Here is a 54,923-nt window from a genome sequence, read left to right as displayed (position 1 = left end):
CATAGAGACGTGGAACCACCTGATCCCATCCCGAACTCAGTAGTGAAACGCGTCATCGCCGATGGTAGTGTGGGGTCTCCCCATGTGAGAGTAGGTCATCGCCAGGCACTTAATACTTAAAAAACCCCTGTCACTTCGTGCCAGGGGTTTTTTAATATTTAGGAGTTGGTTGTTTATGCTTGTTCCTGAAACAGTTTATCCTTTCCCACGTAAGCCATTTAATGCACGCGGCTCCAAGGTTGTGCGTTGTGATACCTGTCGTTTAGCTGAAGCTTACTGTATCTGTGCCGATATTCGCGTAGCTGAGCCTGCGGCTGATTTTTGGCTACTGATGCATCACAATGAGTTTTATAAGCCATCTAATACTGGTAGACAGATTTTACAGACCTTTCCTGGCAGTGGTGTGTCTGAATGGCAGCGGTTGCAGATGCAGCCTGAGTTCGAAACATTGCTCGAACAACGTAAAGGTTCAGTCTGCCTGGTGTTTCCAGAGGCGCCAGACTATAAGCATCGTATGATTACAGATACATTAGAACTGGAAGGTCGGCCACTTTTTGTGATACCTGATGGTACCTGGCGTCAGGCAAGACGTATCTTCAGACACAGTGAGTACCTGCAGGACCTGCCGGTTATTGAGCCGTGTGTACTGGAAGGAAGTCACTATTTTCTGCGCAGTTCGGGCCCTGAGCATCACCTGTGCACAGCGGAGGTGGCCGTTGCTTTATTGGCACAGATGGGAGATGAGGCAGGAGCGGGTGCATTGATGCATAACTTCAAGTTGTTCAATGAGCGTTATTACGCATCTAAAGGAAGGAATCTGCAGACAGCCGCAACGTGATATTGATCGCTACGGCTGTCGTGCGTGTAAGTCCACTGGTTTAGTGAGTTTCTTCCGGTGCCGGTTTGTCTTCAGCTGCTTTCTGCTGATCAGCTTTCTGTTGCAACTGCTGTGCATAGAGTGCGTCAAAGTTAACCGGAGCAAGCATCAGTGGAGGGAAGCTGGCACGGGTCATGAAACTGTCAACGGCTTCACGAGCATAAGGAAACAGAATGCTTGGGCAAAAAGCGCCTAGTGTGTGTGCAAGTTGCTGATCTTCAAGGCCGCTAATTAGAAAAATTCCAGCTTGTTGTAGTTCTATCAACAGTGCCGTAGCGCCATCATTTTTAATTGTTACCGTCAATGTCAGTACGACTTCATAGTGGCTGTCATCTAGACGACTGGTCTTGCTGTTCAGGTCCAGTTTGACATCGGGCTTCCAGCCTTTAGTGAAAACAGATGAGCCTTCAGGTGTTTCCAGTGAAACGTCTTTAAGGAAGACGCGCTGTAATGCAAATTGTGGTGTGGCTTGGTTTTCGGCATGGTACAAATCCTTCGTCGGTTTAATTAAGCGGGTTGATCGAGCAGTGGATCCAGCTTGCTCTCTATATCCAGTTCGTAGAGCTCATCACAACCGCCGACATGCAGGCTGTTAATGAATATCTGCGGAACCGTGTTGCGACCACTGCGCTGAACCATTTCCTGGCGTAACTCGGGTGAGCTGCCGACATCTATCTCTTCATAAACAGCTTTTTTCTTGTCGAGCAGATACTTTGCTCTATGACAAAAAGGGCAGGTTCGGGTGGTGTAGATTGTAATTTTAACCATGGGTTATTTCTTCACTATAGGGAGATGCTGAGCTTTCCACTCGGTAATGCCACCGGCCAGGCGTGTGACCTCGGTAAAACCATTGGCTTTCAGTTTCTTGCCTGCACTACCTGCCGTCTGGCCCAGATTGCAGACGATAATGATAGATTTGTCCTTCAAACTGTCCAACTCAGTGATGCGCTTGTCCAGTTCTGCAAACGGAATATGTCGGGAGTTGGCAATATAGCCTGTATCCCATTCCTTTTTAGTACGAATATCCAGAAGCACCGCCGATTCTTTGTTGATCATACGGGTGGCTTCAGCTGGTGTAACTGAACGACCGGATTTCCTTTTTTCTGTCCACAGTAAAACTGCAAGTGTGATCAGCCAGGCACTGACGATTAGAGGGTGGTTGCCAACAAACTCAAAATTTTTCCATCAGGGGTTCCGTTCTGTGAACTCAAAAATAACTTTAGCAAGTATACAATGTACGACTCCCGGGGATAAGGGTTAAACGTATCTGTGTTAGCCTTAATGGCGGATAGTCAGTAAAATGATTATATTTTTCACTTTCTGAAACAGATGGCCGACTATGAGCGATAATCGATCAACCAAAGCACTGATAATTCTTGATGGTTTCGGTGTTGAGTCAACACCTTCATCTGCAATCGATGCGGCTAACACTCCAAACTGGGATGCTTTACTGGCCTCTAACCCTAACTCGCGTATTGCAACATCTGGCTTGGCGGTTGGATTACCTGAAGGGCAGATGGGCAATTCAGAAGTCGGTCATATGAATATTGGTGCTGGACGGGTGGTTTATCAAAACTTCACCCGTATTTCCAAATCCATTCAGGATGGCGACTTCTTTACAAATCCAGCGTTGACCGCCGCAATGGACAAAGTGTTAGAAAAGGGTACGGCGTTACACGTAGCAGGGCTTTTGTCTCCCGGTGGCGTACATAGCCACGAGATGCATTTGTTTACACTGATTGAGATGGCGTTCAAGCGGGGCATAAAAAAAGTCTATCTGCATGCGATACTGGATGGCCGTGATATGCCACCCCGTTCGGCTGAGCCTTCACTGGAAAAGGCTGATGCCTTGTTCAAGCGCCTTGGTTGTGGTGCGGTCGCCACGGTCACCGGGCGTTATTATGCTATGGATCGTGATAACCGCTGGGATCGCGTTCAGCAGGCCTATGATGTAATGACGTTGGGGCAGGGTGAGTTTTATGCGCAATCAGCCCAGCAGGCGCTGGTTGAAGCCTATACGCGTGATGAAAATGATGAATTTGTCAAACCCACCGTCATTACCGATATGTCAGGTCACCCCAAAGGGGTTATCAGTGACGGAGATGCTATTATTTTTGCCAATTTTCGTCCGGACCGGGCGCGCGAAATTACACGGGCATTTACTGAGGGTGATGAATTTAGTGGCTTTCAGCGTCAAAAACAGCCTGAACTTGTCAGCTATGTGACATTTACTGAATATGCGGCCGATATTAACGCTGAGTGCGCTTTCCCACCGACAGCACTGCATAATGACCTGGGTGAGTATTTATCCACATTAGGTAAAACGCAGTTACGTATTTCGGAAACGGAAAAGTACGCGCATGTCACCTTTTTCTTTAATGGTGGACAGGAAGCTGTTTACCCCGGTGAAGAACGCATCCTGGTGCCCTCCCCTCAGGTAGCCACCTATGACCTGAAGCCGGAGATGAGTGCCTTTGAAGTCACTGATAAACTTGTTGAAGCCATTAAGAGTCGCCGGTTTGACCTGATAGTGTGTAATTTTGCCAATGGTGACATGGTAGGGCATTCCGGTAAGTTTGATGCGGCCGTTAAAGCCGTTGAGGTTGTCGATCAATGTATTGGTCGGGTTCTCGAGGCGATGCGCTCTGTCGATGGCGAAACGCTGATCACAGCTGATCATGGTAATGTGGAGATGATGCAAGACCCGCAAACCGGTCAGCCACATACCTCGCATACTATCTGGCCTGTAGCGCTTATTTATGACGGACCTCGGGCCGCGAAGGTTCAGCTTCGTGATGGTGCCTTATGTGATTTGGCGCCCACCCTGCTGTACTTGATGGATCTTCAGCCCCCACCGAGATGACGGGGCAGTCATTGGTTGATTTAAGCTGATTCGCCTGGTGTTCAAGCGTATTTTAGTCTTTCTGTTACCTGGGCTGCTGATGTGTGCTGGCTCTGTCTTGGCACAGGATCAGCAGGCAACCCAGGTGCAGCTCGACAGGCTGAAGCAGGAAGTTGCACAGGTCCAAAAACGTATAGCAGAGCAAGAACGGCAGCGTCAGGATGAGCAGCAGGCACTGGCACAGGCTGAGCGTGCCATAGGTCGGGTAACGGCTGAGTTACGTACACTTGATCAGGAGTTGCTGCAACTGGGTGAAGATATGCACGGTTTGCAGAGCCAGCGTACGGAGCTTGAGGCTGCGCTGGAGGAACGCCGTGATTTGATTGAGCAGTTGATTCAGGAACAGTATCGTCAGGGGCGGCAACCACGCTTGCAATTGCTGTTGAAGCAGGAAGACCCTGAGCGTCTGGGTCGTATGCTGCGCTATTATGATTATGTGAATACCGAGTTGACCGAACAATTGCAGGCTTATCAGCACCAACTGGATAGTTTGGGAACAACGCGTATACAGATAGGGTCAACCGAACAGCAAATAGCTGAGAGACGATCCCAACTGGCAATTGAACAGCAGCAACTGGAAAAGGCGCGGGCCGATCGCCAGGCAGCGGTAGTACAGTTAGCCAGAGCTCAGCAGCAAGAGCAGCAGCGGCTTGAGAGTCTTCGCCGTGACCAGGAAGAGCTTGAGGCACTATTGGCCGATATCCAGCGCTCTCTGGAAGCGGCTCGACTGGCACAGGATAACCAGCAGTTTGCCAAGTTAAAGGGTGAATTGCCTTGGCCATTGCAGGGCCGCTTGCTACGCAGCTATGGCCATCAGCGCAGCGGTGTTGCCTTTGAAGGGTTGTTGATTGCAGGCCAGGCGGGTGCAGAGGTCAAAGCGGTCCACCATGGGCGTGTAGTATTTTCTGACTGGTTGCGTGGTTATGGGCTGGTGCTGATACTGGATCATGGTTCGGGCTATATGAGCCTGTATGGTCAAAACCAAACCTTGTTGTTCGAACCCGGCGATTGGGTGACAACAGGACAGGCTATCGCTACGGCAGGTAATAGTGGTGGTAATGAAGAAACCGGACTTTATTTTTCTATCCGTCATCAGGGAACACCGGTAAATCCGTCTCAATGGCTGAAACAGCCTTAAACTGGCACCAAAGGATCGAGTTATGAAAGGTTTACGCATGTATCACGTTTTATTGCCGATTACACTGTTTGCGTTAATTTGTTCTCAGTTGGTGGCGGCGGAAGAGGCTGATACCGAAACAGTGTCTATTCCAGTAGAAGAGTTGCGTTTGTTTGCCGAGGTATTTGATCGTATCAAGTCGGCTTATGTCGAGCCGGTATCAGATAAAAAACTGCTTGAGGATGCTATTCGCGGGATGCTAAGTGGTCTGGATCCTCACTCGGCTTATCTGGACGCCAAAGCCTATGAGAATTTACAGGTGCATACTTCCGGGCAGTTTGGCGGCTTGGGTATTGAGGTGGGTTTGCAGGATGGTTTTATCCGGGTCATTGCACCGATTGATGATACGCCAGCGCAGCGAGCTGGAATCCAGGCCGGTGATCTGATCACTAAAATTGGTGATGAGTCGATTCAGGGTGTCAGCCTCAATGAGGCGGTGGATAAAATGCGTGGTCAAATTGGTACCAGTATCACCTTGACATTGATGCGAGAGGGCATAGAAAAGCCGTTTGAGTTAACACTGGAACGTGCGTCAATCAGTGTGACCAGTGTGCGACATCGGTTGTTGGAAACCAGCTATGGCATGATCCGTATCAGCCAGTTTCAGAATAATACCGCTGAACAACTTACTCGTTCTATTGAAGCATTGAAGGCCATGGGGGAGCTCAAGGGTATCGTTTTGGATCTGCGTAATAACCCGGGTGGAGTGCTTCAAGCCGCAGTTCAGGTGAGTGATGCTTTCCTCTCTGATGGATTGATCGTTTATACCGATGGTCGTCTGCCTAATTCTGAGCTGAGTTTCAGTGCCACACCGGAAACGGCTGCCGGTGAGATTCCTGTGGTGGTGCTGATCAATGCCGGTTCGGCCTCTGCGTCAGAAATTGTTGCTGGTGCCTTGCAGGATCACCGTCGGGCAATTGTTATGGGAACAGACAGCTTTGGTAAAGGCTCGGTACAAACTATCTTGCCGGTGAGTGTCGATCGTGGGGTGAAATTAACCACAGCTCGTTACTACACGCCGAATGGACGTTCTATCCAGGCTGATGGCATACACCCGGATGTGGTCGTGGAAGATGCGCGTATTACCCACATTGAGGCGCAAGCAAGTCAGCTTCGGGAACGTGACTTAAGCGGTCATTTACAGGGTAATAATCCGGCTGAAGTCAACGTTGAAGCTGAAGAGCCGCTTGGGCAACGTGATTACCAGCTTTATGAGGCACTGAATTTGCTCAAGGCACTTAACATTTTGCGGCCAGACAGAGGCTGAGACTCGTTTGAAAAACAGGATATACAGCGGGTTATTGCTCTGGGCGAGTTTACTGTGTCTGCCACTCTGGGGAGATGAGCTATCGCCTCGCATGGTGCTGGTGATTGACGATCTGGGTCCTAATTTGATGCAGGGGCAGGCAATACTTGCGCTTCCAGGGCCGGTGACCTACGCGGTGCTACCGTTTACGCCTCATGCGACTCACCTGGCTCGTCTGGCAGAGCTGCGCGGTAAAGAAATTATTTTGCATGCGCCTATGGCTAATCTGGCTAATCTCCCCCTGGGTCCTGGTGGTCTGTATCCACACTTATCGGAGCAGGAGTTTAAGCAGGTACTCAATAGTAACCTGGACTCCCTGCCACGAGCACGTGGCTTGAATAACCACATGGGTAGCCTGTTGACACAACAGGAACAGCCGATGCGCTGGGTGATGGAGGTTGCTCGTGAACGTGATCTTTTTTACCTAGACAGCCGAACCACGGCTGAAACCCTGGCTGCTGATATTGCCAGAGAAGAGCGCGTACCGGTACTGGAGCGCAAGGTATTTCTGGATCATGAAGTCACCGCTGACTATGTTGAGCAGCAGTTCCTTCATGCGATAGAGGTGGCAAAAACGGAGGGTTCGGTCGTGGTAATAGGGCATCCCTATCCCGTGACTGTGGAGTACCTGAAACAGGGCTTGCCTTTGCTGGATGAGTTAGGTATTCAGTTGGTTTCGGCATCTGCTTTTTTGATGCAGGAAGCCGATCTGCAGCGCTTGCATCAGTATCAGCAGCGTAAGCTGCAGACGGCTCAGCGAGTTGATGAGCCGTCTGCTGGCTCCTCATCCATTTTGCGTGTCACGCCGGAATAACCCTTCAGCCAAGCGAGGCCACTGTTCCGGCCAGTGTTCGGTTGGACGGCGGCGAAATTCACTGCGTACAAACTGACGTATCCGCCCTTCAGCTGTTGCCATCAGCAGGTTTGCACAGGAACCTGCCGGAATACGGGTTCTAATCCCTTCCTTTTGCTCCGCTTCACGCATGATCTGTTTCAGTTGAGTTTCCATGCGCTCAAACAGTTGATTGACCTGGCTGCGCAGTCTGTCGGTTTCACCTGACAGCGCATCAGCCGTTAGAATCCTGGCCATACCCGGATTTTTTTCTACAAATGCCAATAATAGAGTTAAAATTTGTTCACACTGACGTATGCCGTTGGCATCCGAGGTCACGATCAGTCTGATGCGGGTGAAGAGTGTTTCTTCGATAAAACCGATCAGGCCCTCGAACATCCGTGCTTTACTGGGAAAGTGACGATAGAGGGCTGCCTCAGACACGCCAACTTCACGGGCTAAGGCTGCGTGGTGATGCGTTGGCCGGGGTTTACTTCCAGCATCTGCGCCAGTGCTTGAAGGATCTGCTCACGACGGGAGATTTTCAACTGCTGCTTATCAGTCATTCATTTGGTCCCTGAGGGTTTATAAAGATTTGTTGGTAATCAGGGTGCCGACACCTTCATCGGTAAAGATTTCCAGCATACAGGCATGTTCTACCCGTCCATCGATGATATGTGCTGTATTTACACCGGACTTAACCGCACTCAGGCACAGTCAATTTTCGGTAGCATACCGCCATAGATAGTACCATCTTCGATTAAGGCATCTACCTGGCGGGTTGAGAGCCCGGTCAGTACTTTGCCTTCCTTGTCCATTAATCCAGCGATATTGGTTAACAGAATCAGTTTTTCCGCCATCAGCACTTCGGCAACCTTGCCGGCTACCAGGTCAGCATTGATATTATAGGCGTGACCATCTGCGCCAACCCCGATGGGTGCAATTACTGGAATGAAATCGGAGTTTTCCAGCATATGCAGGACTTTAATGTTGACGCTTTCGACCTCACCAACATGGCCTATATCGATAATTTCCGGGGCCTCCATTTCAGGTGTTTTATGTTTTACCCGTAGCTTACGCGCTCGCAGTAACTCACCATCCTTGCCGGTCAGGCCTATGGCTTTACCACCGGCATTGTTGATCAAGCCGACGATTTCCTTGTTGACCATACCACCCAATACCATTTCGACCACATCCATGGTTTTCGAGTCGGTGACGCGCATGCCGTTGACAAAGTGAGATTCAATATTGAGCTGTTCCAGCAGATTGCCTATCTGTGGCCCCCCACCGTGAACAACGATAGGGTTCATACCGATCAGTTTCATCATCACGATATCGCGGGCAAAGCTGGCCTTGAGTTTTTCATCAGTCATGGCGTTGCCGCCGTACTTGATAACAATAGTTTTGCCGGCAAATTTCTGAATATAAGGCATGGCCTCACTCAGAATTTTCGAGGTATCAATAGCTTGTTGACGTGTAAGTGGCATATTCATTACCTGGTTTAGAGTCTGTGTTGTTATTCGAGTGGGATCATCAGGTTGCTGTCTACCTGATGCAAGCGTGCCTGAAAGGTCTCACGGATACGATTGAGAGCAGCTTCTGTTTCAGCTTCAAAGCGCAGCACCAATACCGGTGTAGTGTTGGAAGCACGAACCAGACCCCAGCCATCGGTATAATCCACACGCACGCCATCAATGTGGCTGGTCTGACCGCCTTCAAAAGTGAGCGCCTGCAATGCTGCAACCAGCGCAAATTTGTTGTCGTCACGCACTTCAATGTTGATTTCCGGGGTGCTGATATCCTCTGGATAGGCCTTGAAGATGGCTTCAGCGCTGTCTTCGCGGGCTGACAGGATTTCCAGCAGGCGTGCGGCACTATACAGGCCATCATCAAAACCGAACCAGCGTTCTTTAAAGAAGATATGCCCGCTCATTTCACCCGCCAGTTGGGCGCCACAGGCTTTCATCTGCTGTTTGATCAGTGAATGCCCGGTTTTCCACATAGTGGCCTTGCCGCCAGCGGCTTCGATGATTTTGGGTAGCAAGCGTGAGCATTTGACATCAAACAGTATCTCAGCGCCGGGGTTGCGAGCCAGTACATCTTCAGCAAACAGCATCATCACCCGATCCGGATACACCACATGCCCCTGGTCGGTGACGACACCGACACGGTCTCCATCGCCATCAAACGCCAGGCCCAGATCAGCCTTGTGTTCGGCTACCGCCCGGATGACATCCTGCAGGTTTTTCAGTTTACCGGGATCTGGGTGGTGGTTGGGGAAGGTGCCATCGACATCACAAAATAGCGGGATAACCTCACAGCCCAGGCGTTTGATCAGCTCCGGAGCCAGATTGCCGGGAATGCCATTGCCGCAGTCCACCACGACTTTTAGTGGGCGTTTCAGCACAACATCCGAGGTGATTCTTTGCAGATAGTCTTCAGCAATATCCTGCTGGGCTAGCTGTCCCTCTCCCTCTGTGTAGTTCTGTTGCTCAATACGCTGGCGTAATGCCTGGATGTCGTCTCCTGACAGGGTATGCCCAGCCAACATCATCTTGAAGCCATTGTAGTCAGCGGGATTGTGGCTGCCGGTAATCATGATGCCGGTTTTATCAGCTTGCTGATGTGCCGCATAGTAGAGGGTTGGGGTCGGTACATAGCCTATATCCAGTACATCACAGCCACCCGCCAGCAAGCCGTCACTGAGCAGTTGTTTAAAGGCTGGGCTGGATAAGCGCCCGTCAGCGGCAACAACAACCTGTTTCACGCCCTGGTGTTGCGCCTGGGCAGCAAAGGCGCGGCCCAGATGCCAGACCAGCGCATCGGACAGGGCCGTACCAGCAATACCGCGAATATCGTAAGCGCGGAAAACTTCGCTATCAAAATCAGTCAGTAAATAGTTCACGTCAACTCCATCTGTTAGTTTGAAAGTCATTTTTCAGTGGCGCCTGATGAGCCAAAGCCACCATCGCCACGATCACTGTCAGTAAACTCACTGACAAGCTCAAAGTCTGCCTGCACCACTGGAACGAGTACCAGTTGTGCCATGCGCTCGCCGGGTTCCATAACAAAGGCTGTATCGCTACGGTTCCAGCAGGAAACAAATAACTGGCCCTGATAATCCGAGTCGATCAGACCGACCAGGTTGCCCAGCACGATGCCGTGCTTATGGCCCAGACCGGAGCGCGGCAGAATCATGGCACAGAGTTGTGGATCTTCAATGTGTATGGCCAATCCGGTTGGGATCAATTCAGTTTGGCCAGGTTGCAGTGTCAAGGCTTGATCCAGACAGGCACGTAAATCCAGTCCGGCTGATCCCGGAGTGGCGTAGCTGGGCAGCGGGAAACTTGTTCCAATGCGGGGGTCGAGAATTTTAACCTGTAATTTTTTCATTGAGTGTCATCTGTTCGTTAAAGTGTTGAGCGATCTGTTCGATAAGCTGTCGTGCCAGCAGCCGTTTTGATGTTTGTGGTAACTCTACTTCATGAGTGTTACTGACCAGCGTCACCCGGTTTTCGTCACTGTTAAAGCCTATCCCAGCTACAGACACATCATTAGCAATAATCAAATCAAGCTTTTTGCGCGCCAGTTTGCTGCGTGCATAATTCAGTAGATCATGGGTTTCAGCGGCAAATCCTACGGTAAAGGGGCGCTGAGTTAAGGCAGCAACACTGGCAATAATATCGGGATTTTTGACCAGCCGCAGCTCCATGATCTCTTCGTTACCCTTTTTGATCTTGTGCTCAGCAACGGCAACAGGTCGGTAATCGGCTACGGCAGCCGCACCGATAAACAGGTCGCAGCTGTTTATACCTTCCATTGACGCTGTTAGCATCTCTTCAGCTGTCTCAACCTGTATGCACTCAACCCGTTCAGGTGCCGTCAGATTGACCGGACCGCTGATCAGCTTGACCCGCGCTCCGGCATCCACAGCGGCCTGCGCCAGGGCATAGCCCATTTTGCCGGAGCTGTGATTGGATATAAACCTTACGGGATCAAGTGGCTCGCGGGTTGGGCCAGCGGTAATAAACACCGTTTTACCACTGAGTGCCAGGTGCTCAAATTCAGCAGCGGCGAGTTCCGCCAGTGACTGGGGTTCCAGCATCCGACCTGGTCCTGTATCGCCACAGGCCTGTTCGCCTGAATCGGGACCAAACACTTTCATGCCGGTGGCTTTTAGCGAGTCGATATTGCTTTGCGTATGTGGGTCTCGCCACATCGCCTGATTCATCGCGGGAGCCAGGCAGACCGGTGCGGTTGTTGCCAGACACAGGGTTGTGAGCAGGTCATTACCCATACCTGCCGCACAGCGGGCAATAAAGTCGGCGCTGGCCGGTGCTATCAGGATCAGGTCAGCCCATTTTGCCAGCTCTATATGTCCCATGCCGGCTTCTGCTTCGGGATCAAGCAGGTGGAGGTGTACAGGGTGGCCGGAAAGTGCCTGGCAGTGTCAGGGGGGTAATAAACTCTGTTGCGGCCGGCGTCATAACAATGCGTACATCCGCCCCGGCCTTTTTCAGCAAGCGAGTCAGCTCGGCACTTTTATAAGCCGCAATACCACCGGTTATTCCGATCAGAATTTGTCTGTTAGTAAGTCTATGCATACCCGGGAGGTCCGAAGGTTCCAAGCAATGAAATAAGACGCTAAGATACCATCTCATTGTGCATTTGCGTAGAGCGGGGCAGGACGGAACTTGCCCTTGTACACCACAAGGAGGTGAATATGACTATTCGAGACTGGCCTGAAGCTGAACGCCCAAGAGAAAAGCTGTTGGCACAGGGGGCGGCGGCCTTGTCTGATGCAGAGCTTCTGGCGATTTTTCTGCGCACGGGTGTCAGTGGTAAAACCGCCGTAGATCTGGCGCGTGAGCTGCTGGCGCATTTCGGTGGGCTCAGGCCGCTGATGGAGTGCAACGAAACGGCCTTTTGTCATGCCCCGGGGCTGGGACGCGCCAAGTATGCGCAATTACAAGCGGTGATGGAGATGTCGCGGCGTCACCTTGAGGCATGCTTGGTGAGAGATTCGGCATTGGAAAGCCCTCAGGCGGTTCGACAATACCTGTCGGCTCGTTTGCGCCATGAACCAAGGGAAGTGTTTGCCTGTCTGCTGCTGGATAACCGTCACCGGGTGATACGCTATGAAGCGTTGTTCTACGGTACCATTAATGCGGCCTCTGTATATCCTCGTGAGGTGGTCAAGTTAGCGCTTGAGTGTAATGCAGCGGCGCTGATACTGTCGCATAACCATCCTTCCGGTATTGCTGAACCGTCTCAGGCGGATCGACAGATTACCGAGAGACTTTGTGAAGCCTTATCTTTGGTAGATATTCGCGTGTTAGATCATATGGTCATTGGTGATACCGAGGTGGTGTCTTTTGCCGAGCGCGGTTGGCTGTAATTGACCGTTTTGGGGTTAACCAACCGCACCTGACGATGCGGTTCGGTTGGTTGAGCTATTCGCTGGGGTATTCAACCAGAATATCTTCATCGCGCATAATCATCTGACAGGCCAACCGCCAGGGTGATGGAGGAATGTCATCGACGAGCATTTTATCTATCTGAGCCTGGCTTATCTTGCCCATCTCTTTCAAAACAGTGGTTTCACGCGGGTTTAAGGGGCCACCCATCGGACGGGTTTGATCCAGACTGGTAACTTCAACCAGACAAGTGCCGCACTCGCCATTCTGGCAACCGAAGTCAATTGGGATATGATTTTCTTTTGCCATTTGTAAAACGGTTTGTGTGTGGCTACCCGCGACGGCATAGCTGCGTTTGTCTTGATGCAGGCTGCTTTTAAAGGTTACATGTGCCATAAGTTACGTTCCTCATTGTTGTGACAGGTTTTATGGTGTGAATGACGGCCTTGAGTGGGTCGTACCAGAGATGAGCAATTTTTGTACCAGGCAGGATTTTCTTAATCGGGTTGGCTGAAAGCTCTTATTAACTCAGGAGTTACAACTGTCTTCGTAAGTTATAGTGTTTTGTTTGTCAGGTTTAGCTCAATACATGCAGCAAACCTGACAAAAGCTGATTTGGTTGGTGTTATATGATTGTGCATTACAGATGTGTAATGCTGCTATACTGGATACTGCTGGATAATCTTGCTGCATCAGCAGCTGGTGTACTGCAAACTAAATAAGGTTTAAGCATATGAAAAAGCAATCGATTGTATTTCTGCTGTTAATGGCCGCGTTTGTATTGTCGGGTTGTAATACCGTTGAGGGTGTAGGCAAGGATGTTCAGCGCGGTGGTGAAGCTCTGGAAGATGCCGCCCAAGACTGATAGCTTGGTTACATCTGTGCATAGGGCGCAGCCCACAGCCTGAGTTTTCTGCTGGTATTTAGTCTCAGTCGATCGGTGCTGGTGAAAAAATCATCAGAAAGCTGGCTTGTGTGCAGGAATTGAGTATAATGTGCGCCCTTCTATCCCTTAATGGTATGGTATTCTGTCTTGTATATAGGACGCTCCGCCTGAGAGAGTAGTGTATTTGCTCTCAATAAACATCGGATAGGGTTACAGTAACTTACAGAATCAGGATTGATGTAATGTCTCGAGTTTGCATGGTAACGGGTAAGCGCCCGATCACCGGAAACAATGTTTCCCACTCAAATCGCAAAACGCGCCGTCGTTTTTTGCCAAACCTGCATTGGCACCGTTTTTGGGTTGAAAGTGAAAACCGCTTTGTACGCTTACGTGTGTCTTCTAAAGGTATGCGTATCATTGATAAAAAGGGTATCGATCCAGTTCTGACTGAACTGCGTGCCCGTGGCGAAAAGGTTTAAGGAGCTAGACGATGGCAGCAAAAGGTGCTCGTGAGAAGATTCGCCTGGTTTCCTCAGCCGGAACAGGTCACTTCTACACAACTGACAAAAACAAGCGCAACACCCCGGATAAATTCGAATTCAAGAAATACGATCCGGTTGTTCGCAAGCATGTGATCTACAAAGAAGCTAAAATCAAGTAATTGATTCTGGATTTTCTTAACAAAGCCCGGACCTGGTTCCGGGCTTTGTGCGTTTTGGGGTTTGAAAAATGCTGATTCGGTTTGTTCCCCTGATTTTTGTTCTGCTTTGGAGTACCGGATTTATCGGTGCGCGCTTTGCATTGCCCTGGATAGAGCCCTTTAACCTGCTATTTATCCGCATGGTGATTACACTGGCTGTATTCCTGCTGCTGATTCTGGTATTGCGTGCGCATTGGCCGGGACCCCGTCAGGCCGGGCATCAGATGGTGGTGGGTTTATTAATCCATGCTGTGTATCTCGGCGGTGTGTTTGCGGCGATTAAGCTGGCGCTGCCAGCGGGTGTGACGGCATTAGTTGTGGGTTTGCAGCCGCTGCTAACTGCACTGCTTGCCTGGGCTGGTATGGGACAGCAGTTGCGTCGTGTTCAGTGGGTGGGGCTGGTGGCTGGCTTATTGGGCGTGTCACTGGTGCTCAGCAGCGGACTGATGGCTCAGAGTTTTGAAGTTCACCCTGGGCTCTGGTTGCCGTATTGTTGTCATTGTTCAGTATTTCTATTGGCACGCTATACCAGAAAAAGTTTGGTGGGCAGACTGATCTGCTGACCGGCTCTTTTTACCAATACCTGGCCACAGCACTGTGTATGGCGATTCTGACTTACAGCTTTGAAACAGGAGAAATCATTTGGCATGTGGATTTGATTTTGGCTCTGGTATGGCTGGTGTTTGGATTATCTGTCAGTGCCATACTCTTGTTGATGTTAATGATCAGGTTGGGTGAGGTATCTCGTGTTGCCAGTTATTTTTACCTGGTTCCACCGTTAACGGCGGTTGAGGCCTGGTGGCTGTTTGATGAGCAATTAAGTAGCATCGCGCTGCTGGGCATTGTGATTACAGTGACTGGTGTTTACCTGGCGTTGAAAAAGCCCGCCGTGAAGTCTAATCGGGGAACGGAGTAATGAATGCCTGAACTACCAGAGGTTGAAACGACCTGTCGAGGCATCGCCCCGCATGTTGAAGGCCAGAGAGTAGTTGCATTGCATGTGCGTCAGCCACAGCTACGCTGGCTTGTGCCTGAACAGCTGGTGCAATTATTGCCAGGGCAGGTAGTGCATCGAGTGTATCGGCGTGCCAAGTATATTCTGTTGGCGATGGAGCAAGGTGATTTACTGGTTCATCTGGGGATGTCGGGTAGTCTTCGCGTGCTGCCAGCCGGAACTCCCGCATTGAAGCATGATCATGTAGATTTGGAATTTAGCAGTGGTCAGTTGATTCGTTTGACCGATCCGCGCCGTTTTGGTGCTGTATTGTGGCAAGCAACTGACACCCTGCACCCGTTACTGCAGCAGTTAGGGCCAGAACCGCTTAGCGAAATATTCGATGCTGATTATCTGGCTAGTTGCTGCAAGGATAGAAAGCAGCCAATCAAACAACGTATTATGGATAGCCATGTGGTTGTTGGAGTCGGGAATATTTATGCCAGTGAAGCGTTGTTTGCGGCGGGTATAGACCCCCGTCGAGCCGCTGGCCGTATCTCTGAAGAGCGACTTGGAAAACTGGTATTGGAAATCAAGAAAGTGCTAAGTTATGCCATCGAGCGAGGTGGTACAACCTTGCGGGATTTTGTGGGTGGTGATGGCAAGCCAGGTTACTTTCAGCAAGAGTTGTATGTTTATGGTCGTAAAGGGTCGCCTTGTCGACGTTGCGGCAGTATTCTGAAAGAGGTCCGATTGGGTCAGAGAAGCAGCGTATTCTGTGCTGAGTGTCAGCGCTGATCCATTAATGAACTAGGTGTACAAAGCAATGAATAGTTTTTTCGATCCAATAGGCTTGATGTCTGATACCGTCAATGAGTCTAAAGAGGACCGGCAGTCGCTCCGGGATAAGCTCGGACTTCACACCTTTCTGGCTCAACGTGAAGTCTTGGTGCTGGGTGATCAACAGATACATTGTGAGCTCTATAGTCACAGTGAAACGGCACCGATAATTCTCTTTCTGCCAGGCATTGGTACCTATTGTGAGCTATACGCAGAGTTACTGGCTGGAATCAGTGCTCAGGGCTTCAATGTTGTGGGTATTGATTTTAGAGGCCATGGTTATTCAGGTGGAAGTCGTGGTGATTATCGCGTTGAGCAGGTTATGGAGGATATGAAACTGGTTGTCGATAACCTGACACAGCGTTTCACCGGCCCTGTGGGTGTGTATGGCTACTCTATTGGCGGCTTACTTGCGGTAGCTTTTGCTGAGCGAGATGTGCGGGTTAAATCTGTATTGTGCGGCACCTTGCTGGTAACCGAGATCGCACCCGATCTGATTCATCAGTTTGGTTGGAGCATGACCTGGGGCAGTGCCTTGTTCTTCCCGCAGCTGAAAGTGCCAATGAAAAGCTTTATTGACTATGAGCAGTTGCTGGAAGGCCATCCTGCCGCCACTGAAATCAGTCAGGATCCACGTATCGTATATGACTATCCGCTGGGTACGCTGGCCAGTTTGTTCACCCATAGTAGTGGCACCATGACTAAACGCTATGACTTTAACGCCGCGATTATTCATGGCGAAAGGGATGAGGTCTTGCCGCTGCAATACTCCAAGCAGGTGGTGGCGGCTATGACGCATCCGTTTGAACTGATTGAGCTCAAGGGGGAAGGACACATGATTCCCTGGGATAACCCTACCAGGCTGGTGAGTGAAGTGAGTAACTGGTTTGCACGCTCGCTGACATAAAACCGTCATCTGCTGTTCATTCGTCTGTCACTTTTACAGCGGCATAATGCCATCATGCAACTCAAAGCAGGATGGCAGCATGCACAATGCACTGGAAAAACTCAGTGCCGCTGATACCCGGATTTTTTTCTGGTTCAGTGGCTATAGGATGTTCCGGCCGGTTGAACACGCCAGTCGTTGGGTATCACGCTGTGGTGATGGTTACCTTTATGGCCTGGCTGGCATACTGCTATTGTTGTTGGAGCCTCTGCAGGGGCGGCAGTTTTTTGCAGCAGGGGCGTGGGCCTTTGCGCTTGAACTGCCGCTGTATCTGCTATTGAAAAACACCATTCAGCGTGACCGTCCCTGTCATGCTCTTTCACAAATCGAAGCCTTGATCAATCCCTCGGACAGGTTCAGTTTTCCGTCTGGTCATGCGGCGGCGGCCTTTCTCTTTGCGACAATAGTCTCGGCTTTTTATCCTCAAGCTGCCGTGATCGTTTATCTGTTGGCGGGTATTGTTGGATTGTCCCGTGTTCTTCTCGGTGTGCATTATCCAGCTGATATTCTCGCTGGTGCGTTGCTTGGCTATGTGTCTGCAGAGTTGGTGCTGGTGTTTCTGGGTCATTAATTAATGCGCATACTTTACGCGGTACAAGCAACTGGTAACGGACATATTACCCGTGCCAGAGCTATGCTGCCCGCTATGCAGCAAGCGGGTATCTCTGTTGATTTTTTGTTCAGTGGCCGCCCCCGCGAGCAACTGTTTGATATGCAATGCTTTGGTGATTTTCAGCACTATCAGGGTTTTACCTTCAAGACAGAATCGGGCAGCGTGAAACGCTGGCAGACGCTTAAGGCGGCCCGTGCTTCACAATTTATCGCTGACGTTCGCTCTATTGATCTGAGCGGCTATGACCTTCTGCTGAATGACTTTGAGCCAGTGACGGCCTGGGCGGCCAAACGACAGAAACTGCCCAGTCTCGGGCTGGCACATCAATATGCCTTGCGCTATCACTTGCCAGGCACGCGCAAGGCTTTCTGGCTTAAGTCGGCAATAGATACTTTCACTCCACTGGATCGCTACCTTGGCGTGCACTGGCAGGCGTTTGATCAACCTATTCTGCCGCCCTTATTGGCGCTTGACGCAACAAGGACAACCCCATCCCTTGATCAGCCAAAGCCATATGTGTTGGTCTACTTGCCTTTTGAGCTGACTGAGCAGGTCGTGATCTGGTTGCAGTCAATGCCTGATTACAGCTTTAAACTCTATGCCGATGTACCTGAAGCGGCTGACCTGGAAAATGTAATGCTCCGGCCTCTCAGTCGGGAAACTTTTCCTGGAGACCTGCATCAAAGCGGAGGTGTTATTTGCAACACCGGCTTTGGTTTGTGTAGTGAAGCACTGATGCTGGGGAAAAAAATCCTTACCAAACCCTTGTCGGGTCAGATTGAGCAATACTCAAATGCCTGTATACTGGAGCAAATGCAACGTGCCACGGTGATGCGGGTCTTTGATAAACAATTGGCACTGCATTGGCTGGAACAACCTAATGTGAGACCTGTGGTTTATCCTGATGTTGCTCAGCACCTGGCCAGATGGTTAAAAGCTGATGCTGACTTGCAAGGAACGAAACTGGTTGCAGAGGTTTGGCAGGAAGTGAAGCTGCACTCAGTATAGGCTGAGTAATCTACTGATTTACAAAGTAAAAATGGAAAGGGGGCGCATTATCCGTAATGCGCCCCCTTTATTGGCGGTCCTATCCGTGCGATCCCGAACATCATGTTCTTGCTATCCCGGCATCCCTGGTCGCTGTGCTTGCCATCCTTTTATTCATTCCGTGAACAGGAGATCCATGGGGTTTATTATGCCAGCCACACAGAAAGTTGATATAGGAGTTTTTCCTAAAAATCGCTTTTTTTGAAAAAATCTCTATTTTGTCACTTGAGGTTTTTGTCATACTCCTGTCATGTTTTATTCGTTCAATATCTAGCTTTAAAGGAGCCAAACGTGGGATTCAATAACAGCCAGCGCTACTATCCGGAAACTCGTATGCGTCGTATGCGTGTGGATGATTTTTCCAGGCGTCTGATGCGAGAAAACAGGCTGACTCCGGATGATTTGATCTATCCAGCTTTTGTTATAGAGGGTCAAGGTGAGCGTGAAGCAGTTGCATCTATGCCGGGTGTAGAGCGGCTGAGTATTGATCTGATGGTAAAGCAGGCACGGGAGTTGGTGGAGCTAGGTATTCCAGCAATCGCACTCTTCCCGGTTACACCGCTGTCGGCCAAATCTGAGCTGGGTGAAGAAGCCTTTAATCCGGATGGCCTGGCGCAGCGTGCCGTACGTGCAATCAAGGATGCCTGTCCGTCCTTGGGGGTGATTACGGATGTGGCTTTAGATCCGTTCACGACGCATGGTCAGGATGGCATCATTGATGAGTCCGGGTATGTGTTGAATGACCCTACCGTAGAAACCCTGGTAGCGCAGGCGCTGTCTCATGCAGAGGCTGGTGCTGATATCGTTGCGCCGAGTGATATGATGGATGGGCGCATAGGCTATATTCGCGCTACACTGGAAGAGCAAGGCCATGTAAATACGCGCATTATGTCCTATGCCGCCAAATATGCCAGTGCCTACTATGGTCCTTTTCGCGATGCCGTGGGTTCTGCCGGTAATCTGGGTAAAGGCAATAAGTTTAACTACCAGATGGACCCTGGCAACAGTGATGAAGCCCTGCATGAAGTGGCATTGGATCTGGCAGAAGGAGCCGATATGGTGATGGTGAAGCCCGGCATGCCTTATCTGGATATAGTGCGGCGGGTGAAAGATGAACTGAAAGTGCCGGTATTCGCCTATCAGGTGAGTGGTGAGTATGCCATGCACATGGCCGCCTTCCAGAATGGCTGGCTGGATGAACAGAGTGTGATGCTGGAATCGTTATTAGCGTTTAAGCGCGCTGGTGCGGACGGCATATTGACTTATTTTGCGGTTAAAGCCGCGCGTGCGCTGAACTGAGGAGAAAAGAATGAATGAAATGAGCATCGATCAGGCTGAAGTGGAAGCCACTGCGGCGGCCGCTTTATTGGAGAGTCGGGAAATTTTACCGACAATTGAGCCGATCGAAGAGGTGCCTGTTGATCTGAAGGCATCGGAGCTGTACATCAACCGCGAGCTAAGCCACCTGCAGTTTAATGTCCGGGTGCTGGAGCAGGCGCTGGATGAAGGCTACCCGTTACTTGAACGTCTGATGTTTCTGCTCATTTTTTCCAGTAATCTGGATGAGTTTTTTGAAATACGTGTCGCGGAGCAGCTGCGGCAGCTTAAATACGGGCGTGAAGATGTCGGCCCTGACGCCATGTATCCGCAGAAAGTACTGGAAAAAATCCGTGAAATCTGTGAAATCAATGTCGATCGTCAGTATAAAATACTCAATGAGATTATGTTTCCGGCTATGGAAACACATGGGATACATTTTTTGCGTCGGAGCAACTGGAGTACCGAGCAGCGTCGCTGGGTTAAAGAATATTTTGAAGAAAAAATCCTGCCGGTTATCAGCCCGATTGGGTTGGATCCCTCGCACCCTTTTCCTCGCCTGGTTAACAAAAGCCTGAACTTTATAGTACAGCTGGAAGGAAAGGATGCTTTTGGACGCGAAACAGGACTGGCCATTATTCCGGCACCACGTTCTCTGCCACGCTTGATACGCATGCCTGATGAGCTGTGTGAGCCTGGCGATAATCTGATTTTTCTCTCCTCCGTAATTCATGAATTTGCTGACGACCTGTTTCCAGGAATGAAGGTGCGTGGTTGTTATCAATTCCGTATTACCCGTAATGCCGACCTGAGCTTTGATGTTGAAGAGATTGAGGATCTGGCTCGTACCTTGCGTGGTGAGCTGCATTCGAGAAAATATGGTGATGCGGTCAGACTAGAAGTGGATCAGCGTTCACCCGAAGAGCTTATCAGCGTGCTGATGGCTGAGTTCAAACTGGAGGAAAACCAGGTTTATCGGGTTAACGGGCCGGTGAACCTGAGTCGTCTGATGGCGGTGCGTGATCTGGTGGATCATCCAAACCTGCGCTGGAAACCCTTTACACCGGGTGTGCCGGGTAAGCTGAAAACTGAAAAGGATGTCTTTGCCATTTTACGCCGCAATGATCAGTTGCTGATGCACCCTTTTCAGTCCTTTACCCCAGTGATCGACCTGTTACGCCAAGCGGCTAAAGATCCGGATGTGATTGCGATCAAACAAACCCTTTACCGTACCGGCGTGAAGTCTGACATAGTTAATTCACTGGTAGAGGCGGCTCGTAACGGCAAGGAAGTCACGGTAGTGATAGAGCTGCGTGCCCGCTTTGATGAAGAGAGTAACCTGCAGTTAGCGAGCCGCTTGCAGGAAGCCGGCTGTCTGGTGGTCTATGGTGTAGTGGGCTATAAAACCCACGCCAAAATGATGCTCATCATCCGCCGGGAAGGCAATAATCTGGTGCGCTACTGCCACCTGGGAACGGGTAATTACCACTCAGGTACAGCACGCCTGTATACCGATTACAGTTATATGACCAGCGATAAGGATGTGGGTGAAGATGTCCACAAGGTGTTCCAGCAGTTAACCGGTATGGGTAAGATTCAGAAGCTGAAAAAGCTCTTTAATGCGCCCTTCACGCTGCATGCGCGGATGCTGGAATTGATGCAGAATGAGATACGTAGCGTGCAGGCTGGTAAAGAAGGTCATATCATTATCAAGGTGAATGGTCTGACGGAACCTAAGCTGATTCGGGGATTGTATGAAGCTTCTCAGGCTGGTGTGAAAATCGATCTGATCATCCGGGGCATGTGTCGACTACGTCCTGGTTTACCGGAAATTTCGGAAAACATACGGGTGCGCTCTATTATCGGACGTTTCCTGGAACATACCCGGGTGTACTACTTTGCCAATGGTGGGGATCCTCTGGTGTACTGCAGCAGTGCGGACTGGATGGAGCGTAATATGCTCAACCGGGTGGAAACCGGCTTCCAGTTGACGGGCAAGAATGCTGAGCGTATTGTGCGTGAACTGGAATATTATATGCGTGATAACTGCCAGAGTTGGGAGTTGCACTCAGATGGCAGCTATACCTTACTGCAACCTCAGGAGGGTGAAGAGCGCTTTAGTGCTCAACAGGTGTTGCTGGAAGAGTTTGCCAAGGTCTGATATTCCGTATTACTCGGTTTCGGCTGCAGCGGGTGAATCAGGCAGAAGCCGTCTACCTCAACATCTAAGGAAACTGCATGACACTCACAGAGTTACGTTACATCGTTACCCTGGCTCAAGAACAACATTTTGGTCATGCAGCGGAACGTTGTTTCGTATCTCAGCCTACCTTGTCGATCGCCGTAAAGAAGCTGGAAGATGAATTGGGTGTGGCGCTGTTCGAGCGCAGTAAAAGTGCAGTACGTGTTACTCCGGTGGGTGAAAAAGTGGTGCGTCAGGCGCAGACTGTATTGGAGCAGGCTGAAGCCATCCGCGAGATGGCCAAGGCTGGTAAGGATCAGTTGGCCAGTCCACTTCGTGTGGGTGCTATCTTCACCATAGGCCCTTATCTGTTTCCATCTTTAATCCCGCAGGTTCAGCAGCTGGCACCGCAGATGCCGCTCTATATTGAAGAAAATATGACCGAAACCCTGCGTGGAAAAATTCGTAATGGTGAGCTGGATGCGATCATTATTGCGCTACCCTTCAATGAGCCGGATGTGCTCACCCGTCCGGTATATGACGAGCCTTTTCAGATGGTGCTCCCGAAAGGGCATGCCCTAAGCAAGCAAAAAACTATCAGTCCATCGGCAATAGGTGAGCTGCGTATGTTGCTGCTGGGTGAAGGGCATTGTTTCCGGGATCAGGTACTGGAAGCCTGCCCCACATTGAACCAGTCTTTTCATAATCAGCACACTGTCACTGAGGGCAGTTCATTGGAAACCATTCGCATGATGGTGGCTTCGGGACTGGGCTGCAGTGTATTGCCACAATCAGCGATCGAGGGACATCCCTCCAGTAAACTGGTTGAAGTACGCCCCTTTACCGACCCTAAACCCATGCGGACAGTGGCGATTGCCTGGCGTGCCAGCTTTCCACGACCTCAGGCCATTGAAGTGCTGGTGCAAGCTGTCAACCGTTGTCAGATCCGGACGCCTCTACCGGAGGTCTGATGTCAGGGATTTCGATAAGGGAGCTCAAAGGGGTTGGGACTGCCCTGGAACTCAAGCTTGCCAAGCTGGGTATTCTCACACTTCAGGATTTACTCTTCCATCTGCCGTTACGTTATCAGGACCGTACGCATATCCGCCCCATGGGTGCTCTGCAGCCAGGGGCTGAAGGTGTTGTTGAAGGTGAGCTGCGTTTAGTTGATGTGGTTACTGGTCGCCGGCGTAGTCTGCTATGCCGCCTGCAGGACGCAACGGGACAGATCACTTTACGCTTTTTTCACTTCAGTGCCGGGCAGAAAAATGCGCTGAAGCCTGGGGTGCGTATTCGTGCTTTTGGGGAGGTGCGACCGGGTAGTGCCGGTCTGGAAATGATTCATCCGGAATACCAGTTACTTGCTTCTGGACAACCGCCACCCCCCCCTGAGCAAGCATTGACACCGGTGTATCCCTTGACCGAAGGGCTGACTCAAAACCGTTTACGTAGTTTGGTGCACCAGGCATTGCAGCAGCTCAGTCAAACCGATTTGCCCGATTTTTTACCGATTGAGCTGCGTCAGTCGCGTGCTTTGCCTGAGTTGAATCAGGCGTTACGTTATTTGCATCACCCACCGCCAGAGGCTGACCAGCAGGCATTGTTGGCAGGGCGGCATCCGGCGCAGCGGCGTCTGGCGCTGGAGGAGCTGCTGGCGCAGCATTTGTCACTGATTCGTGTACGTCAACGTATTCAGCATCAGGGTGGTTGGCCTTTACCTCCTGCAATGGAGTTGGAACAAGCTTTTTTACAGCGCCTGCCCTTTGCATTAACCGCCGCTCAGCAGCGTGTTATTGCTGAAATAGCCCAGGACTTGTCCACTGATATACCCATGCTGCGTCTGGTACAAGGTGATGTTGGATCAGGTAAGACGCTGGTAGCCGCGCTGGCAGTGGTGCAGGCGATAGCTGCGGGTTATCAGGCGGCTTTGATGGCCCCTACTGAGGTCCTTGCTGAGCAGCATTATATTGCTTTCCAGCAGTGGTTTGAGCCTCTGGGTATTCAGGTGGCCTGGTTGGCTGGCAAGGTTAAAGGAAAGCAACGCAACCAGCAGTTAGAGTCAATTGCGCTTGGAACGGCGGCGCTGGTGGTAGGCACCCATGCGCTGTTTCAGGATGAAGTGAAATTTGCACGGCTGGCACTGGTGGTGATCGATGAGCAGCATCGTTTTGGTGTGCATCAGCGTCTGAGTCTGCGTGAAAAGGGTCGGGACGGCGTCCGGGTACCCCATCAGCTCATTATGACCGCTACACCGATCCCGCGGACACTCACCATGAGCGCCTATGCCGATCTGGATTGCTCGGTAATCGATGAGTTACCGCCAGGCCGCACTCCGGTGAATACCCGTGTCATTTCTGATACGCGACGCGATGAGGTGGTGGCACGTGTGCGCGAAGCCTGTGCTCAGGGGCGCCAAGCCTACTGGGTCTGTACCCTGATTGAAGAATCGGAAGTGCTGGAGTGTCAGGCCGCTGAAGTTACTGCTGAGCAGTTGGCACTGCAATTACCAGAACTGCGCATCGGTTTGGTACATGGTCGCATGAAGGCGGGGGAGAAAGCCGCTGTCATGGCCGCGTTCAAGGCAGCTGAACTGGATCTTCTGGTTGCTACGACTGTGATTGAAGTGGGGGTGGATGTCCCCAATGCCAGCTTGATGATTATTGAAAACCCGGAGCGATTAGGGCTTGCGCAACTGCACCAGTTGCGGGGTCGGGTAGGTCGAGGTTCCATTGAGAGCTTTTGCCTGCTTATGTACCATGCGCCCTTATCCCGACAGGGGCGTGAGCGCCTGCAGGTGATGCGGGAAACCACCGATGGATTTCGTATCGCTGAAAAAGATCTGGAGCTACGTGGACCAGGCGAAGTGCTGGGCACGCGACAGACAGGGATGATGCAGTTTCGTATTGCGGATCTGGAACGTGATGCCGACCTGTTGCCACAGATTAAATCGCTTGCTGAGAAACTGAAGGGACAACCCAACGTGGTGGATGCGCTGATCTTGCGCTGGATGGGCAGCAGTGAAACCTACGCTCAGGTATAATGGCTCCCTTTGACAAGCAACAAGGTTCGGATTCAGCATGCAACCCACCCCTGAACAACTGCAGATGATTACCCGTCAACTAGGGCGCAAGCCCAGAGGGATAGCAGCTATTGCACATGCCACCCCGGCAGGTGTGCCCGTGGTGCTGCAAATGCGCTCACTGGTAGCGGATAAGCCCTTTCCGACCCTCTACTGGCTGTGTAGTCAGGATCTGGATAAAGCTATAGCGCGGATTGAAAGTACTGGCTGGATTAAAGCGCTGGAAGACGAGTTGCAGCAGGATGATGCGCTTCGGGAAGTCTATCAACAGCAGCAGCTGGCTTACGTGAAGCAGCGCTGGCAGTTAATGGCAGCCGATGATCGCGTACGGATTGAAGCGCAGGGTTTTCAGGCATTGTTCAATAAGCTGGGAATAGGTGGTATTGCGCAATGGGATAAGGTGCGTTGTTTGCATATGCAGTATGCACACCATCTGGTAGCAGAAAATCTGGTCGGTCAGCGTATGGATGCAGAGTTCGGATTGGATCAGTTGCCGATTAATTTTTAACAGAAAAGCAAAGACCGTGGGCAGTAGAAACTGCCCACGAGGCCATTATTACTGGCCAGTCAATTGCTTATATTTGTCCATCAGCATCTCTTCTGTCTCGACATGGTCGGGATCTTTAGGGATACAATCGACCGGGCAGACTTCGACACACTGCGGTGTATCATAGTGTCCGACACATTCAGTACACTTGTTTGGGTCGATTTCGTAAATTTCTTCGCCCGGATAAATTGCCTCATTTGGGCATTCCGGTTCGCATACATCGCAGTTGATGCATTCATCGGTGATGATCAAGGCCATGCGGCTACCTCATTGACTCGTTATACGGTTTTTGAACTCAAATATGCTATCAACGCATCCGATACTTCGGGGTGTACAAACTGGCTGACATCCCCACCTAACGACGCAATCTCTCTGATTAGTGTTGAAGAGATGTAGGTCAGGTGTTCAGCCGGTGTTAAAAACAGACTTTCAACATCCGGACTCAGCTTGCGGTTCATATTGGCCAGCTGAAATTCAAATTCAAAGTCAGACACAGCCCTCAGTCCTCGCAGAATAATATTGGCCTCTTCGCGCTTGATCAGTTCAGCCAACAGGCAATTAAAACCTACAACCCGTATGTTGGGTAGATGGCTGAGCGAAGTTTTTGCCAGTGAAACCCTCAGTTCTAACGGCAGTAGTGGATGTTTTTTCGGACTTTCTGCTACAGCAACAACGACTATATCAAATAGTTTACTGGCGCGTTCAACCAGATCAGTGTGTCCGTTAGTGATCGGATCAAAGGTGCCGGGGTAGACTGCCGTATTCATAGTAACCTCAGGGATTCTGCTGAGTATTTGCGCGGATGTTAACGGAAACGCCCGCAAGGCACAAATACAAAAATAGCATGTCCTGAGCTGAATCAGTAATAAAAGCAATAGACCTATGAATTCTGGTTATATATTCAGGTGGATTTTGCTTTGAATTACCCTGACATTACTTGTGACACTTAGGTTAAATATAAGTTTCCTACTTGCAAAACAGTAGATTAAACGCCTATGTTTATACATGGTAATGATAATTTAAATAAACGGCACTGAGTCGAGGGAGAGCCATGCCAAGGCGTACAAAAGAAGAAGCAGAACAAACACGTCGCACCTTGTTATCCTCAGCGATGGCGCTTTATGCTGAGCGAGGCGTTAACCGAGTATCCTTAAAAGAGATTTCAGCCGCGTGCGGTGTTACCCATGGTGCTCTTTACTGGCACTTTCGTAACCGTGATGACCTGTTGCAGCAGTTGTATCTTATATCAGGGCATCCTTTTGAACTTCAGTATATAGAGCAGCGTCAGTCAGCCAAGCAGGATCCTGTGCAAGCCTTGCATGACTACCTGCTTGGTGTGGTGCGTGCTTATGTTGAGCAGGAGTCTTATCGCCGCGCCTACCGTATTTTTTTTACTAATCCAGAGCTCCCTGAACTACTCAATCTCAGGGCGCAAATAGAAGCTGATCAGGCGCTGGTGTGCGAGCATATTCACTATTTTCTTAAACAAGCAAAAAAGAAAAAAATGCTGCGCAAGAAACTACCCCTGACGACAGCTTCGCAGGCTCTGTCAGGCGTGTTAAACAGCCTGATAGCCAGTGCCATGGTACAGGTGGGTGAAGATGTCATAAGCCAGGCCCGGCTGCTGGTGCAACTACTCACTGAGGGTGTGCGGTCCTGATCAGGTTTCGTCATCAGTAAAGTTGAGATCAGATATTGTAGTCTGAGGTTCGTTACGTTGATAAAGGCGATAGCTGACCTGTCCCGCTGTCTTTTCACGATACAGTGCCCAGTTTTCCGGTAAACCATCAGGCTGCCAGTCGTTTTCAGTTTCGATATAGATCAGGGCATTACTGTTGAGCAGGTTGCGTGTTTCCAGAAGGGCCGCAGTGGATTTGATCAGATCCTGTCGGAAAGGCGGGTCGAGAAATACCAGATCGTATCTCGGTTCCTGATCAGCTTTTTTCATTTCCAGCCAGTCAAGTACAGCGGTACCGACCACATCGGCATTTTGTGCTTTGAGCAGGTTCAGATTTTGGCGGATTTGGTATGTCACCTCGGGTGCCTTGTCGACAAACGTAACTGAGGCGGCACCGCGTGACAGAGCCTCAAATCCCAGCGCGCCACTGCCACAGAAAAGATCCAGGCAGGCCGCACCGGGTGTGCTGGTTTGTAACCAGTTAAACAGGGTTTCCCGGACGCGATCAGGGGTTGGGCGTAGTCCCTCGATGGATGGGAAAGGCAGTTTGCGGCTGCGCCATTCGCCACCGATAATCCGCAGCGTGGGCAAATCATCTTTAGGTAAATTCTGGCGGCGGGCTGCACTGTTGCGTCGGCTCATTGGATAGTTTTTTCCATTTTCAGAAAGGTTTAAGCGTTACGCTCAGCTGCTGATCAGTATTCAATAACTGCATCAATTGTTGGCGAATGGCATCGGCACTGAGTTGCTGCAGAGCTATCTCATAGGCGACCTCGCTGCCGATCGGTAATCCTGACAGCGCCGTGAGTTCCAGCCATTGCTGTTGAAAATCCGGATGGCTGTAACGCTCTGATAGTTGCTCAAGCAGTTGCTCTTGTGCCTGTAGCAGCAGACTATCAGAAAGTTCATGCGTAAGCAGCTGAGAGAGCGCGGCTGTGGCGGATGTCTCAGATGTCTCGTTCAGTATCAGTACCAAGTGGCTTTGTGGTGGCAGGGGTTGCCAGATCAGACGATAATTACGCAGTGCATTTTGCTGATTTAATGCAATTTGCAGTGCGGAAACGGCGGCGCGATTAAGGGCAAGTGAGCTGGCATCCACCATGGAAGGTACAGGCCAGGCCAGTAGCTGGTGAGGCGTGGAAATAAAGCTGTCCAGCTCATAGGTGTTTGCTGTGGGGGGGTAGAGTCGGTTGCAGGAGAGGCTGTGTTGATCGGATCATCCTGACCTGCTTCAAGATTGGGCCCTGTCAGTAAAAGTTGCCAAAAGGTCTGGTCGGGTATGGCCGGGATCTGCCAGTTTTCCAGTTCCGCCATTAGGCGGGCTTCCGGTTGCTGCATATCCAGTCGCCACTCAGCCAGAATACGCTGTTGATCAGCTTCGCTTAATGGATCGTGGGGGGCATGCAGTTGCTCAAACAGCCAGTGTAACTGGGTCTTGGTGGGTGTCTCAGACATGTGTAGTGTTAGCCGGACCAGCGCCGTTTCGCGTGTCAAGGTGGGTTGCCAGCCAAATTGCCTAAGTTGTGCTACAGACTCAGGCGTGGATAGACGTTGCTCTATAGCGCGGTAATATGTGGCTTGTAGTTGTCGTCCTGTAAGTCCGGAAGCTGAAGGCGTTTTCAGCAGTGCATCCAGTTGGTAGTGAGTCTGGGTATCGATACTCATGCGCCAGAGAGGTGGTTCCGCCTGCCAGCTGATGGCAAAGGGCTGTCTGGGCTTTTCTCTTCCTGTCGCACTCAGTAATACAATGGCGATGGCAATAGCCCAGATCAACCAAAACAGGTAGCGTCGATTAAATAAAGGTTTGTACGTCGATGGTGGCATATTCGTTCCGATCAGGTTTGTCAGCAGCCGCTCTGTGGTAAGATAACGCAATTTTTCAACCTTTATCCACTATTTAGCAAGCGGACTGAACAGCTTTATGGAATCTATCAACACCTGGATGCTTAATAATGGCCTGGATCCGGTACTGCTGCCCTATATGGCAGCGGCGCTGGTACTGCTGGTCATCATCATTGTTATCGTGGCTCGCAAAAAGCCACAAGAGGCGAATAAGCCAGAAAAAATCGAAGAAACCGCTAAGGTTGATGTGCCAGACAGCATACCAGAGCCTCCTGTCGCTGAAGATGTGCCACCATCGGAGGCCGCTGTAGAGGAAGCAGAGCCAGTTGCTGACGTTGAGCCTGCAGAGCAAGCTCCGGTAGAAGAGCCGCTTGACACTGAACGGCCTCTAGTCGAGTCTTTTGAGCCTGAGCCTGAGCCTGAGCCTGAGCCTGAGCCTGAGCCTGAGCCTGAGCCTGAAGTTGCTCCTGTTCCTGCTGTGCAGACAGAAGCCCCGGAGCAGCGCAAGCAACGCCTGTTTGAGCGGATTAAATCCGGCCTGAGCCGCACCAAGGCGACCCTGACTGCCCAATTGGGTGATCTGTTCAGTGGCAGCAGTGAAATTGATGATGACATGCTGGAAGAGCTGGAAACGCTGTTGCTTATGTCAGATGTCGGCGTTGAGGCAACCACGGCTATTATTCAGAGCCTGACTGATAAGGTGGCGCGCAAGCAGCTTAAAGATCCAATCGCCCTGAAAGCCGAGCTAAAGGCCGAATTGATCGCCTTATTGTCTGGTGCTGAGCAGCCGCTGACTCTGCCAGCCGAGGGTAAGCCTCGGGTGATTCTGGTGGTTGGTGTCAACGGTGTGGGTAAGACCACAACCATTGGCAAAATGGCCAAACGCTTTCAGTCTGAAGGGCAGTCGGTGATGCTGGCAGCGGGTGATACCTTCCGTGCTGCCGCTGTGGAGCAGTTGCAGGTATGGGGTGAGCGTAATCAGGTACCGGTTATTGCTCAGCATACTGGTGCTGATTCCGCCTCAGTTATTTTTGATGCCCTGCAGTCAGCTACGGCACGTAAGACCGATATTTTGATTGCCGATACGGCTGGACGCTTGCAGAACAAAGACAACTTGATGAATGAGTTAAGCAAGGTGGTGCGGGTAATGAAAAAAATTGACCCGGACGCACCGCATGAGGTGTTGCTGGTGCTGGATGCCGGAACCGGGCAGAACGCCATCAGTCAGGCCAAACAGTTCCAGGAAGTGGTTGGTGTGACCGGTATTGCTTTGACTAAGCTGGATGGTACGGCCAAAGGCGGTATCATTTTTGCTGTCGCCAAGCATTTTAATCTGCCAATTCGCTTTATCGGCGTAGGTGAGCAGATTGATGACTTACGGCCATTCCGGGCCGAAGAGTTTGTTGATGCGCTGTTTGACTGAGGTCTGATTATGGCAGCTATACGCTTTACCAATGTAGGCAAACGCTATAGCGGTGGTTTTGATGCGCTCACAGGCGTAGATTTTGCGCTGGAATCAGGTGAAATGGCGTTTTTGACCGGCCATTCGGGTGCAGGTAAAAGCACCTTGCTAAAGCTGATCATGCTGATGGAGCGCCCCAGCCGTGGACAGATTCAGGTGGGTGATCACGATCTGGCCAGTCTGACTCGTCGCAATATACCGCAGCACCGTCGACGTATCGGTGTGGTGTTTCAGAATCATCACCTGCTGTTTGACCGCAGTGTGTTTGATAATGTGGCGCTACCCTTACAGATAGCCGGATATGATCCAACTGATGCCGCTCGACGGGTGCGGGCGGCACTGGATAAGGTCGGTTTACTGATGCGCGAAAAGCAAAACCCGATCGCGCTATCCAGTGGCGAGCAGCAGCGGGTGGGTATTGCCCGAGCAATCGTGCACAAGCCGGCCTTGTTATTAGCCGATGAGCCAACCGGTAACCTCGACCCGGAACTGTCTGAAGGGGTGATGCGCTTGTTTGAGCAGTTTAACCGTATCGGCACCACGGTACTTATCGCCAGCCATGATCTGTCGCTGATTCAGCGCATGCGTCGGCGCACGCTGGTGTTACGCGGTGGGAGGCTTGTTGCTGATGGCTGCTAAACCACAGGAAAAAGTTGCCCGCCGGGGTGCTGAAGCGCACAGGGTAAGCTGGACTGATCATCTGCGTGGCTGGTTGCGTCACCATCTGGCGGTGGCGCTGCAGGCGTTGTTACGTCTCACGGTTACGCCTATTGCCTCGTTGATGACTCTGGCTGTGTTGGCTATCGCACTGGCATTGCCTGGTTTTATGTTTACTGTAGTCAATAATATTCAGCAGTTCAGCAGTGGTTGGGATACCAGCCCACGCATCATGCTGTATCTGAATCAGGATGTGAGTGATGCCCGTGCTGAGCAACTCAGTCTGGAGTTAATGCTGCATGATGGCTTATCAGGTATTGAGCTGATCGATCGTGAGCAAGGGCTACGCGAGTTTTCCGGTTACTCTGAGTTTGCCACGATGCTCAGCTTACTGGACACGAATCCTTTGCCTGCCGTCATCCTGGTACTGCCCGCTGATCATACAGCGGCAGGCCTGCAGCAGTTGCAACATGAGCTGGCAGGCTTGCCTGAGGTACACGAAGCTACGTTGGATATAGAATGGATTCAGCGCTTGAATGCGTATTTACTCATGGCCGAGAGATTCAGTTGGGTGCTAAGCGGCTTGCTGGCTTTAGCCGTGTTGCTGGTGGTGGGGAATACCCTGCGTATGACACTGGAAAGCCGCCGGGATGAAATTCTGGTTGCCAAGCTGGTGGGAGCGACCGATGCCTGGGTGCGACGGCCATTCCTTTACTCCGGTTTCTGGTACGGTTTGATCGGCTCGCTATTGGCTTACGTATTGGTTCAGGTGTCCTTGTATATGATCACCGGACCGGCGAATCAGCTGGCAGAACTGTATATGAGCAGTTTTGTGCTGACGGGGCTGACAGCAAAAGCTACCCTGATATTGATAGCAACTGGGACTATACTGGGTCTGGCAGGTGGGTTTCTGTCGACCGGGCGGCATTTGCGTGCCATCGAACCGAGTTGACGGACTTGCTTTTTTCCCGCCAGACCGTTATTTTTCACCGTCCGAACTCGTTTGAGTCGGCACATAACTGAACTTTTCAGGTAAAATCAGGTCACAGTGGTAGCGAAAATTTCAGCAAAAAACAGAGGTTATAATTAACATGGGCACAAGCTTACGGGTTATTGAACATCTGTCACCAGGCGGTAATGTCAACGCCTATGTCCAGACCGTGGGTGCTATTCCTATTCTCAATGCCGAAGAAGAGCGGGAGTTGGCTGAACGTCTGTTTTATCAACAGGACCTTGAAGCTGCACGTCAATTGGTAATATCGCATCTGCGCTTTGTGGTACATATCGCCAAGTCTTATTCCGGTTATGGTCTGCCATTGAGTGACCTGATTCAGGAAGGTAACGTCGGCTTGATGAAAGCGGTAAAACGCTTTGATCCCTCTGTCGGTGTGCGTCTGGTGTCTTTCGCCGTACACTGGATCAAGGCTGAAATGCATGAATTTATTTTACGTAACTGGCGCATCGTTAAAATTGCCACCACCAAGGCCCAACGTAAGCTGTTCTTTAATTTGCGTTCACAGAAGAAGTCCATTAACTGGATGAATAACAGTGAAGTCGAAGCCGTGGCCAATGACTTGGGTGTAGATGCACAGGTCGTTCGGCAGATGGAAGGCCGTATGGCGTCAGCCGATACCTCTTTCGATGCACCGGTCAGTGATGATGACGAGGCCGCCTGGTCGCCTGCACAGTATCTGGAAGACGAAGAGGCCGATCCGGCCATGCGTCTGGAAGCTGAAAACTGGGAAGTGACATCACAGCAACAACTTATTTCAGCGATGGACAATTTAGATGACCGTAGTCGCGAGATACTCAATCGTCGCTGGCTGGCAGACGAAAAAGCCACCTTGCATGAGTTGGCTGCCGAATATCAGGTGTCTGCTGAGCGTATTCGCCAGTTGGAAAAGAATGCGATGAAAAAGATCCGCGAAGCGATTACGCTGGTTGCCTGATCGAGTAACACCGCTTCGCAACTGAAAGCCGCATTAGCGGCTTTTATTATGTACAGGATGTACGGGCAGAAAACTGCTCCTGCATTTTCTGCATACGCGCCGTCCATGGCGCTATATGCCGCGTGCACATATAAAGGTCTACATTATGAATCACTCAGCCAGGCTCACCCTTCTGATTGCAGCCTTTAGCGGCATGCTGGCTGTGATGCTGGGTGCCTTTGGCGCGCATGCGCTACGTGATCTGCTGGAGCCACGCATGTTGGCGGCTTGGCAGACGGCTGTGGAATACCAGTTCTGGCATGTGGCTGCACTGCTGGCAGTCGGCTGTTTACAGCAGCGTTCTTTCTGTCGTTGGTTAGGTGTCAGTGCCCTGGCTTTCATGCTGGGTATGTTGCTGTTTTGCGGTAGCCTCTATGCTATGGCCTTAGTGGGGTAAGGCAGCTGGGTATAATCACCCCGTTTGGTGGTGTGGCATTGATTATTGCCTGGTTATTTCTATTTGTTTCTTTATATACCGGGCGCTCAAATGATGCACATAAGCCCGGATAAGCCCCACAGGTAGCAGATATGACAGATACGGATTCAATTGAAGAACGGCCTAACCGGCGTGTGCGCAGCTATGTTGTACGCGCCGGTCGTATGACCGAAGGGCAGGAGCGCAACTACCGAGAGCTTTGGCCACACTATGGTCTGGAACTGGCCGATGGATTATTGAACTACACACAGTGCTTTGGACGTGAAGCACCCGTAGTGCTGGAGATCGGCTTTGGCATGGGTGATTCCCTGATTGAAATGGCGCGCCATATGCCGGAAAAAAACTTTATTGGTATTGAAGTACATCCGCCGGGTGTAGGGCGCTTGCTGGGTCGCATTGAGGAAGAAAAACTCACCAATATCCGGGTGTTCTGCGATGATGCAATAGAAGTTTTGTCTCGCTGTATACCCGATGCCAGTCTGGACACATTGCAGTTGTTTTTCCCTGATCCCTGGCCGAAAAAACGTCATCATAAACGCCGTATTGTGCAGGCCGCGTTTGCCCAGAGCCTGCGTGAAAAACTCAAAGTGGGTGGGCAGTTTCATATGGCAACGGACTGGGAACCCTACGCCGAACATATGCTGGAAGTGATGTCAGCGGCGGATGGCTATGAGAATGCGGCTGGTGCTGGGGTGTATGCGCCACAGCCAGAATGGCGTCCAGTCACCAAGTTTCAGAAACGCGGTGAAAATCTCGGTCATGGTGTGTGGGACTTGATCTTTACCCGCACAGTCTGATTAGAGCAGCAGCCGATGCTCGGCTGCTGCTCTATTGGTTCAGGAATTGCGATCCTGGCGTTGCTCTTGACGCTGGTCCTGTCGCATTTCACGACGCTCTTCCCGGCTGGACTTATCTGAGTCACAACCATCACGGCGAGCATGGCGGAACCCATGGCTTTTTTGGCTTCGCATTTCATCCATCTGTTCCAATTGCTCGGGTGTTAAGATTTCACCCAGGCGTTCGCGCATCTCCGCGTGCTTGGTCTGCATGGCTTCCCGTTGCGCTTCACGTTCTTCGCGATTTTCTTCCCAGAGCGCTTGCATTTGGCTGCGTTGCTCGTCACTGAGGTTCAGTGTTTCAGCGAAACGCTGCATGGGAGCTTCTCTGTCCATGTCCGGTCCTTTCTGAGCCAGAGCCATAGTGCCGATGGCAAGACCCAGCGTTAGCATACCCAGTTGAGCCAGTTTGGTAGTTTTCATGTTGAAATCCTCTTGGTTTAAACGTTTTTCGATGGCTTAAGTATGCGCCAGGTAAATGCAAAGCAGGGTTGCGTAAAGGTAAAGTTGCGTAAAGCCACGTGCACTGGTATCAAATCGTCTTATGATAGAGGCTTAGAGGAGTGCCCTATGAATAAAGCCGTACATTTGTTGATCGTTGATGATGATGTGTCCCTGTGTGAGTTACTGAGTAACTACTTGAGCCACGAGGGGTTTCAGGTCAGTTTGGCGCATTCGGCTGAAGCGGCACAACAGTGGATATCGACCAATCAAGTACCCGATTTGATTATTCTGGATATTATGATGCCGGGGAAAAGCGGTTTGGAATTATTGCAGACACTGCGTCCGGCTATTCAGGTACCGGTAGTCATGCTCACTGGGCGTGGTGACGATATAGACCGTATTCTGGGTTTGGAAATGGGGCTGATGATTATCTGCCAAAGCCTTGTAATCCGCGTGAGCTACTGGCCAGAATCCGTGCCGTGTTGCGGCGCAGTCAGGCACCGCTTGTGGCTTCCCGAGTTTTGGAGTTATCTGGTATTTATCTGGACCCGGCCTCGCGCCAGGTGAGCTTGCTTAATCAGCCTTTAGAACTCACCAGTACCGAGTTTAATGTACTGCACACATTGATGAGTCATGCCGGTGAGGTGGTGAGTAAGGAGTCACTGACTGAAAAGGTGCTGCATCGAAAGCTTACTCTTTATGATCGTGCGCTGGATGTGCACGTCAGCCGGGTACGCCAGAAGCTGGCGGAGGTGTCAGCGTCGTCTGCTGAATTGATTAAAACCGTTCGTGGGCAGGGCTACCAGTTTATCAGGACAGCCGTATGAGATGGTATCAGCACCTGTACTGGAAAATTTTTCTGGCCACTTGGCTGATCAGTGCCGTGTTGATGGGCGGGTTGGTGTATGGCTTGCTGCGGGTGAGTGAGACTCGCCACTGGCAGGATTTGCTTGAGGCTAAAGCTGCTGGCCATGCACAACTGCTTATAGAACGCCACGAAACCGGTATGCATGAATCATCACGCCGGGAAGACGACAGGCGGCGAGGTCGTATTCCGCTGCGTATTACTCACTTGGCTGATGGTGAAGTGATTGCTGACTTCCGGCACCCAATACCCGCGACGGAAACAGTAAACCTGGTGATTGAGTCGGAAACAGGTCAACAGTATCGAGTAGATATGCCACTGCCAGAGCAACCGGTTCATCTGGAGCGAATGTTACGTTTTTTACTGTCAGTACAAATGGTATTGATTCTGGTGATGTCGGCACTAGTCGCTTTGCTGGTCAGCTACCTGGTCGTTAGACCAATCAACCGGCTGCGTGATTTTGCCCGGACTCTTTATGATGAGCAAAATCTCAGTAGCCGTACTGAGGGCTATATCAGCCACAGAACAGATGAGATAGGAGAGTTGGCCAGGGAGTTTGACTCCATGGCTGGCTACGTGGAAAAAACCTTGAATGCCCGTCAAAATCTGCTTAGAGATGTTTCGCATGAACTTCGGGCTCCGCTGGCAAGGCTGCAGGTCGCTGCCGGCATTCTGGAGCAGCAATCCGGTGAGCAGATTAATGCGTTGCATAGCCAGATCAGTCGTGAGTGTGACCAACTGGCGCATCTTATTGACGAGTTGATGTCGTTATCCCGATTGGATGATATGGCACTGGAGCTGCAACCACCCGTACCACTAAAGCCCTTATTGGAGCAGATCCGTCAGGATTATGCGCTCCTCTATCCGGAGCACGAAATCTGTGTGCAGGTAGAGCCTGAATCATTGAAGTTTACACAAAGCCGTGTGCTACTGAATCGTATATTGGGTAATGCACTACAAAATGCGTTGAAATACACGCCAGAAGGAGGACGAATCACTCTGAACGCTTATCGTCAGAATCAGCAGTTATGTTTGAGTGTCAGTGATAATGGTCCCGGGGTTGATGCCAGTTTGTTGAAAGATATTTTTGAGCCATTTGTTCGAGGTGGTTCACCCCAGCAGGGCTATGGCCTGGGGTTAAGTATTTTACGCGGTGCCGTTCGGCGTCTGGGTGGGGAAGTGCATGCTGAAAATATCAGCGGGGGTGGTTTCAAACTGACGGTATGTTTATCGGATGAGTCTGCCTGAAATACTTTCAGGCAGACCCTTAAGAGCTCAATAACTTACAAGGCGTCAGGGCCCGTTTCACCAGTACGGATACGGATAACCTGTTCCAGCGGCGTAACGAAAATTTTACCGTCACCTATCTTGCCGGTATTGGCTGTTTTGCTTATTGCTTCAATGACCTGATCAGTCATGTCATCATCTACAGCGACTTCAATCTTCACCTTAGGCAGAAAGTCGACTACATATTCAGCACCACGGTAAAGCTCGGTATGGCCTTTCTGACGTCCAAAGCCTTTGACCTCGGTCACAGTGACGCCCTGGATTCCTATCTCAGACAGTGCCTCACGTACATCATCGAGTTTAAACGGCTTGATGACCGCAGTAATCAGCTTCATGGTTACACTCCTCAAAGATCTGCTGCATCAGCAGAGGTGGTTCCAGTGATAATAGTTAAGGTCAAGTATACCTGCATTTGCGAACCTAAGCATATCTGATGCTTTTAGGCCGTACATGCACCGCTCCAGCGCATCCCTGCGTGCGGCATATAGCGCCACAGGGACGGCGCCTATGCAGAAAACGCAGGAGCAGTTTTCTGCCCGTACATCCTGTACATTAAAAAGGGGCCGCTAAGGCCCCTTGATCAGAACGGAGTCAGGGTTTACTTTTTGGATGCAGCAAACTCAGGATAAGCTTCCATACCGCATTCAACCAGATCGACACCTTCGTATTCTTCTTCTTCAGTCACACGGATACCCATGATGGCTTTCAGAACAATCCAGACTATCAAGCTGGCAATAAATACCCAGGCGAAGATCGCTACGATTCCCAGAATCTGAGAGCCGAAGTTAGCATCACTGTTAGTCAGCGGAACAGCCAGCAGACCCCAGATGCCGACAACACCGTGAACAGAGATAGCACCCACTGGGTCATCTATTTTTACTTTGTCGAGCATGATGATTGAGACCACAACGATCAGACCACCGACAGCACCGATAAGCGCTGCAGCAGGGGCTGAGGGTGTCAAAGGTCCGGCTGTGATGGCTACCAGGCCTGCCAATGCACCGTTAAGTGCCATGGTCAGGTCGGCCTTTTTGAACCACAAGCGAGCAAAGATCAGTGCCGCAATAACACCAGCAGCAGCGGCGGCATTGGTATTCACGAACACCTGCGCTACGTTGTTGGCAGAGTCGACATCAGACATTTTCAGCTCTGAACCACCGTTAAAGCCGAACCAGCCCAGCCACAGGATAAAGGTACCCAGTGTAGCCAGCGGCATGTTAGCACCAGGAATCGCATTGATCTGGCCATCTTTACCATACTTACCCTTACGAGCACCCAGTACGATAACACCGGCTAAAGCAGCTGCAGCACCCGCCATGTGAACGATACCGGAACCTGCATAGTCAGAGAAGCCTGCTTCGCTAAGGAAACCGCCGCCCCAGGTCCAGAAGCCGCTGACCGGGTAGATAAAGCCAGTCATAACCACTGCAAAGGCCAGGAACGCCCAGAGTTTCATACGCTCAGCGACGGCACCGGATACAATTGACATACAGGTTGCAACGAACACGACCTGGAAGAAGAAGTCAGAACGCATAGCGTAGTAAGGTGCGTCTTCATCACCAGAGAGCACGTCAGCAACGCTGTTTTCAGTGCCAATCAAACCGCCAATGTTGGGGAAGATACCGCCAGCATCTGAGCTGTACATGATGTAGTAGCCACATATCAGGTACATGGTACAGGCGATGGCGTAGAGTGCGACGTTCTTGGTTAGTATTTCTGTGGTGTTCTTGGCACGAACCAGACCGGCCTCAAGCATGGCAAAACCAGCCGCCATCCACATGACCAGCGCACCACAGATCAGAAAGTAAAAGGTATCGATAGCATAAGCAAGGTGCTTGACCTCACTTGCAGTTGTAAGAAGAAGTTCTTCCATTGTTCAGCCCTCCATCAGGCGTGTAATCAAGTGTTCGGATCAGAGCGCATCGTGGCCGGATTCACCGGTACGTATGCGGATGACCTGTTCAAGTGGCACCACAAAAATCTTACCGTCGCCAATCTTGCCGGTTTGAGCGGCTTTACTGATGGCTTCCACTACCTGGTCAACCACATCGTCGGATACAGCGGCATCGATTCTGACTTTAGGCAGAAAATCCACCACATATTCAGCACCGCGATAGAGTTCGGTATGGCCTTTCTGGCGACCGAAACCTTTGACTTCAGTGACGGTAATGCCCTGAATGCCGATTTCGGACAAGGATTCGCGTACATCATCCAGCTTGAACGGTTTTATGATTGCTGAAACCAGTTTCATTGGTCTGTCTCCCATGGATACAAAATCATCGAACAATTGAGTCGGCGGAAAGCTGCATCAACTGCTCGCCTTGACCGGTTCTTTGCGAAAGGCGTGCCATAAAATTATATATCTATATAAAACATATGATTAACGTGTTTTTATAAACATATTTGGCTTATTTTTGCGTTGCATCAAAGTACAAGTAATCCAAAATGGTGCGCCAAAATGGTGAGCGCACTATCTTGGTGCGGTGATTTCAGGTGGTTCAAAGATGCTAAAAAAGACCAGATCCGTTAAGCTTGCTACATACCCAAAAATAGTCAGAGGTTAGCCGTTATGATCCATCAAAAAATTGCTGAGGGGCTTTCAGAGCAGTTTACTCAGTTCATCAACGCTACCCGTGAGTTACCGGGGCAGCAAGTGGTGCAGCAGCAGGTGCAATCCATGTTGCAGCAGACCCTGAGTCGGCTGGATCTGGTGACCCGGGAAGAATTTGATGCACAGCAGGCTGTGTTGCTGAGAACACGCGAAAAGCTTGAAGCCCTGGAACGACAGGTCGCTGCGCTGGAAGCAACAGCAGCAACAGAGCAAACTCAAAACAGCTGACCCTGGCGTTTTGCCTTGGCATTAATGAACGCTCTATCTGCTTAACCTCATATAACCAGGGAAGGTTTTATGTCATTAGCCGTTATACATAGCCGAGCACAGCTTGGCATTCAGTCCCCCGCTGTTACCGTTGAAGTGCATTTATCCGGTGGTTTGCCTGGCCTTGCAATCGTTGGACTGCCGGAAACTGCAGTCAAAGAAAGCAAGGAACGGGTTCGCAGTGCCCTGATTAATGCAGGCTTTGATTTCCCGCAACGCCGTATCACGATCAACCTTGCTCCGGCTGATCTGCCAAAAGAGGGTGGTCGCTATGATCTGGCTATCGCGCTGGGTATTCTGCAAGCCTCAGGCCAGCTAAAAAGTAAAACGCTGGATCAGCACGAAGTGGTTGCCGAGCTGGCTTTGTCCGGCAGTATTCGTTCCATCCGGGGTGCATTACCGGTTGCCATTGCTTGTGGGCAGGCCGGGCGAGTATTAATTCTCCCGCGTGCTAATGCAGATGAAGCGACCCTGTTAGGAGATACGCCGGTGATTGCTGTGGATCACCTGCTAGACGTGTGCACCTATTTAAGAGGGCAGGAGCCGCCAGCTTTCTATCAACCGCAACCCGTTGCGTTAGTGGCTCCACCGGGGCCGGATCTTGCAGATGTTAAAGGTCAGTTGCAGGCCAGACGGGCACTTGAGGTGGCAGCGGCAGGTCAATTGAATCTGTTATTTGCCGGCCCCCCCGGTAGCGGTAAAAGCTTGCTGGCCGCTTGCCTTCCCGGCATTTTACCAGAGCTTAGTTTATCTGAGCGCCTGGATGTAGCGGCCATCTACTCTCTGGTCGGTTTACCTGTGCAGCCTGTCAGTGAGGGTGTGAGGCCTTTTCGTGCGGTGCATCACAATGCGTCTCCAGTGGCTTTGGTGGGTGGTGGTTCCAATCACCCCAAACCGGGTGAGATATCACTGGCAACGCATGGGGTGTTATTTTTAGATGAGATGCCGGAGTTTCCCCGGCGTGTGCTGGATCTGTTGCGAGAGCCTCTGGAAACCGGGCGTATACTCATCTCCCGTGCATTGAGCAAAATAGAATACCCGGCGGCATTTCAATTGGTTGGCGCTATGAACCCTTGCCCTTGTGGTTATTATCAGGATGGCACCGATCGCTGTATCTGTAGTCCGGAGCAGATACGCCGCTATCAGGGGCGTATCTCCGGGCCTTTATTGGATCGCATAGACTTACAGCTTTGGGTGTCGGCATTACCGGCAGATGAACTCTTGCAGGCGACCTGTGTTGCTGAGTCCAGTGCGGTGGTTAGGCAACGTGTTGAGCAGGCTCGTGAACGCCAGCAGCAGCGCCAGGGGTGTAGCAATCGTTACCTCAGCGGTCGGGCCTTGGATCAATATTGTGCACTGGATGCTGATACCTCCCAGTTACTGACATTGGCCATGCGGCAACTTCATCTATCAGCGCGCGGGTGTCACCGTATACTGCGTATAGCCAGAACCCTGGCTGATCTTGAAGCCAGCCCTTCAATAAAGCAGGCGCATTTGCTTGAATCCCTTGCTTTCAGAGGGTTGCAAGTTCAGTCGGGTCTCAAGTAATTGCAGAAACTGCGCCAGAGGAACCGGGCGGCTGAAGTAGTAGCCCTGGGCCATCTGGCAGTGGTGTGCTTTTAAAAACTCCAGCTGTTCGAGGGTTTCCACGCCCTCAGCAATAACTTTCTTATTCAGGTTCCGCGCCAGGCTTATGATGGTGCGGACAATTTCTTCATCACTGGTGCTTTCGCCAATACCTTTAACGAAGCTTTTATCAATTTTCAGGGTGGAGATGGGTAATTTTTGCAGCATGGAGAAAGATGAATAGCCGGTACCGAAGTCATCCAGGGAAAACTCCACACCCAGCTTACCCAGTGAGCGCATGCAGCTTACAACGTGCGATTCATCACGGAACAGAGCGGTTTCTGTCAACTCAAACTCCAGCATGCGGGTATCAATCCTGTGCTGAAGAATCAGGCGTTCAATGGTGCTGGCGAGGTAGCCGTCCTGAAACTGCCGGAATGACAGGTTCACACCAATATGTTCGGTTAAGCCTGCTTCTTTGAGTATTTTCATATCCTGGCCAACCTGCTCAATCACCCAGTAACCTATGGGCACAATCAAACCCGACTTTTCACTGATGGGGATAAACTCATCCGGAGGATCATGCCATGCACCGGATGATCCCAGCGGATCAGTGCCTCAGCACCGATAATACGATGGGTTTTCAGGCAGATACGAGGTTGATAGAAAAGTCGAAACTGCTGGCGCTGCAGTGCGTACCAGAGCTCAGGTTCGAGGCTGATACCTTTATTGTCATCCAAATCGCGAAGAGGATCATAAAAGGCATAACTATGGCCTCGCAGCTTTTTTGCACGCAGGCGAGCGGTATTAGCACAGCGGATCAGGGCTTCAAACTCCATGCCTTGTTCTGGGGCAATAGAAATGCCGATACTGCAGTGCAGGTGCACTTCATGTTCGTCCACCCGGTAAGCTGGTAGCAGTAATTCAACAAGATTCTCGATAACCTGGCGAGTTGCCGTGCGTATCTGCTCAGTTGAGGCCTTGATGATCAGGGTGAACTCGTCATTACCGATACGTGAAAGGTGGCTCTTGTTGTCACAGAGCTCCAGTCGCTCACACAGTAGCCGGACCAACTGGTCTCCGGTGTCATGGCCGTATTGGTTGTTAAAGGCTGAAAAATTGTCGATATCCAGCATTAATAATGCCAATGCCTCGCCAGTTTGCAGAGAGGCAAGCTCCTTTTGAAGACCTCTGTAGAAGTATTGACGGTTTCCTGCGCCGGTTAACAAATCGCGTGTTTGCAGACGAGTAAAGGTCGCCGAAATAGTATTATCTACCGGGATTAGCAGAATGTTTTGTACATTACTCTGCAGTGATTTTTCAGCCTCAGACAGGCTTTGGCAGCATCTGATGGATATGGGTGTTGTGATTAGGGCAGACAAAATCTCACCAGAACCGGTATGATTACGAGAATCAACCAGTATTAACTGGACTTCAGGGGCAGCAGCATCCCTCTCAATAGCTGGCGGCATGTCGGATTCCTTTATAAGCCGGTGCAGGTAGAAAGTTATATCCTGTGCACTCTAAATAGAGTCCGTGTCATACTTATGACTAGTTGTGCTGCTACAGAGATTAGCATGTTACCGATATTTTTCAAACAATTGTTCTTTTTTAAGCCCATTGCCTCATCATGAATAAACTTAATCCCAGACAGGCAGAAGCCGTTCATTATATTGGTGGGCCTCTGTTGGTATTAGCCGGCGCCGGTTCCGGCAAAACCAGTGTGATTACACGCAAGATTGCTTATCTGGTACAGCAGTGTGGTATTGAGGCACGGCATATTGCGGCCGTCACCTTTACCAATAAAGCCGCCCGTGAAATGAAGGAGCGCGTACTGCAATTGCTGGAAAAGGGCGAGGGGCGAGGTTTGACCGTCTCTACTTTCCATAATCTGGGTTTGAACATCATTCGGCGCGAATATAAACAACTGGGATACAAACCGGGCTTTTCCATCTTTGATGATCAGGATAGTAAGAGCTTGTTGAAAGACTTGCTGTTGCACCAGGATGAAGATACTGATCAGGTTGCCGCCGTTCAACACCAGATTTCCAACTGGAAAAATGACATGCTGGAGCCGCAGGACGCGCTGGCTCAGGCGCGTGTACCGCATGAGATTCTGGCCGCCCGAGCCTATGAAGCCTATCAGCGTCATCTGCGCGCCTACAATGCGGTGGACTTTGATGATCTGATTTTGATTCCGGTACGCCTGTTTAGCCAACACCCGGAAGTGCTGGAGCGTTGGCAGCGCCGTATTCACTATCTATTAGTAGATGAGTATCAGGATACCAACCTGTCTCAATACCGCCTGGTTAAACAACTGGTGGGTGTGCGCAGTGCCTTGACGGTGGTGGGCGATGATGACCAGTCCATCTATTCCTGGCGCGGTGCCCGCCCTGAGAACCTGGCCAAACTTCAGGAAGACTTTCCGGGACTGCGCCTGGTTAAGCTGGAGCAGAACTACCGCTCCACCGGGCGGATTTTGAAAGTCGCCAATATACTGATTAACCATAACCCGCATGTGTTTGAGAAAACCCTTTGGAGTGATAAGGCTATGGCGATCCCATCAGAGTGGTGCATAACCGTAATGAAGAGGCCGAGTCGGAACGTATTGCTACCGAGATACTCGATCGTCATCTGAGAGAGCGCATCCCCTTCAAAGACTTTGCCGTACTCTATCGGGGTAACTACCAGTCCAGATTACTGGAGATGAAACTGCAAAGTTTCCAGGTACCCTACAAGCTCAGCGGTGGTACATCCTTCTTTGCCCGTGCCGAAATCAAAGATCTGATGGCCTACTTGCGCTTGCTGGTTAATACCAGTGATGACAATGCGTTTCTGCGCATCATCAATCTGCCGCGCCGTGAGATAGGCCCTACAACCCTGGAAAAACTGGGCGAGTACGCGTCTGGTCGCCATATCAGTCTGTTCGATGCTTGCTTTGAGATGGGCCTGGAGCAGCATTTGCCCGCTAATGCCTGCGCCCGCTTGCAGCGTTTCTGTAGTTGGATGCAAAACCTATTACAACGCTGTGAAAGCGGTGACCCCATAGTGGCGGTTCGCGATATGATTATGGATATGGACTACGAAGGCTGGATACGCGAAAACAGCTCCAGTGATAGCATTGCAGAAAAGCGTATGCAGAATGTCTGGTTTTTGCTGGACTCACTCAAGGCGACATTGGAGCGTTTACAGGAAGAGGATTCTGAAGCCGGTATCAAGGAAACCATTGCGCGTTTGTTATTGCTGGATATGCTGGACCGTCAGGAAGAGGAAGATGATTCAGATCGGGTGCAACTCATGACGCTGCATGCCTCTAAAGGTCTTGAGTTTCCACATGTTTACCTGATGGGGATGGAAGAGGAAATACTCCCGCATCGTAACAGCATTGAATCCGATACCATTGAAGAAGAGCGACGCCTGGCCTACGTTGGCATTACCCGTGCTCAGGTAACACTGACGATGACCCTGGCTAAAAAACGTCGTCAGTTTGGCGAAACAATAGACTGTCTGCCCAGTCGTTTTCTGGATGAGTTGCCAGAAGATGACCTGATTACTCAGGGGCTTGGAGAGCGCGATCCTCAGCTAAATGCAGCCGCTGGGCGCGCCACTATTAACAGCCTGAAAAACCTGCTGGATGATTTTTAGTTCAAAGTGTGTCAGAAACAAAACAGGCTGCCGAAGCAGCCTGCTCACGATAGTGTTTAGGCTTAATCGTTATCGATCATGTACTGAATAGTCGCTTCCAGTTCTTCATCAGAACAGTCGTTACAAGTACCTTTCGGTGGCATGGCGTTGATGCCGCTGATTGAACTTGCCAGCAGACCGTCTAAACCTTTTTCGTCAGCTCGTGCAGACATGGCGCCACTACCAAACTTGGGTGAATCCAGAAGGCCGGTTGCGTGACACGCTGTACAGAAGCGGTTGTAGACTTCTTCACCGGAACGGGCAGCAGCCCCCGCAGAAGCGGCAACAGCCGGTGCGCCAGTGCCACAGGTTTCATCACCTTCAACACAGATATTGCCGTGAGGCTTAATGCGTTCAATGATGGCATCACGGTCAACAGCCGCATAGACAGAAGTGGCCAGAGCCATGCTCAGACCCAGGGTGCAGAGTGCAGAAGCAGCTTTTGCAGCAAGTTTATTCACGTTAAAGACCTCATCATTTTTAGAAACGGGTGGCGTCTATGTCCGTCGAAGTCACCCCAGACCACAAGTCATAGCAGGGCAGTGTGCAGACAATACCGCTATCATTAGGCGGGGATTATACCTTCAAAAGTTGCCTACGGAAATGCACTTGCACTAGTTCTTAAGGAGAATGCCTTGGCAAGAGCCAATTGAATGCGTATTATTGGCGCCCTGCAACATGCGCCCGTAGCTCAGCTGGATAGAGTAGCAGGTTCCGATCCTGTTGGTCGGGGGTTCGAATCCCTCCGGGCGCGCCATCAGTAAACTACCCCCCCTTACTCTCCAACGTGTCTGGAAAACCAACTAATTATTCAGGCTTATCCACTTCATTATCTGTAAGCTGATTAACCGACAGCACTTCATCGGCTAATTCCGCTTCAATAGCTGCAATACTTGGCAAACTTTGCTTTAAGGTTGGCGGCAAATCGCGAAGCAATTGATATTCAGCAACACCAATCGGCTTATCAATACCCGAAAGCGCGTATTCGGCTACTAAGCGATTTTGCTGACGACAAAGCAGCAAGCCTATGGTCGGCTTATCGTCCGGAGCTTTTAGTTGTGCATCCACTGCCGCCAGGTAAAAATTGAGCTGGCCGGCGTGTTCGGGTTTAAATGCACCGGCTTTTAACTCTACGACCACATAGCACTTTAAGCGAGTGTGATAAAACAACAGATCAATAAAAAATTCATCCCCCGCCACTTCTAATCGGTACTGGCGTCCCATAAAGGCAAAACCTGCGCCTAATTCTAATAAAAATCGGGTAATATGCTGCACCAGGCCATCTTCAATTTCGCGTTCTTGCGCTTCGTTACCTAAGCCTAGAAAATCAAATAAATAGGGATCTTTTAACGTCTCTTGCGCCAAAGCCGACTGCGGTGTAGGTAAGCGTACGTCAAAATTCGTTACCGCAGCGCCTTGGCGAAGCCGCAGCTGATCTTTAATATTGGCTTCAAGCGTGCTGCGTGACCAACCATGAGTTGCTGCCTGCATGGCGTACCAGGCTCGCTCGTCTTTATCTTCTAACTTGGTCAACAAGACCACAATATGAAACCACGGCAATTGGTCAGCAGGCTGCTGACCAAATAGGCCGTCAGGGCAGCGCTCGGCAAAAAATCGCATATATTTTAAATTAGAGCTGGACCAGCCACGCATATCTGGGAAGGCGGCTTTCAGATCCTGTGCCAGGCGATCAATCACCTTAGCTCCCCAGCCTTGCTGTTGCTGTTGGCTTAAAATCTCGCGACCAATGCGTGCATAAAGCCCAACCAGCTCGGCATTAACGGCCATTGCCGCACGCTGCCGACTGGCTGAAATATCAGCTTTTAACTGCCCAAGCCAAGCCGCATAGCCTTCTGGCAGATTTGGCGTTGTCTGGTTGCTCATTTATCCCACTCCATCTGTTGGCAGCAATTAGCAACATGTAGCGGGAAGGTCAGTGCTGACTCAGTCCGCTTGCTGCGGTTGATCTTTGATACCGCTTTGTAGCTGTAAAAGCAAATTTTGGGTAGAGGGTTCGAATCCCTCCGGCGCGCCATACACTTATCCTATCAAGTATTTCTAAGCACCCTTCTTTTTTATTAATTAATTTCGGAAGCTGCTACGCTATCCAACTGAGCCGCGGGCGCATGTGACTGCCAAGCATGGAACCTGACAGGGCGCCAAATGACGCAAATCCGGAGTTGGTCACAATCTGGTCACAGTGGTGATGGTGGATAGAAGCCCCGCGCTCTACAGCGCGCCCTGTGATGGTTTTGCTTGGACACATCTCGTTGTTTAATTTGAGCAACCAGCACTTGGCAGACTTCCGTGATGAGCAGTTGCAGTTGGTCGGGCCAACCGCGGTTGCCCATCATCTCTCACTGCTTAGCAAAGCGCTGAAAACAATGGCTCACTATGGCCGTCTGAATGTGGCAGTAATGACTGGCTATAGCGCAGGTGCCTAGCTGGCTGATACACCACGCACAGTCAAAGGAAAGGGTACCCTATGGCCAAAAACAGAGATGTTTGCTTTAATTGAATATCTTGTACACAGTCAAAAATCCAAGGAGGGAATTGAACAATGAGCATTCAACAGATCCAGATTTTCACTAGTGTCGATGGCAAGACCGAGCTGCAGGTAGCCTTTGAAAAAGAGACGGTTTGGCTCAGTCAGGGGCAGATGGGAGAGCTATTTGATACGTCCACCGACAACATTGGCCTGCACCTGAAAAATATTTATGCGGAAGATGAGCTTACGGAAGAGCGAACTACCGAGGATTTCTCGGTAGTTCGCAAGGAAGGTCAGAGGCAGGTGCGCCGCCGGATCAAGCACTATAATCTGGATGCCATCATTTCGGTGGGGTATAGGGTCAGCTCCAAGCGAGCTACCCAGTTCCGTCAGTGGGCTACCTCTGTGCTGAAAGAGCATCTGGTGCAGGGCTACACCCTGAATCAGCGCCGTTTGCAAGAGCGGGGTATTGAATTTGAGCAGGCGGTGAGTCTGCTATCTCGCACGTTAACTAACCAACAACTGGTGTTGCCTGAAGGTGTAGCTGTTGCAACGGTGATCAGCGATTATGCACGCTCCTGGAGTCTATTACAGGGCTATGATGAGCAGCACCTGGCTGAAATTGGCATCAAACAGCCAGATATGCGGTCACTGCATCTGGATCAGGCAGTGCGCGATTGCCGAGCTCAAACAAACCCTGATCGCCAAGGGCGAGGCCACAACGTTGTTTGGCCAGTTACACGGGGATGGATTGACTTCAGCCTTGGCGACTATCGAGCAAGGCTTTGGCTTTATTGGTGGCCGAAAGCCTACCGGATCAAAAAGAGTTGATGATTCGCTTGGTAGAACATTTTATTTTGCTGAAAACAGATTGAAGCGGGTCAGTGCGCGCCATACACCTATCCAGTCAAGTATTTCTAAACACCCTTCTTTTTATTGATTAATTTCGGAAGCTGCTACCCTATCCAGATGAGCCACGGGCGCATATTGCAGGGCGCCAAATGACGCAAATCCGGAGTTGGGCCCAGCTCACTGGTCACCGTAGGTGATGGTGGATTCGTGCCGAAGGAGGGTTTCAGCAGGTGATAAAACTAAGCTTCATTATTGTGCTGAAGCTTAGTGCAGGACATGATCAGCTGTCAGTTAGTGGCAATGAACGACACCAGTACTGTTATTCATATGGCAGCACTGACCAGGTGGGGAGCTTTTGCGGCAACCACCGCCATGTGCAAATGCAAGGCTGCTGGTGAAAAGTAGAATTAACGCTAAAGCTAGTAACTTTTTCATGTGTTTTCCTTCGTGATGATCTTCATTAGACTTTCAATTCAAGCTATCAAGATTTAGTGGTGTTACTGGCTTGAAAATACCTGTCTTGGTCATGTTACGAGTAAACGTAAAGTGATCAAACAACGTGACAGGCTCAGATTCATTCCATAAACCAAAGTTCAGCTTCTCCCATTCGTCTCGACGAACTATAACGCTATAGAGATAAACGTCGCCTTCGTCACTTTGAGTATAGGCTGAAATCACACATGTATTGACTGGTGGCAGATGATTGAAGATCAATCCTGCAATACGAAGTGCAGCACCATGAGCATAATCACGGTACATGCCCCGTCGCCGGGTTGTGTTGATCCGTGAGCGTGTGATTTTTAGTTGTCGGCCAGGTACTTTGTATTCAATATCAGGAAACTGGTCTTCAGTGGGCAGGTCTATGTCAATGGCAACGGTGCTTGAATCATCGCCAAAGTCAAAATCTATGAGCGTTTCTACTGGCCAGTCAATATCAGCTAGATAATATTCAAGAACTGCAGCTAATGCGTTTTGGCTTTCAAAAATGTCTTCTGTTTCAAGCTTTTTACGCTTTTCCTCTAACTCAAAGTGTTTCTTCTTTTCTGAGTTCCAACGTTTGAGAGCTTCTGTATGCTCTTTCTCAAGAAGCTGGTTTAACTCAGTTATACGTCGCTTCTGCGGCGGCCAAATGAATCCCCAGAGCCCATAGCTAAGCGGTTTCGATTTAGCAGGTCTAGGGCTGTTAAATGGCCTAGGTTCATAGTTTGAATGGTTAGAAGCAGGTAGAGTACCTTTGTGGATGTTTTTAAGCTCTTCTAGGTTGCTATTCATCACTTCACAATGGGATGCAAGGGCATCTCTTATTGTGTCACCAAGGTACTTTCTGATGACGCTTAGCTCATTGTCACTGAAGGCCTCTCCATTCATTCCTAGAATCGTTACGTCACCGTCAGACTCTACAGATATTCTGACAGCAAGCTCATTACCTGCTTCTAAATAGCTTCTTAAATGAGCTGCAGGGGATGGCTGACGTCGACTTTCTTCCTTATTTAGTTTGGAGCGATACGATAAACCAGTGCCAGGAAGACCGAGGTTGCCATAGAGACCACGTTTCCCTGCACTCACAGTCGCACCCTTAATGCCAGCAGAAACACCTACACCGGATTTGCTGATATTCAAGTTAAGTCCGGGAGCTATTTTGATGCGTCGTTGAAACCTAAATGACATAGTAATCCCTTTCTACTTTGATTCGTCTGCACTGCTATTACATCTTTGAATAGCATCACTAAACGCAGAGGCCAAAATACCTGTCGGTATAGCTATCATGCCTATACCTGTGAGCGCTGTAAGACCTGCAAAGAATTTACCAGTGGCTGTAATGGGTGTGACATCTCCATATCCAACAGTAGTTAAAGTAGCTATGCTCCACCACAGCGCTCGTGGAATGCTGCCAAAATTGTCAGGTTGAGATGATCCCTCCAGAAGATATAGACAGGTTCCGGAAAATAACAATAAAAATATTGCTGCACACAGGCTAATCGTGAGTTCATATGACCTTGAGCGCATCGCTTCAATAATCGCATCGACAGCCTGGTGAATCTTCCAATACGTGCGAGTCTCAGAAGTCGAAGAATCCTGAAAAGTCTGAGTAAAAATCCATTGTAAGAGCCGAACGTCAGGATAATAGGTAAGATTGCCAGCAGATCAATTATTGACCAGTAGCTGAAAATGTAACGAATTCGACCAGTAAAGCCCCTGTATTCCTCTCGTTCACCTGCCGCATAAACACGAAAAATATACTCAACTGAAAAAAGCGCTGCAAAGAGCCACTCAGCATAGATAAACAAGCCGGGGCTTAAGTCTCGAACAGTGGACTCTGTTTCCAGAATGGCAACGATGACGGCCACAAATATCATGACAATAATGACTTTGTTTACCCTGGAAAGACCATTCGCTTTAGCTGTTGGGTCTAGTTGCTCATATACTTGATAGCGAAATGACTGTTTGATTATCTGATCCATGATTAGCCTGCATGCTGAGCGTGGTGTCTAGTGTGTCTAATCTATTCAGTCTACAAGATAGAGCATCAGGTGTGCTCAGTGAAGCCCTTCTTTTAACGAGCATGTCGGCAATGTGTTTTCTGAGATTGAGCATGACAATCTTGATATGATCATTTCCGTTGGCTACCGCGTTAAATCTCAGCCTGGTGTGCAGTTCCGTAAATGGACCACCTGCACTCTCAAAGATCATTTAGTGCAAGGCTACAGCCTTAACCAACGCCGACTGACCGAGCGCAGCATCGAGTTCGAACAGGCGGTAAACCTGCTTAGCCGAACTCAAACAAACCCTGATCACTAAGGGCGAGGCCACAACGTTGTTTGACCAGTTACGCGGAGATGGATTGACTTCAGCCTTGGCGACTATCGAGCAAAGCTTTGGCTTTATTGGTGGCTGAAAGCCTACCGGATCAAAAAGAGTTGATGATTCGCTTGGTAGAGCATTTTATTTTGCTGTTATCCATGTGGCAGCACTACCTGCTGCTCATCTTGACCTGTTTGAACCCAGGTCCCATTAACTCTCATCGGTCATATGATCCGCTTGCGAATGCTGGAAGACAGTTGCTCGAAGGCAATCACGACTACGAGAATGACAAGGATGATTGCAGCGGCCTGATCATAACGAAAGAGTCGCATGGCAGTAGACAGCTCCACTCCGATCCCGCCAGCACCCACGAGGCCAAGCGTGACAGCGGAGCGAATCGCCTTTTCTACGCTAAACAGTGATGTCGCCGTCATGGAGGCAAAGCTCTCGGGCAAAATGGCACCGAAAATTACCGATATCCGCCCAGCTCCAGTCGAGGTCAGCGCCTCGGATGGCCCCTTTTGTACCTCTTCGAATCGTTCAGAATAGAACCGTGCCGCGAAGCCGATGGTATCCATTATGATGGCCAGGATACCGGCAAGTGGACCCAGCCCGACCGCGACTACAAAAATCAATGCCCAAATCAAATCGGGGATCGTACGTGAGACCGATATGAAGAAGCGCGCAAGTGTCCTGACTAGTAAGTTCGGCGCAGTGTTGCGCGCGGCTAAAAGAGCAAGAGGAATGGAAAGCAGGCAGCCAAATGTGACACCGACTATCGCGATATTGAGCGTTTCCAGCATGGAGTCGGCTATATTGGGCGCGCGTGCAAAATTGGGAGGCAGGGCCTGACCGATGAACCGCACAAGGTTGTTTGCTCCGCGCACCAAACGGTCAAGAGAGATATCTGAGGCGAGCAAACCCTGAATGAAAAAGGCTGCAAACCCCACCACAATGATCCAGGTTAGCACCGATGGTGCTCGGTAACGCGGGGGCATGCCCGTCTTCTCACTCATGCAATGACTCCTTCTGTCGGCATGGCATCCACGCGTGTCATGCCAGAATAGAGTGCATTTAATTGATCAATATTAGTGTTAGTGATGGCTGCATCGATTTCGACTCGGCCTGCCTTCAGGCCGATGATGCGATCGGCATATTCCTGGGCGAAGTCAAGCTGATGCAGAGTGCAAAGCATGCTTAATCCTTCCTCTCGCACGATGCGCCACAAGATATCAAGAACCTCCCGGCCTGCCTTTGGGTCAAGACTGGCGATGGGTTCATCGGCCACCACTAGTTTTGGCGCCTGCATCAGCATCCTTGCAATAGCGACGCGTTGCTGCTGTCCGCCAGACAATTCCGAGGGACGATGCATCGCGCGATCTGCCATTCCAACGCGTTCGAGACAGTACAGCGCCTTGCCACGTTCCTCGGCAGAGGCCGTCAGGCTTAGGCAGGACAAAAGCCCTAGTCGATGTCGTCCCATGGCGCCCAGTAATACGTTTTGGAAGGCACTGAGTTGAGGTACCAGATTAAATTGCTGAAAGACATAGCCCATGCCACGCCTGATCTGACGCAACTGGCGTCCCGAGGCCTTTGTCAGGTCATCCCCATGGATGCAGATGCTACCTGATTGTAGCTTTTCAAGTCCGTTCAAGCTGCGCATGAGGGTAGACTTACCGCACCCATTCGCTCCCAATAAAACCACTCCCTGGCCGGCGGTAATATCGAAGGAAACGCCACGCAGGACCTGAAGATCTCCATAGGCGACGAGCACATTTTCACATTTGATGGCTGAGGTCATCAGGATGTCCCTGCTTGCGAACTTAGGCGGAAATGAAAAAGGAGGCCTATCCCAAAAGGCGGCCTCCTGATACTGATGTTATGTTGTCTTAATCGTCTAACGGGATGCCAGCAGCCTCGTAAGCCAAGCGGACTACGTCGTAGATTGCAGGGTCAGTCTCGAAGGACATGTAAGCATCCCGCTCGATGAATTTGTCGGCGTTGCGTTCGGTTGCGGTCAGACTTTCCCACAGAACGTCGGCATGTTCAGACAGCGTCGCCCGCAGCGCATCGCGGCAATCTTGCGGCAGGGTGGCACGCATTACTACAGGGTCGCCCGGCAGCGTGTCAGTCTGTGCCAACAGGCGGTATTCGGTATCGGGGTCCTGCTTACGAACGGCGTCCCAATCCTTGTTGCCACCGCCCATGGCGTCTACGTCGCCATTGATCAGCACCTGAATACGGGCATCACCTGCCATGATGATATCGACATCTCTGTCGGGATCGAGCCCAGCTTCGGCCAACAGCATCATCGGGAAGATGTGGCCCGAAGTCGAGCCTACATCCTTCAGCGCCACACGGCGACCGGCAAGGTCGGCAAGGGTCTGGATGTCACTGTCAGCCTTTACAACAAAACTTGAACCGTAGTTAGGGCGAACGACAGAAAATAGGATGTCCATTTCAGCAAGCTGTTGAAACAGAACAAATTCAGACGGTCCAGCAAAGACGAACTCTACCTCATCGAACTGTAACGCGGTGCCTGCGGCCGTGCGGTTTGACAACGAATAGAGCGCCAGTTCGACGCCGGTCAGCTCCTCGAAGGTTTCTGCGAAGGGACCAAACGCTTCAGTAAGATCGCCTATGCCTTCGATTCCGGTATCAGCCATGCGCAGAGGTGCTGGGCAGGTCTCGATCACTGATTGTGCGGATACGGATCCAGCCAGAAGGCTGACGGTGATGGCAACAGGCAAAGCCAGACTACGGAATTTCTTCATCTTGTGAACCCCCTAATGTTGTTAGGTAAAGGATTCAGCTTATTAGCGAAAGATGACAAAACGATGAATAGGATTATGGAGTAAGGATTGGATATTTGGGTTCACTCAATGCCATACAGACTTTTCGATCCGTTTCATTGGCTAGGTGAAGACGGCTTTCTTTAGGACCGCTCAACCCGGTTGCGGCCAGCAGCTTTGGCGGCATAGAGGGCTTGGTCGGTGCGCCGAATAAAGTCACTTTCGCTTTCTTCGGACGCCAGCTCAGCAACGCCAAAACTTGCCGTTACCTGTCCCACGAGCGGATGTTGGTGCTCGGCGAGTTTCTGGCGAAGGCGCTGAGCCAGTTGTTCGGCCTCGGCCAAAGGTGTTTCCGGCGTCAGAATAATGAATTCTTCACCACCCCAGCGACTAACGATATCGCTCTCGCGAACCGTTTTAAGTAGGATATGCGCGACTGAAATCAGTATTTCGTCGCCCGTGCTATGGCCATGGCAGTCATTGATTGTCTTGAAATTGTCGAGATCCAGGAAAATCAGTGATACGGGTCTTTGATAACGCCGGGCGGTGGCGCAGGTCATTTCCAGGCGTTCGTCGAGGCCTCGCCGGTTTAGGGTGCCAGTTAAATGGTCACGTTCAGCCTGCTTGCGGTCGCTGATATCGCGTACCATGGCATAAAAGCCTTAGTTTCTCCCTGAGTACCTTGTACCGGTGTGTAGTCCACCGCCAGTGGGGTGATACGACCGTCCGGGTGTGGAAAACGCGTCTCAAACGTAATATGACTC

The 54,923-nt window shown here is 50.6% G+C and carries 58 protein-coding genes, 1 tRNA gene, 1 rRNA gene and 6 pseudogenes; 38 read left to right on the top strand and 28 right to left on the bottom strand.

The genetic code is table 11. From position 1 onward, the window contains the following. Both rrf and LH51_RS04580 read left to right on the top strand, forming a co-directional pair. Positions 1 to 107, top strand: a 5S ribosomal RNA gene (rrf, locus tag LH51_RS04585); the annotation flags it as partial. Positions 108 to 175: 68 nt separating this feature from the next. Then, a complete protein-coding gene (locus LH51_RS04580; protein ID WP_036520174.1) occupies positions 176 to 838 on the top strand; it encodes a tRNA-uridine aminocarboxypropyltransferase in 663 nt (220 codons plus the stop codon). A 40-nt stretch (positions 839 to 878) separates the two neighbouring features. Here the strand turns inward: LH51_RS04580 and secB are convergent, their stop codons facing one another. The 3 genes from secB to LH51_RS04565 are packed head-to-tail and all read right to left on the bottom strand — an operon-like array spanning position 879 to position 1,990. Next, the gene (gene secB, locus LH51_RS04575) at positions 879 to 1,367 is read right to left on the bottom strand and encodes a protein-export chaperone SecB (RefSeq protein WP_036520173.1); all 489 of its coding nucleotides are present in this window, start codon (positions 1,365 to 1,367) and stop codon (positions 879 to 881) included. A gap of 17 nt (positions 1,368 to 1,384) precedes the next feature. Continuing rightward, positions 1,385 to 1,645: a glutaredoxin 3 gene (grxC, locus tag LH51_RS04570; protein ID WP_036520172.1), complete on the bottom strand. Its 261-nt coding sequence runs from the start codon at positions 1,643 to 1,645 to the stop codon at positions 1,385 to 1,387. Between the two features lie 3 nt (positions 1,646 to 1,648). Beyond that, on the bottom strand, positions 1,649 to 1,990 hold the full coding sequence (locus LH51_RS04565; RefSeq protein ID WP_268746523.1) for a rhodanese-like domain-containing protein: 342 nt from the start codon (positions 1,988 to 1,990) through the stop codon (positions 1,649 to 1,651). 226 nt (positions 1,991 to 2,216) lie between these two features. Here LH51_RS04565 and gpmI point away from each other — a divergent pair. The 4 genes and pseudogenes from gpmI to LH51_RS04545 all read left to right on the top strand — a co-directional run bounded on the left by gpmI (position 2,217) and on the right by LH51_RS04545 (position 7,076). Then, a pseudogene (gene gpmI, locus LH51_RS04560) lies at positions 2,217 to 3,769 on the top strand (2,3-bisphosphoglycerate-independent phosphoglycerate mutase). A gap of 8 nt (positions 3,770 to 3,777) precedes the next feature. Then, on the top strand, positions 3,778 to 4,917 hold the full coding sequence (locus LH51_RS04555) for a murein hydrolase activator EnvC family protein (RefSeq protein ID WP_081960657.1): 1,140 nt from the start codon (positions 3,778 to 3,780) through the stop codon (positions 4,915 to 4,917). A gap of 22 nt (positions 4,918 to 4,939) precedes the next feature. Further along, entirely contained in the window at positions 4,940 to 6,223 is a 1,284-nt protein-coding gene (locus LH51_RS04550) for a S41 family peptidase (RefSeq protein WP_036520171.1), read from the top strand. A 7-nt stretch (positions 6,224 to 6,230) separates the two neighbouring features. Beyond that, positions 6,231 to 7,076, top strand: a complete 846-nt coding sequence (locus LH51_RS04545; protein ID WP_144244172.1) for a divergent polysaccharide deacetylase family protein — start codon at positions 6,231 to 6,233, stop codon at positions 7,074 to 7,076. On the opposite strand, the pseudogene slmA reads toward LH51_RS04545, so the two are convergent. From slmA to coaBC, 5 genes and pseudogenes are all read right to left on the bottom strand, one after another. Then, positions 7,047 to 7,660: pseudogene (slmA, locus tag LH51_RS04540) on the bottom strand (nucleoid occlusion factor SlmA). The gene LH51_RS04545 and the pseudogene slmA overlap by 30 nt on opposite strands. 19 nt (positions 7,661 to 7,679) lie before the next feature. Then, positions 7,680 to 8,581 (bottom strand): annotated as a pseudogene (gene argB / locus LH51_RS04535) (acetylglutamate kinase). 29 nt (positions 8,582 to 8,610) lie between these two features. Next, the gene (locus LH51_RS04530; RefSeq protein WP_036520196.1) at positions 8,611 to 9,999 is read right to left on the bottom strand and encodes a phosphomannomutase/phosphoglucomutase; all 1,389 of its coding nucleotides are present in this window, start codon (positions 9,997 to 9,999) and stop codon (positions 8,611 to 8,613) included. 26 nt (positions 10,000 to 10,025) lie between these two features. Further along, positions 10,026 to 10,487 carry a dUTP diphosphatase gene (dut, locus tag LH51_RS04525; RefSeq protein ID WP_036520170.1) on the bottom strand — a complete coding sequence of 154 codons (462 nt, stop codon included), beginning with the start codon at positions 10,485 to 10,487 and terminating at the stop codon, positions 10,026 to 10,028. Beyond that, a pseudogene (coaBC, locus tag LH51_RS04520) lies at positions 10,468 to 11,698 on the bottom strand (bifunctional phosphopantothenoylcysteine decarboxylase/phosphopantothenate--cysteine ligase CoaBC). Before coaBC ends, dut begins: the two are co-directional and overlap by 20 nt. Positions 11,699 to 11,817: 119 nt before the next feature. Between coaBC and radC the strand changes: the two are divergent. After that, positions 11,818 to 12,492, top strand: coding sequence for a RadC family protein (gene radC, locus LH51_RS04515; RefSeq protein WP_036520169.1), 675 nt, complete (start codon positions 11,818 to 11,820; stop codon positions 12,490 to 12,492). A gap of 55 nt (positions 12,493 to 12,547) precedes the next feature. On the opposite strand, the gene LH51_RS04510 is transcribed toward radC, so the two are convergent. After that, positions 12,548 to 12,907, bottom strand: a complete 360-nt coding sequence (locus tag LH51_RS04510; RefSeq protein WP_036520167.1) for a 2Fe-2S iron-sulfur cluster-binding protein — start codon at positions 12,905 to 12,907, stop codon at positions 12,548 to 12,550. 337 nt (positions 12,908 to 13,244) lie between these two features. Between LH51_RS04510 and LH51_RS04505 the strand changes: the two genes are divergently transcribed. The 14 genes from LH51_RS04505 (at position 13,245) to LH51_RS04445 (ending at position 25,563) form a co-directional block, all read left to right on the top strand. Next, on the top strand, positions 13,245 to 13,376 hold the full coding sequence (locus LH51_RS04505; protein ID WP_036520166.1) for an entericidin A/B family lipoprotein: 132 nt from the start codon (positions 13,245 to 13,247) through the stop codon (positions 13,374 to 13,376). Positions 13,377 to 13,639: 263 nt separating this feature from the next. Continuing rightward, positions 13,640 to 13,876, top strand: coding sequence for a 50S ribosomal protein L28 (rpmB, locus tag LH51_RS04500; protein ID WP_036520164.1), 237 nt, complete (start codon positions 13,640 to 13,642; stop codon positions 13,874 to 13,876). 11 nt (positions 13,877 to 13,887) lie between these two features. Beyond that, positions 13,888 to 14,058 carry a 50S ribosomal protein L33 gene (gene rpmG / locus LH51_RS04495; protein WP_036511775.1) on the top strand — a complete coding sequence of 57 codons (171 nt, stop codon included), beginning with the start codon at positions 13,888 to 13,890 and terminating at the stop codon, positions 14,056 to 14,058. 68 nt (positions 14,059 to 14,126) lie between these two features. Then, positions 14,127 to 14,660 carry a DMT family transporter gene (locus LH51_RS24035; protein WP_327124252.1) on the top strand — a complete coding sequence of 178 codons (534 nt, stop codon included), beginning with the start codon at positions 14,127 to 14,129 and terminating at the stop codon, positions 14,658 to 14,660. Beyond that, the gene (locus LH51_RS24030; protein ID WP_327124251.1) at positions 14,588 to 15,013 is read left to right on the top strand and encodes a DMT family transporter; all 426 of its coding nucleotides are present in this window, start codon (positions 14,588 to 14,590) and stop codon (positions 15,011 to 15,013) included. Before LH51_RS24035 ends, LH51_RS24030 begins: the two co-directional genes overlap by 73 nt. Positions 15,014 to 15,016: 3 nt before the next feature. Further along, a complete protein-coding gene (gene mutM, locus LH51_RS04485) occupies positions 15,017 to 15,829 on the top strand; it encodes a bifunctional DNA-formamidopyrimidine glycosylase/DNA-(apurinic or apyrimidinic site) lyase (RefSeq protein WP_036520162.1) in 813 nt (270 codons plus the stop codon). Positions 15,830 to 15,857: 28 nt separating this feature from the next. Then, entirely contained in the window at positions 15,858 to 16,778 is a 921-nt protein-coding gene (locus LH51_RS04480) for an alpha/beta hydrolase (RefSeq protein WP_081960655.1), read from the top strand. Between the two features lie 79 nt (positions 16,779 to 16,857). Next, positions 16,858 to 17,388 (top strand): phosphatase PAP2 family protein, encoded by a 531-nt coding sequence (locus LH51_RS04475; RefSeq protein ID WP_036520160.1) that lies wholly within the window; start codon positions 16,858 to 16,860, stop codon positions 17,386 to 17,388. A 3-nt stretch (positions 17,389 to 17,391) separates the two neighbouring features. Continuing rightward, the gene (locus tag LH51_RS04470) at positions 17,392 to 18,438 is read left to right on the top strand and encodes an MJ1255/VC2487 family glycosyltransferase (RefSeq protein ID WP_036520159.1); all 1,047 of its coding nucleotides are present in this window, start codon (positions 17,392 to 17,394) and stop codon (positions 18,436 to 18,438) included. A 330-nt stretch (positions 18,439 to 18,768) separates the two neighbouring features. After that, a complete protein-coding gene (gene hemB / locus LH51_RS04465) occupies positions 18,769 to 19,776 on the top strand; it encodes a porphobilinogen synthase (protein WP_036520157.1) in 1,008 nt (335 codons plus the stop codon). A 10-nt stretch (positions 19,777 to 19,786) separates the two neighbouring features. Continuing rightward, the gene (gene ppk1 / locus LH51_RS04460; RefSeq protein ID WP_036520154.1) at positions 19,787 to 21,955 is read left to right on the top strand and encodes a polyphosphate kinase 1; all 2,169 of its coding nucleotides are present in this window, start codon (positions 19,787 to 19,789) and stop codon (positions 21,953 to 21,955) included. Positions 21,956 to 22,032: 77 nt separating this feature from the next. Then, complete coding sequence (locus LH51_RS04455) at positions 22,033 to 22,947, top strand: hydrogen peroxide-inducible genes activator (protein WP_036520151.1); 915 nt, start codon at positions 22,033 to 22,035, stop codon at positions 22,945 to 22,947. Next, a complete protein-coding gene (gene recG, locus LH51_RS04450; protein WP_036520148.1) occupies positions 22,947 to 25,016 on the top strand; it encodes an ATP-dependent DNA helicase RecG in 2,070 nt (689 codons plus the stop codon). The genes LH51_RS04455 and recG overlap by 1 nt, the downstream gene beginning before the upstream one ends. A gap of 37 nt (positions 25,017 to 25,053) precedes the next feature. Then, positions 25,054 to 25,563: a DUF501 domain-containing protein gene (locus tag LH51_RS04445; protein ID WP_036520146.1), complete on the top strand. Its 510-nt coding sequence runs from the start codon at positions 25,054 to 25,056 to the stop codon at positions 25,561 to 25,563. 48 nt (positions 25,564 to 25,611) lie between these two features. Here the strand turns inward: LH51_RS04445 and LH51_RS04440 are convergent, their stop codons facing one another. Together LH51_RS04440 and coaD are read right to left on the bottom strand one after the other, a co-directional pair. Next, entirely contained in the window at positions 25,612 to 25,860 is a 249-nt protein-coding gene (locus tag LH51_RS04440; RefSeq protein ID WP_036520144.1) for a YfhL family 4Fe-4S dicluster ferredoxin, read from the bottom strand. Between the two features lie 20 nt (positions 25,861 to 25,880). Continuing rightward, entirely contained in the window at positions 25,881 to 26,369 is a 489-nt protein-coding gene (coaD, locus tag LH51_RS04435; RefSeq protein WP_036520141.1) for a pantetheine-phosphate adenylyltransferase, read from the bottom strand. 284 nt (positions 26,370 to 26,653) lie between these two features. On the opposite strand from coaD, the gene LH51_RS18820 reads away from it, so the two are divergent. Then, a complete protein-coding gene (locus tag LH51_RS18820; RefSeq protein WP_052063440.1) occupies positions 26,654 to 27,262 on the top strand; it encodes a TetR family transcriptional regulator in 609 nt (202 codons plus the stop codon). On the opposite strand, the gene rsmD is transcribed toward LH51_RS18820, so the two are convergent. Genes rsmD through LH51_RS04415 form a run of 3 tightly spaced genes read right to left on the bottom strand, consistent with a single transcriptional unit; the run spans position 27,263 to position 29,155 of the window. Next, on the bottom strand, positions 27,263 to 27,922 hold the full coding sequence (rsmD, locus tag LH51_RS04425) for a 16S rRNA (guanine(966)-N(2))-methyltransferase RsmD (RefSeq protein WP_052063439.1): 660 nt from the start codon (positions 27,920 to 27,922) through the stop codon (positions 27,263 to 27,265). Between the two features lie 19 nt (positions 27,923 to 27,941). Beyond that, positions 27,942 to 28,382 carry a hypothetical protein gene (locus LH51_RS04420; protein WP_036520139.1) on the bottom strand — a complete coding sequence of 147 codons (441 nt, stop codon included), beginning with the start codon at positions 28,380 to 28,382 and terminating at the stop codon, positions 27,942 to 27,944. Further along, complete coding sequence (locus LH51_RS04415; protein WP_036520138.1) at positions 28,319 to 29,155, bottom strand: hypothetical protein; 837 nt, start codon at positions 29,153 to 29,155, stop codon at positions 28,319 to 28,321. The genes LH51_RS04420 and LH51_RS04415 overlap by 64 nt, the downstream gene beginning before the upstream one ends. 106 nt (positions 29,156 to 29,261) lie before the next feature. Between LH51_RS04415 and ftsY the strand changes: the two genes are divergently transcribed. The 6 genes from ftsY (at position 29,262) to trmB (ending at position 34,462) form a co-directional block, all read left to right on the top strand. Beyond that, positions 29,262 to 30,545, top strand: coding sequence for a signal recognition particle-docking protein FtsY (ftsY, locus tag LH51_RS04410; protein WP_052063445.1), 1,284 nt, complete (start codon positions 29,262 to 29,264; stop codon positions 30,543 to 30,545). Positions 30,546 to 30,554: 9 nt separating this feature from the next. Further along, positions 30,555 to 31,223, top strand: coding sequence for a cell division ATP-binding protein FtsE (gene ftsE, locus LH51_RS04405; protein WP_036520135.1), 669 nt, complete (start codon positions 30,555 to 30,557; stop codon positions 31,221 to 31,223). Beyond that, positions 31,213 to 32,193: a permease-like cell division protein FtsX gene (gene ftsX, locus LH51_RS04400; protein ID WP_036520182.1), complete on the top strand. Its 981-nt coding sequence runs from the start codon at positions 31,213 to 31,215 to the stop codon at positions 32,191 to 32,193. The genes ftsE and ftsX overlap by 11 nt, the downstream gene beginning before the upstream one ends. Before the next feature lie 139 nt (positions 32,194 to 32,332). Continuing rightward, a complete protein-coding gene (gene rpoH, locus LH51_RS04395; protein WP_036520133.1) occupies positions 32,333 to 33,190 on the top strand; it encodes an RNA polymerase sigma factor RpoH in 858 nt (285 codons plus the stop codon). A 145-nt stretch (positions 33,191 to 33,335) separates the two neighbouring features. After that, a complete protein-coding gene (locus tag LH51_RS04390; protein WP_235263509.1) occupies positions 33,336 to 33,626 on the top strand; it encodes a DUF423 domain-containing protein in 291 nt (96 codons plus the stop codon). Positions 33,627 to 33,757: 131 nt separating this feature from the next. After that, positions 33,758 to 34,462, top strand: a complete 705-nt coding sequence (gene trmB, locus LH51_RS04385; protein WP_052063438.1) for a tRNA (guanosine(46)-N7)-methyltransferase TrmB — start codon at positions 33,758 to 33,760, stop codon at positions 34,460 to 34,462. A 39-nt stretch (positions 34,463 to 34,501) separates the two neighbouring features. Here trmB and LH51_RS04380 read toward each other — a convergent pair whose 3' ends face one another. Next, entirely contained in the window at positions 34,502 to 34,924 is a 423-nt protein-coding gene (locus LH51_RS04380) for a Spy/CpxP family protein refolding chaperone (protein ID WP_036520130.1), read from the bottom strand. Between the two features lie 147 nt (positions 34,925 to 35,071). On the opposite strand from LH51_RS04380, the gene LH51_RS24025 reads away from it, so the two are divergent. The 3 genes from LH51_RS24025 to LH51_RS04370 are packed head-to-tail and all read left to right on the top strand — an operon-like array spanning position 35,072 to position 37,058. Continuing rightward, a complete protein-coding gene (locus LH51_RS24025) occupies positions 35,072 to 35,512 on the top strand; it encodes a response regulator (RefSeq protein WP_327124242.1) in 441 nt (146 codons plus the stop codon). Positions 35,513 to 35,514: 2 nt separating this feature from the next. Beyond that, on the top strand, positions 35,515 to 35,772 hold the full coding sequence (locus LH51_RS24020) for a winged helix-turn-helix domain-containing protein (protein WP_327124241.1): 258 nt from the start codon (positions 35,515 to 35,517) through the stop codon (positions 35,770 to 35,772). After that, positions 35,769 to 37,058, top strand: coding sequence for a HAMP domain-containing sensor histidine kinase (locus LH51_RS04370; protein WP_036520128.1), 1,290 nt, complete (start codon positions 35,769 to 35,771; stop codon positions 37,056 to 37,058). Before LH51_RS24020 ends, LH51_RS04370 begins: the two co-directional genes overlap by 4 nt. 35 nt (positions 37,059 to 37,093) lie before the next feature. On the opposite strand, the gene glnK (LH51_RS04365) is transcribed toward LH51_RS04370, so the two are convergent. The 3 genes from glnK (LH51_RS04365) to glnK (LH51_RS04355) form a co-directional block, all read right to left on the bottom strand. Beyond that, entirely contained in the window at positions 37,094 to 37,432 is a 339-nt protein-coding gene (gene glnK, locus LH51_RS04365; RefSeq protein WP_036520123.1) for a P-II family nitrogen regulator, read from the bottom strand. 263 nt (positions 37,433 to 37,695) lie between these two features. Continuing rightward, positions 37,696 to 38,970 (bottom strand): ammonium transporter, encoded by a 1,275-nt coding sequence (locus LH51_RS04360; RefSeq protein WP_036520120.1) that lies wholly within the window; start codon positions 38,968 to 38,970, stop codon positions 37,696 to 37,698. Positions 38,971 to 39,009: 39 nt separating this feature from the next. Then, complete coding sequence (gene glnK / locus LH51_RS04355) at positions 39,010 to 39,348, bottom strand: P-II family nitrogen regulator (protein WP_036520119.1); 339 nt, start codon at positions 39,346 to 39,348, stop codon at positions 39,010 to 39,012. Between the two features lie 318 nt (positions 39,349 to 39,666). Here glnK (LH51_RS04355) and LH51_RS04350 point away from each other — a divergent pair, with 318 nt between their 5' ends. Both LH51_RS04350 and LH51_RS04345 read left to right on the top strand, forming a co-directional pair. Continuing rightward, positions 39,667 to 39,936, top strand: coding sequence for an accessory factor UbiK family protein (locus tag LH51_RS04350; RefSeq protein WP_036520116.1), 270 nt, complete (start codon positions 39,667 to 39,669; stop codon positions 39,934 to 39,936). 69 nt (positions 39,937 to 40,005) lie between these two features. Beyond that, the gene (locus LH51_RS04345; protein WP_036520114.1) at positions 40,006 to 41,523 is read left to right on the top strand and encodes a YifB family Mg chelatase-like AAA ATPase; all 1,518 of its coding nucleotides are present in this window, start codon (positions 40,006 to 40,008) and stop codon (positions 41,521 to 41,523) included. Here the strand turns inward: LH51_RS04345 and LH51_RS22140 are convergent. Next, positions 41,452 to 43,013, bottom strand: a pseudogene (locus LH51_RS22140) (putative bifunctional diguanylate cyclase/phosphodiesterase). The gene LH51_RS04345 and the pseudogene LH51_RS22140 overlap by 72 nt on opposite strands. 158 nt (positions 43,014 to 43,171) lie before the next feature. On the opposite strand from LH51_RS22140, the pseudogene rep reads away from it, so the two are divergent. Beyond that, positions 43,172 to 45,186, top strand: a pseudogene (rep, locus tag LH51_RS04335) (DNA helicase Rep). Positions 45,187 to 45,248: 62 nt separating this feature from the next. Here rep and LH51_RS04330 read toward each other — a convergent pair. Then, on the bottom strand, positions 45,249 to 45,686 hold the full coding sequence (locus tag LH51_RS04330) for a c-type cytochrome (protein WP_235263508.1): 438 nt from the start codon (positions 45,684 to 45,686) through the stop codon (positions 45,249 to 45,251). A gap of 219 nt (positions 45,687 to 45,905) precedes the next feature. On the opposite strand from LH51_RS04330, the gene LH51_RS04325 reads away from it, so the two are divergent. Further along, positions 45,906 to 45,982, top strand: a tRNA-Arg gene (locus LH51_RS04325). A gap of 50 nt (positions 45,983 to 46,032) precedes the next feature. Here the strand turns inward: LH51_RS04325 and LH51_RS04320 are convergent. Next, positions 46,033 to 47,109 (bottom strand): PDDEXK nuclease domain-containing protein, encoded by a 1,077-nt coding sequence (locus LH51_RS04320; RefSeq protein WP_036520112.1) that lies wholly within the window; start codon positions 47,107 to 47,109, stop codon positions 46,033 to 46,035. A gap of 386 nt (positions 47,110 to 47,495) precedes the next feature. Between LH51_RS04320 and LH51_RS20745 the strand changes: the two genes are divergently transcribed. Next, the gene (locus LH51_RS20745) at positions 47,496 to 47,669 is read left to right on the top strand and encodes a hypothetical protein (RefSeq protein WP_160173675.1); all 174 of its coding nucleotides are present in this window, start codon (positions 47,496 to 47,498) and stop codon (positions 47,667 to 47,669) included. Between the two features lie 116 nt (positions 47,670 to 47,785). Next, complete coding sequence (locus LH51_RS04310; RefSeq protein ID WP_200881866.1) at positions 47,786 to 48,544, top strand: virulence RhuM family protein; 759 nt, start codon at positions 47,786 to 47,788, stop codon at positions 48,542 to 48,544. Positions 48,545 to 49,033: 489 nt separating this feature from the next. Here LH51_RS04310 and LH51_RS04305 read toward each other — a convergent pair whose 3' ends face one another. From LH51_RS04305 to LH51_RS04300, 3 genes are read right to left on the bottom strand one after another with little or no spacing between them, the layout of a single operon-like run. After that, on the bottom strand, positions 49,034 to 50,233 hold the full coding sequence (locus LH51_RS04305) for a DUF4236 domain-containing protein (protein ID WP_036520109.1): 1,200 nt from the start codon (positions 50,231 to 50,233) through the stop codon (positions 49,034 to 49,036). Between the two features lie 12 nt (positions 50,234 to 50,245). Then, positions 50,246 to 50,518 carry a potassium channel family protein gene (locus tag LH51_RS22135; RefSeq protein WP_235263506.1) on the bottom strand — a complete coding sequence of 91 codons (273 nt, stop codon included), beginning with the start codon at positions 50,516 to 50,518 and terminating at the stop codon, positions 50,246 to 50,248. Continuing rightward, positions 50,425 to 51,027, bottom strand: coding sequence for an ion transporter (locus LH51_RS04300; RefSeq protein WP_235263512.1), 603 nt, complete (start codon positions 51,025 to 51,027; stop codon positions 50,425 to 50,427). Before LH51_RS04300 ends, LH51_RS22135 begins: the two co-directional genes overlap by 94 nt. 112 nt (positions 51,028 to 51,139) lie before the next feature. Between LH51_RS04300 and rhuM the strand changes: the two genes are divergently transcribed. Next, positions 51,140 to 51,364 carry a RhuM family protein gene (gene rhuM, locus LH51_RS21195; protein WP_036520106.1) on the top strand — a complete coding sequence of 75 codons (225 nt, stop codon included), beginning with the start codon at positions 51,140 to 51,142 and terminating at the stop codon, positions 51,362 to 51,364. A gap of 227 nt (positions 51,365 to 51,591) precedes the next feature. Here the strand turns inward: rhuM and phnE are convergent, their stop codons facing one another. The 4 genes from phnE to LH51_RS04275 all read right to left on the bottom strand — a co-directional run bounded on the left by phnE (position 51,592) and on the right by LH51_RS04275 (position 54,809). Then, positions 51,592 to 52,383 carry a phosphonate ABC transporter, permease protein PhnE gene (gene phnE / locus LH51_RS04290; RefSeq protein WP_036520105.1) on the bottom strand — a complete coding sequence of 264 codons (792 nt, stop codon included), beginning with the start codon at positions 52,381 to 52,383 and terminating at the stop codon, positions 51,592 to 51,594. Beyond that, positions 52,380 to 53,168 carry a phosphonate ABC transporter ATP-binding protein gene (locus tag LH51_RS04285; protein ID WP_036520103.1) on the bottom strand — a complete coding sequence of 263 codons (789 nt, stop codon included), beginning with the start codon at positions 53,166 to 53,168 and terminating at the stop codon, positions 52,380 to 52,382. Before LH51_RS04285 ends, phnE begins: the two co-directional genes overlap by 4 nt. Positions 53,169 to 53,256: 88 nt before the next feature. Beyond that, on the bottom strand, positions 53,257 to 54,141 hold the full coding sequence (locus LH51_RS04280) for a phosphate/phosphite/phosphonate ABC transporter substrate-binding protein (protein WP_081960653.1): 885 nt from the start codon (positions 54,139 to 54,141) through the stop codon (positions 53,257 to 53,259). A gap of 161 nt (positions 54,142 to 54,302) precedes the next feature. After that, positions 54,303 to 54,809, bottom strand: a complete 507-nt coding sequence (locus LH51_RS04275; protein WP_052063435.1) for a GGDEF domain-containing protein — start codon at positions 54,807 to 54,809, stop codon at positions 54,303 to 54,305. Between the last annotated feature and the right edge of the window lie 114 nt (positions 54,810 to 54,923).

The organism is Nitrincola sp. A-D6, assembly GCF_000764495.1.
Classification (GTDB): Bacteria; Pseudomonadota; Gammaproteobacteria; order Pseudomonadales; family Balneatricaceae; genus Nitrincola.
This window is presented reverse-complemented; position numbering and strand designations above follow the sequence as displayed.

Coding starts and splice junctions, on each gene's coding strand:
- grxC (WP_036520172.1), bottom strand. CDS start 1,645: ATGGTTAAAATTACAATCTACACCACCCGAACCTGCCCTTTTTGTCAT.
- glnK (WP_036520119.1), bottom strand. CDS start 39,348: ATGAAACTGGTTTCAGCAATCATAAAACCGTTCAAGCTGGATGATGTA.
- rpmG (WP_036511775.1), top strand. CDS start 13,888: ATGGCAGCAAAAGGTGCTCGTGAGAAGATTCGCCTGGTTTCCTCAGCC.
- LH51_RS04440 (WP_036520144.1), bottom strand. CDS start 25,860: ATGGCCTTGATCATCACCGATGAATGCATCAACTGCGATGTATGCGAA.
- radC (WP_036520169.1), top strand. CDS start 11,818: ATGACTATTCGAGACTGGCCTGAAGCTGAACGCCCAAGAGAAAAGCTG.
- LH51_RS04310 (WP_200881866.1), top strand. CDS start 47,786: ATGAGCATTCAACAGATCCAGATTTTCACTAGTGTCGATGGCAAGACC.
- coaD (WP_036520141.1), bottom strand. CDS start 26,369: ATGAATACGGCAGTCTACCCCGGCACCTTTGATCCGATCACTAACGGA.
- LH51_RS04350 (WP_036520116.1), top strand. CDS start 39,667: ATGATCCATCAAAAAATTGCTGAGGGGCTTTCAGAGCAGTTTACTCAG.
- LH51_RS04360 (WP_036520120.1), bottom strand. CDS start 38,970: ATGGAAGAACTTCTTCTTACAACTGCAAGTGAGGTCAAGCACCTTGCT.
- LH51_RS04285 (WP_036520103.1), bottom strand. CDS start 53,168: ATGACCTCAGCCATCAAATGTGAAAATGTGCTCGTCGCCTATGGAGAT.
- LH51_RS04550 (WP_036520171.1), top strand. CDS start 4,940: ATGAAAGGTTTACGCATGTATCACGTTTTATTGCCGATTACACTGTTT.
- LH51_RS18820 (WP_052063440.1), top strand. CDS start 26,654: ATGCCAAGGCGTACAAAAGAAGAAGCAGAACAAACACGTCGCACCTTG.
- ftsX (WP_036520182.1), top strand. CDS start 31,213: ATGGCTGCTAAACCACAGGAAAAAGTTGCCCGCCGGGGTGCTGAAGCG.
- LH51_RS04380 (WP_036520130.1), bottom strand. CDS start 34,924: ATGAAAACTACCAAACTGGCTCAACTGGGTATGCTAACGCTGGGTCTT.
- LH51_RS04505 (WP_036520166.1), top strand. CDS start 13,245: ATGAAAAAGCAATCGATTGTATTTCTGCTGTTAATGGCCGCGTTTGTA.
- LH51_RS04305 (WP_036520109.1), bottom strand. CDS start 50,233: ATGTCATTTAGGTTTCAACGACGCATCAAAATAGCTCCCGGACTTAAC.
- glnK (WP_036520123.1), bottom strand. CDS start 37,432: ATGAAGCTGATTACTGCGGTCATCAAGCCGTTTAAACTCGATGATGTA.
- trmB (WP_052063438.1), top strand. CDS start 33,758: ATGACAGATACGGATTCAATTGAAGAACGGCCTAACCGGCGTGTGCGC.
- LH51_RS04475 (WP_036520160.1), top strand. CDS start 16,858: ATGCACAATGCACTGGAAAAACTCAGTGCCGCTGATACCCGGATTTTT.
- LH51_RS04480 (WP_081960655.1), top strand. CDS start 15,858: ATGAATAGTTTTTTCGATCCAATAGGCTTGATGTCTGATACCGTCAAT.
- LH51_RS04300 (WP_235263512.1), bottom strand. CDS start 51,027: ATGGATCAGATAATCAAACAGTCATTTCGCTATCAAGTATATGAGCAA.
- mutM (WP_036520162.1), top strand. CDS start 15,017: ATGCCTGAACTACCAGAGGTTGAAACGACCTGTCGAGGCATCGCCCCG.
- phnE (WP_036520105.1), bottom strand. CDS start 52,383: ATGAGTGAGAAGACGGGCATGCCCCCGCGTTACCGAGCACCATCGGTG.
- ppk1 (WP_036520154.1), top strand. CDS start 19,787: ATGAATGAAATGAGCATCGATCAGGCTGAAGTGGAAGCCACTGCGGCG.
- LH51_RS04370 (WP_036520128.1), top strand. CDS start 35,769: ATGAGATGGTATCAGCACCTGTACTGGAAAATTTTTCTGGCCACTTGG.
- LH51_RS04510 (WP_036520167.1), bottom strand. CDS start 12,907: ATGGCACATGTAACCTTTAAAAGCAGCCTGCATCAAGACAAACGCAGC.
- recG (WP_036520148.1), top strand. CDS start 22,947: ATGTCAGGGATTTCGATAAGGGAGCTCAAAGGGGTTGGGACTGCCCTG.
- ftsE (WP_036520135.1), top strand. CDS start 30,555: ATGGCAGCTATACGCTTTACCAATGTAGGCAAACGCTATAGCGGTGGT.
- LH51_RS04580 (WP_036520174.1), top strand. CDS start 176: ATGCTTGTTCCTGAAACAGTTTATCCTTTCCCACGTAAGCCATTTAAT.
- LH51_RS04445 (WP_036520146.1), top strand. CDS start 25,054: ATGCAACCCACCCCTGAACAACTGCAGATGATTACCCGTCAACTAGGG.
- LH51_RS04280 (WP_081960653.1), bottom strand. CDS start 54,141: ATGAAGAAATTCCGTAGTCTGGCTTTGCCTGTTGCCATCACCGTCAGC.
- ftsY (WP_052063445.1), top strand. CDS start 29,262: ATGGCAGCGGCGCTGGTACTGCTGGTCATCATCATTGTTATCGTGGCT.
- LH51_RS24035 (WP_327124252.1), top strand. CDS start 14,127: ATGCTGATTCGGTTTGTTCCCCTGATTTTTGTTCTGCTTTGGAGTACC.
- LH51_RS04320 (WP_036520112.1), bottom strand. CDS start 47,109: ATGAGCAACCAGACAACGCCAAATCTGCCAGAAGGCTATGCGGCTTGG.
- LH51_RS04470 (WP_036520159.1), top strand. CDS start 17,392: ATGCGCATACTTTACGCGGTACAAGCAACTGGTAACGGACATATTACC.
- LH51_RS04420 (WP_036520139.1), bottom strand. CDS start 28,382: ATGGTGGATGCCAGCTCACTTGCCCTTAATCGCGCCGCCGTTTCCGCA.
- LH51_RS04455 (WP_036520151.1), top strand. CDS start 22,033: ATGACACTCACAGAGTTACGTTACATCGTTACCCTGGCTCAAGAACAA.
- rpoH (WP_036520133.1), top strand. CDS start 32,333: ATGGGCACAAGCTTACGGGTTATTGAACATCTGTCACCAGGCGGTAAT.
- LH51_RS24025 (WP_327124242.1), top strand. CDS start 35,072: ATGAATAAAGCCGTACATTTGTTGATCGTTGATGATGATGTGTCCCTG.
- LH51_RS04390 (WP_235263509.1), top strand. CDS start 33,336: ATGAATCACTCAGCCAGGCTCACCCTTCTGATTGCAGCCTTTAGCGGC.
- rsmD (WP_052063439.1), bottom strand. CDS start 27,922: ATGAGCCGACGCAACAGTGCAGCCCGCCGCCAGAATTTACCTAAAGAT.
- LH51_RS04275 (WP_052063435.1), bottom strand. CDS start 54,809: ATGGTACGCGATATCAGCGACCGCAAGCAGGCTGAACGTGACCATTTA.
- dut (WP_036520170.1), bottom strand. CDS start 10,487: ATGAAAAAATTACAGGTTAAAATTCTCGACCCCCGCATTGGAACAAGT.
- rpmB (WP_036520164.1), top strand. CDS start 13,640: ATGTCTCGAGTTTGCATGGTAACGGGTAAGCGCCCGATCACCGGAAAC.
- LH51_RS04345 (WP_036520114.1), top strand. CDS start 40,006: ATGTCATTAGCCGTTATACATAGCCGAGCACAGCTTGGCATTCAGTCC.